The 55,547-nt window shown below is 73.5% G+C and carries 53 protein-coding genes and 1 pseudogene (2 of these 54 only partly in view); 19 read left to right on the top strand and 35 right to left on the bottom strand.

Annotated elements, in window-relative coordinates; genetic code table 11:
* On the top strand, positions 1-888 hold the 3' portion of the coding sequence (locus tag ACFYUV_RS31680) for an MFS transporter (protein WP_387674663.1). The gene continues 363 nt to the left of window position 1, outside the view; 888 of the gene's 1,251 nt are visible here — the last part of the coding sequence; its start codon lies off the left edge, out of view; the stop codon is at positions 886-888.
* Here ACFYUV_RS31680 and ACFYUV_RS31675 read toward each other — a convergent pair.
* Both ACFYUV_RS31675 and ACFYUV_RS31670 read right to left on the bottom strand, forming a co-directional pair.
* Positions 827-1,354, bottom strand: coding sequence for a DUF1062 domain-containing protein (locus tag ACFYUV_RS31675; RefSeq protein ID WP_387674660.1), 528 nt, complete (start codon positions 1,352-1,354; stop codon positions 827-829). The two genes, ACFYUV_RS31680 and ACFYUV_RS31675, sit on opposite strands and share 62 nt — an antisense overlap.
* A gap of 168 nt (positions 1,355-1,522) precedes the next feature.
* Positions 1,523-1,654, bottom strand: a pseudogene (locus ACFYUV_RS31670) (VOC family protein); the annotation flags it as partial.
* A 221-nt stretch (positions 1,655-1,875) separates the two neighbouring features.
* Between ACFYUV_RS31670 and ACFYUV_RS31665 the strand changes: the two are divergent.
* Positions 1,876-3,027, top strand: a complete 1,152-nt coding sequence (locus ACFYUV_RS31665; RefSeq protein WP_387674657.1) for a glycoside hydrolase family 26 protein — start codon at positions 1,876-1,878, stop codon at positions 3,025-3,027.
* On the opposite strand, the gene ACFYUV_RS31660 is transcribed toward ACFYUV_RS31665, so the two are convergent.
* From ACFYUV_RS31660 to ACFYUV_RS31625, 8 genes are read right to left on the bottom strand one after another with little or no spacing between them, the layout of a single operon-like run.
* Complete coding sequence (locus ACFYUV_RS31660) at positions 2,973-4,136, bottom strand: glycosyltransferase (RefSeq protein WP_387674655.1); 1,164 nt, start codon at positions 4,134-4,136, stop codon at positions 2,973-2,975. The two genes, ACFYUV_RS31665 and ACFYUV_RS31660, sit on opposite strands and share 55 nt — an antisense overlap.
* Positions 4,133-5,251, bottom strand: coding sequence for a GNAT family N-acetyltransferase (locus ACFYUV_RS31655; RefSeq protein WP_387674652.1), 1,119 nt, complete (start codon positions 5,249-5,251; stop codon positions 4,133-4,135). The genes ACFYUV_RS31660 and ACFYUV_RS31655 overlap by 4 nt, the downstream gene beginning before the upstream one ends.
* Positions 5,248-5,874, bottom strand: coding sequence for a hypothetical protein (locus tag ACFYUV_RS31650; RefSeq protein WP_387674649.1), 627 nt, complete (start codon positions 5,872-5,874; stop codon positions 5,248-5,250). Before ACFYUV_RS31650 ends, ACFYUV_RS31655 begins: the two co-directional genes overlap by 4 nt.
* Positions 5,871-6,971, bottom strand: coding sequence for a glycosyltransferase (locus ACFYUV_RS31645; protein ID WP_387674646.1), 1,101 nt, complete (start codon positions 6,969-6,971; stop codon positions 5,871-5,873). The genes ACFYUV_RS31650 and ACFYUV_RS31645 overlap by 4 nt, the downstream gene beginning before the upstream one ends.
* Positions 6,968-7,681 (bottom strand): polysaccharide deacetylase family protein, encoded by a 714-nt coding sequence (locus ACFYUV_RS31640; protein ID WP_387674643.1) that lies wholly within the window; start codon positions 7,679-7,681, stop codon positions 6,968-6,970. Before ACFYUV_RS31640 ends, ACFYUV_RS31645 begins: the two co-directional genes overlap by 4 nt.
* Positions 7,678-9,051: a murein biosynthesis integral membrane protein MurJ gene (murJ, locus tag ACFYUV_RS31635; protein ID WP_387674640.1), complete on the bottom strand. Its 1,374-nt coding sequence runs from the start codon at positions 9,049-9,051 to the stop codon at positions 7,678-7,680. Before murJ ends, ACFYUV_RS31640 begins: the two co-directional genes overlap by 4 nt.
* Complete coding sequence (locus ACFYUV_RS31630; RefSeq protein ID WP_387674637.1) at positions 9,006-10,310, bottom strand: O-antigen ligase family protein; 1,305 nt, start codon at positions 10,308-10,310, stop codon at positions 9,006-9,008. Before ACFYUV_RS31630 ends, murJ begins: the two co-directional genes overlap by 46 nt.
* Positions 10,292-11,728, bottom strand: a complete 1,437-nt coding sequence (locus ACFYUV_RS31625) for an exopolysaccharide biosynthesis polyprenyl glycosylphosphotransferase (RefSeq protein ID WP_387674634.1) — start codon at positions 11,726-11,728, stop codon at positions 10,292-10,294. The genes ACFYUV_RS31630 and ACFYUV_RS31625 overlap by 19 nt, the downstream gene beginning before the upstream one ends.
* Before the next feature lie 686 nt (positions 11,729-12,414).
* Here ACFYUV_RS31625 and ACFYUV_RS31620 point away from each other — a divergent pair.
* The 3 genes from ACFYUV_RS31620 (at position 12,415) to ACFYUV_RS31610 (ending at position 15,141) form a co-directional block, all read left to right on the top strand.
* Positions 12,415-13,209, top strand: a complete 795-nt coding sequence (locus ACFYUV_RS31620; RefSeq protein WP_387674631.1) for a hypothetical protein — start codon at positions 12,415-12,417, stop codon at positions 13,207-13,209.
* Between the two features lie 188 nt (positions 13,210-13,397).
* Complete coding sequence (locus ACFYUV_RS31615) at positions 13,398-14,216, top strand: SDR family NAD(P)-dependent oxidoreductase (RefSeq protein WP_387674628.1); 819 nt, start codon at positions 13,398-13,400, stop codon at positions 14,214-14,216.
* A gap of 100 nt (positions 14,217-14,316) precedes the next feature.
* Complete coding sequence (locus tag ACFYUV_RS31610) at positions 14,317-15,141, top strand: GNAT family N-acetyltransferase (RefSeq protein WP_387674626.1); 825 nt, start codon at positions 14,317-14,319, stop codon at positions 15,139-15,141.
* Here ACFYUV_RS31610 and ACFYUV_RS31605 read toward each other — a convergent pair.
* The 12 genes from ACFYUV_RS31605 to ACFYUV_RS31550 all read right to left on the bottom strand — a co-directional run bounded on the left by ACFYUV_RS31605 (position 15,087) and on the right by ACFYUV_RS31550 (position 30,506).
* Entirely contained in the window at positions 15,087-15,761 is a 675-nt protein-coding gene (locus ACFYUV_RS31605; protein WP_387674623.1) for an ABC transporter ATP-binding protein, read from the bottom strand. The genes ACFYUV_RS31610 and ACFYUV_RS31605 overlap by 55 nt on opposite strands.
* Positions 15,761-17,560 carry a dipeptide/oligopeptide/nickel ABC transporter permease/ATP-binding protein gene (locus tag ACFYUV_RS31600; RefSeq protein ID WP_387674620.1) on the bottom strand — a complete coding sequence of 600 codons (1,800 nt, stop codon included), beginning with the start codon at positions 17,558-17,560 and terminating at the stop codon, positions 15,761-15,763. The genes ACFYUV_RS31605 and ACFYUV_RS31600 overlap by 1 nt, the downstream gene beginning before the upstream one ends.
* Entirely contained in the window at positions 17,560-18,489 is a 930-nt protein-coding gene (locus ACFYUV_RS31595) for an ABC transporter permease (RefSeq protein ID WP_387674617.1), read from the bottom strand. The genes ACFYUV_RS31600 and ACFYUV_RS31595 overlap by 1 nt, the downstream gene beginning before the upstream one ends.
* Positions 18,490-20,067 (bottom strand): ABC transporter substrate-binding protein, encoded by a 1,578-nt coding sequence (locus tag ACFYUV_RS31590; RefSeq protein ID WP_387674614.1) that lies wholly within the window; start codon positions 20,065-20,067, stop codon positions 18,490-18,492.
* 96 nt (positions 20,068-20,163) lie between these two features.
* Positions 20,164-21,747, bottom strand: a complete 1,584-nt coding sequence (locus ACFYUV_RS31585; protein WP_358287157.1) for a helix-turn-helix domain-containing protein — start codon at positions 21,745-21,747, stop codon at positions 20,164-20,166.
* Positions 21,748-21,776: 29 nt separating this feature from the next.
* Entirely contained in the window at positions 21,777-22,631 is an 855-nt protein-coding gene (locus tag ACFYUV_RS31580; protein WP_387674610.1) for a serine hydrolase, read from the bottom strand.
* On the bottom strand, positions 22,624-23,943 hold the full coding sequence (locus ACFYUV_RS31575; protein WP_387674608.1) for a serine hydrolase domain-containing protein: 1,320 nt from the start codon (positions 23,941-23,943) through the stop codon (positions 22,624-22,626). The genes ACFYUV_RS31580 and ACFYUV_RS31575 overlap by 8 nt, the downstream gene beginning before the upstream one ends.
* Positions 23,944-23,952: 9 nt before the next feature.
* Positions 23,953-25,266 (bottom strand): serine hydrolase domain-containing protein, encoded by a 1,314-nt coding sequence (locus tag ACFYUV_RS31570; RefSeq protein ID WP_387674605.1) that lies wholly within the window; start codon positions 25,264-25,266, stop codon positions 23,953-23,955.
* Positions 25,230-27,077, bottom strand: coding sequence for a S9 family peptidase (locus ACFYUV_RS31565; protein WP_387674602.1), 1,848 nt, complete (start codon positions 27,075-27,077; stop codon positions 25,230-25,232). Before ACFYUV_RS31565 ends, ACFYUV_RS31570 begins: the two co-directional genes overlap by 37 nt.
* A gap of 113 nt (positions 27,078-27,190) precedes the next feature.
* Positions 27,191-27,697 carry a pyridoxamine 5'-phosphate oxidase family protein gene (locus ACFYUV_RS31560; RefSeq protein WP_387674599.1) on the bottom strand — a complete coding sequence of 169 codons (507 nt, stop codon included), beginning with the start codon at positions 27,695-27,697 and terminating at the stop codon, positions 27,191-27,193.
* Between the two features lie 149 nt (positions 27,698-27,846).
* Entirely contained in the window at positions 27,847-29,316 is a 1,470-nt protein-coding gene (gene rox, locus ACFYUV_RS31555) for a rifampin monooxygenase (protein WP_387674597.1), read from the bottom strand.
* A gap of 215 nt (positions 29,317-29,531) precedes the next feature.
* Positions 29,532-30,506 (bottom strand): helix-turn-helix transcriptional regulator, encoded by a 975-nt coding sequence (locus ACFYUV_RS31550; protein ID WP_387674594.1) that lies wholly within the window; start codon positions 30,504-30,506, stop codon positions 29,532-29,534.
* A 103-nt stretch (positions 30,507-30,609) separates the two neighbouring features.
* Between ACFYUV_RS31550 and ACFYUV_RS31545 the strand changes: the two genes are divergently transcribed.
* The 3 genes from ACFYUV_RS31545 to ACFYUV_RS31535 all read left to right on the top strand — a co-directional run bounded on the left by ACFYUV_RS31545 (position 30,610) and on the right by ACFYUV_RS31535 (position 33,118).
* Positions 30,610-31,005: a RidA family protein gene (locus tag ACFYUV_RS31545; protein ID WP_387675576.1), complete on the top strand. Its 396-nt coding sequence runs from the start codon at positions 30,610-30,612 to the stop codon at positions 31,003-31,005.
* Between the two features lie 111 nt (positions 31,006-31,116).
* Positions 31,117-32,340, top strand: a complete 1,224-nt coding sequence (locus ACFYUV_RS31540; RefSeq protein ID WP_387674591.1) for an FAD-dependent monooxygenase — start codon at positions 31,117-31,119, stop codon at positions 32,338-32,340.
* 43 nt (positions 32,341-32,383) lie between these two features.
* Positions 32,384-33,118: a TetR/AcrR family transcriptional regulator gene (locus ACFYUV_RS31535; protein ID WP_387674588.1), complete on the top strand. Its 735-nt coding sequence runs from the start codon at positions 32,384-32,386 to the stop codon at positions 33,116-33,118.
* 27 nt (positions 33,119-33,145) lie between these two features.
* On the opposite strand, the gene ACFYUV_RS31530 is transcribed toward ACFYUV_RS31535, so the two are convergent.
* Together ACFYUV_RS31530 and ACFYUV_RS31525 are read right to left on the bottom strand one after the other, a co-directional pair.
* Positions 33,146-33,619 (bottom strand): carboxymuconolactone decarboxylase family protein, encoded by a 474-nt coding sequence (locus ACFYUV_RS31530; RefSeq protein WP_387674585.1) that lies wholly within the window; start codon positions 33,617-33,619, stop codon positions 33,146-33,148.
* A 99-nt stretch (positions 33,620-33,718) separates the two neighbouring features.
* Entirely contained in the window at positions 33,719-34,318 is a 600-nt protein-coding gene (locus ACFYUV_RS31525; protein WP_387674582.1) for a CGNR zinc finger domain-containing protein, read from the bottom strand.
* An 86-nt stretch (positions 34,319-34,404) separates the two neighbouring features.
* Here ACFYUV_RS31525 and ACFYUV_RS31520 point away from each other — a divergent pair, with 86 nt between their 5' ends.
* Positions 34,405-35,193 (top strand): MBL fold metallo-hydrolase, encoded by a 789-nt coding sequence (locus ACFYUV_RS31520; protein WP_387674579.1) that lies wholly within the window; start codon positions 34,405-34,407, stop codon positions 35,191-35,193.
* 59 nt (positions 35,194-35,252) lie between these two features.
* Entirely contained in the window at positions 35,253-36,509 is a 1,257-nt protein-coding gene (locus ACFYUV_RS31515; protein WP_387674576.1) for an MFS transporter, read from the top strand.
* A 4-nt stretch (positions 36,510-36,513) separates the two neighbouring features.
* On the opposite strand, the gene ACFYUV_RS31510 is transcribed toward ACFYUV_RS31515, so the two are convergent.
* The gene (locus ACFYUV_RS31510; protein WP_387674573.1) at positions 36,514-38,004 is read right to left on the bottom strand and encodes an FAD-dependent monooxygenase; all 1,491 of its coding nucleotides are present in this window, start codon (positions 38,002-38,004) and stop codon (positions 36,514-36,516) included.
* A 387-nt stretch (positions 38,005-38,391) separates the two neighbouring features.
* Between ACFYUV_RS31510 and ACFYUV_RS31505 the strand changes: the two genes are divergently transcribed.
* The gene (locus tag ACFYUV_RS31505; RefSeq protein WP_387674570.1) at positions 38,392-38,913 is read left to right on the top strand and encodes a hypothetical protein; all 522 of its coding nucleotides are present in this window, start codon (positions 38,392-38,394) and stop codon (positions 38,911-38,913) included.
* On the opposite strand, the gene ACFYUV_RS31500 is transcribed toward ACFYUV_RS31505, so the two are convergent.
* Positions 38,910-39,491 carry a TetR family transcriptional regulator gene (locus ACFYUV_RS31500; protein WP_387674567.1) on the bottom strand — a complete coding sequence of 194 codons (582 nt, stop codon included), beginning with the start codon at positions 39,489-39,491 and terminating at the stop codon, positions 38,910-38,912. The genes ACFYUV_RS31505 and ACFYUV_RS31500 overlap by 4 nt on opposite strands.
* Before the next feature lie 115 nt (positions 39,492-39,606).
* Between ACFYUV_RS31500 and ACFYUV_RS31495 the strand changes: the two genes are divergently transcribed.
* The 4 genes from ACFYUV_RS31495 (at position 39,607) to ACFYUV_RS31480 (ending at position 43,367) form a co-directional block, all read left to right on the top strand.
* On the top strand, positions 39,607-40,569 hold the full coding sequence (locus ACFYUV_RS31495; RefSeq protein WP_387674564.1) for a VOC family protein: 963 nt from the start codon (positions 39,607-39,609) through the stop codon (positions 40,567-40,569).
* 222 nt (positions 40,570-40,791) lie between these two features.
* Positions 40,792-41,868, top strand: a complete 1,077-nt coding sequence (rsgA, locus tag ACFYUV_RS31490; protein WP_387674561.1) for a ribosome small subunit-dependent GTPase A — start codon at positions 40,792-40,794, stop codon at positions 41,866-41,868.
* Positions 41,869-41,957: 89 nt separating this feature from the next.
* Positions 41,958-42,470, top strand: coding sequence for a GNAT family N-acetyltransferase (locus tag ACFYUV_RS31485; protein WP_387675573.1), 513 nt, complete (start codon positions 41,958-41,960; stop codon positions 42,468-42,470).
* 153 nt (positions 42,471-42,623) lie between these two features.
* On the top strand, positions 42,624-43,367 hold the full coding sequence (locus ACFYUV_RS31480; RefSeq protein ID WP_387674558.1) for a glucose 1-dehydrogenase: 744 nt from the start codon (positions 42,624-42,626) through the stop codon (positions 43,365-43,367).
* Positions 43,368-43,402: 35 nt separating this feature from the next.
* Here ACFYUV_RS31480 and ACFYUV_RS31475 read toward each other — a convergent pair whose 3' ends face one another.
* The gene (locus ACFYUV_RS31475) at positions 43,403-43,903 is read right to left on the bottom strand and encodes a hypothetical protein (protein ID WP_387674555.1); all 501 of its coding nucleotides are present in this window, start codon (positions 43,901-43,903) and stop codon (positions 43,403-43,405) included.
* A gap of 101 nt (positions 43,904-44,004) precedes the next feature.
* On the opposite strand from ACFYUV_RS31475, the gene ACFYUV_RS31470 reads away from it, so the two are divergent.
* Positions 44,005-45,336 carry a tetratricopeptide repeat protein gene (locus ACFYUV_RS31470; RefSeq protein ID WP_387674553.1) on the top strand — a complete coding sequence of 444 codons (1,332 nt, stop codon included), beginning with the start codon at positions 44,005-44,007 and terminating at the stop codon, positions 45,334-45,336.
* On the opposite strand, the gene ACFYUV_RS31465 is transcribed toward ACFYUV_RS31470, so the two are convergent.
* Together ACFYUV_RS31465 and ACFYUV_RS31460 are read right to left on the bottom strand one after the other, a co-directional pair.
* Positions 45,337-46,575: an RNA polymerase sigma factor gene (locus ACFYUV_RS31465; protein ID WP_387674550.1), complete on the bottom strand. Its 1,239-nt coding sequence runs from the start codon at positions 46,573-46,575 to the stop codon at positions 45,337-45,339.
* On the bottom strand, positions 46,572-46,895 hold the full coding sequence (locus tag ACFYUV_RS31460) for a YciI family protein (protein WP_387674547.1): 324 nt from the start codon (positions 46,893-46,895) through the stop codon (positions 46,572-46,574). The genes ACFYUV_RS31465 and ACFYUV_RS31460 overlap by 4 nt, the downstream gene beginning before the upstream one ends.
* A 90-nt stretch (positions 46,896-46,985) precedes the next feature.
* On the opposite strand from ACFYUV_RS31460, the gene ACFYUV_RS31455 reads away from it, so the two are divergent.
* From ACFYUV_RS31455 to ACFYUV_RS31445, 3 genes are all read left to right on the top strand, one after another.
* The gene (locus ACFYUV_RS31455; RefSeq protein WP_387674544.1) at positions 46,986-47,969 is read left to right on the top strand and encodes an AraC family transcriptional regulator; all 984 of its coding nucleotides are present in this window, start codon (positions 46,986-46,988) and stop codon (positions 47,967-47,969) included.
* 98 nt (positions 47,970-48,067) lie between these two features.
* Positions 48,068-49,291, top strand: a complete 1,224-nt coding sequence (locus ACFYUV_RS31450) for a styrene monooxygenase/indole monooxygenase family protein (RefSeq protein ID WP_387674541.1) — start codon at positions 48,068-48,070, stop codon at positions 49,289-49,291.
* A complete protein-coding gene (locus tag ACFYUV_RS31445; RefSeq protein ID WP_387674538.1) occupies positions 49,288-49,791 on the top strand; it encodes a flavin reductase family protein in 504 nt (167 codons plus the stop codon). Before ACFYUV_RS31450 ends, ACFYUV_RS31445 begins: the two co-directional genes overlap by 4 nt.
* Here the strand turns inward: ACFYUV_RS31445 and ACFYUV_RS31440 are convergent.
* From ACFYUV_RS31440 to ACFYUV_RS31415, 6 genes are all read right to left on the bottom strand, one after another.
* On the bottom strand, positions 49,788-51,515 hold the full coding sequence (locus tag ACFYUV_RS31440; protein ID WP_387674536.1) for an ABC transporter ATP-binding protein: 1,728 nt from the start codon (positions 51,513-51,515) through the stop codon (positions 49,788-49,790). The two genes, ACFYUV_RS31445 and ACFYUV_RS31440, sit on opposite strands and share 4 nt — an antisense overlap.
* The gene (locus tag ACFYUV_RS31435; RefSeq protein ID WP_387674533.1) at positions 51,512-53,035 is read right to left on the bottom strand and encodes an ABC transporter transmembrane domain-containing protein; all 1,524 of its coding nucleotides are present in this window, start codon (positions 53,033-53,035) and stop codon (positions 51,512-51,514) included. Before ACFYUV_RS31435 ends, ACFYUV_RS31440 begins: the two co-directional genes overlap by 4 nt.
* 89 nt (positions 53,036-53,124) lie before the next feature.
* Complete coding sequence (locus ACFYUV_RS31430) at positions 53,125-53,496, bottom strand: hypothetical protein (RefSeq protein ID WP_387674530.1); 372 nt, start codon at positions 53,494-53,496, stop codon at positions 53,125-53,127.
* Complete coding sequence (locus tag ACFYUV_RS31425) at positions 53,496-54,656, bottom strand: alpha/beta hydrolase family protein (RefSeq protein ID WP_387674527.1); 1,161 nt, start codon at positions 54,654-54,656, stop codon at positions 53,496-53,498. Before ACFYUV_RS31425 ends, ACFYUV_RS31430 begins: the two co-directional genes overlap by 1 nt.
* A 174-nt stretch (positions 54,657-54,830) precedes the next feature.
* A complete protein-coding gene (locus tag ACFYUV_RS31420) occupies positions 54,831-55,019 on the bottom strand; it encodes a hypothetical protein (protein WP_387674525.1) in 189 nt (62 codons plus the stop codon).
* A gap of 9 nt (positions 55,020-55,028) precedes the next feature.
* Positions 55,029-55,547, bottom strand: partial view of an FAD-binding oxidoreductase gene (locus ACFYUV_RS31415; protein WP_387674523.1) — the final stretch only. The gene runs 633 nt beyond the window's last position; only the last 519 of its 1,152 coding nucleotides appear in the window; its start codon lies beyond the right edge, outside the window; the stop codon is at positions 55,029-55,031.

Here is a 55,547-nt window from a genome sequence, read left to right as displayed (position 1 = left end):
CAGGCGATCGCCGCGATGACGACGCCGGGGCAGCGGCGGGCCGCGTTCGCGCTGGAGTCGGTGCAGGGCGAGCTGGCGTACATGGTGGGGCCGGCGGTGGTGATCCTCTGCGCGGCGGAGCTGTCTCCCCAGGCCGTGGCGTGGGGGCTCGGGGCGGTGATCGTGACCGGCGGGATCGGGATCGCCCTGCTCGATCCGCCGCTGCGGGCCGAGGGCGAGGTGGAGACCGGCTCGCCCGCCCGTCCGGCGCGCCGGGAGTGGCTGGACCGCCGCATGGTCGCCATGCTGGCGATGGGGTTCGGCGCCACGGCCCTGCTCAGCGGCATCGACCTGGCCATCGTGGCCACGCTCAAGGAGGCGGGCCAGGTGTCCTGGGCCGCCGTGGTCGTGGCCGTGTTCGGCGTGACCTCCGTCGCCGGCGGCCTGGTCTACGGCACGCTGCGCCGTCCGATGCCGACGTGGCTGCTGCTCGGCCTGCTCGGGCTGCTGACGATCCCCGCCGGGCTGGCCCACGACTGGCGCTGGTTGTGCCTGGCCGTCGTCGGCGCCGGGCTGCTCACCGCGCCGACCCTGTCCACGGTGGCCGACGCGGTGAGCCGGCTGGCGCCGGCCGGCGTACGGGGCGAGGCCACGGGCCTGCAGGCGTCGGCGGCGAGCGCGGGCTTCGCGCTCGGCTCGCCGATCGCCGGGCTGGCGATCGACGCCGCGCTGCCAGGTGGCGGCTTCGCGGCCGCCGGGCTGGCCGGCCTCGCCGCGGCCCTCGTCGGGCAGTTGCTGTCCCGCTCCCGGCGGGCGGACGATCGCCCGCCGGGCCGGCAGCCTGGATCTACATCAGAAGAAAGGAGAAGTCCTGTCTCGTCCTCCGATTCGGTGGAATGTCGATCTTGATGCGGCGGGCGACCTCGTCCCGGCCGACGCCCAGCCCGAGGCTGATCAGCCCTTCGGGACGCAGCGGGACGGGATCGTCGAAGGCGACCGTGATCCGGACGGGCCACGGACTCTCCGGAACGGGCGGCGCGACGAGCTCCCAGCACCCGTCCCAGTCGAGCGAGTACCGGTTCCGGCGGGCGGCCGCCGGGTCGAGCAGGGCCCGCGCCACGAGGGACGGCGAGTTGCCCGAGTACCCGGCCAGCAGGCCGGCGTCCAGCGAGCGGACCGGAACGCGGTCGTGGACGGTGAGCTTGCCGGTCCGGTCACAGGCCACGCAGTTGACCAGGAGCCAGACGTCGAGCAGCTTGCCGTTGGCGTTGACGCGGAACCGGCCGTCACCGACGGTGGCCCGCCCGGACGGACAGGCCACGCACCGCAGGACGAGCAGGGGCAGGCGGGTGCGCCGCACCACCCAGGGCAGCACGATATGAGGATGTGAAGACATGATCTCTCTGAAGACCTGACGAAGAGCACGGAAAACAGAGCCGACGGCGTCCGTCGGCGACCGATGCGCGGGAAGGTGTCAGGTCTGAAGAGCAGGCGGCGTCATGCGCGCGATGTCCTCACTCAGGGGTGGGTCAGGGGGCGGCGCTCAGCTCAGGCGGGCGCGCAGCAGGCAGAACTCGTTGCCCTCGGGATCGGCCAGGACGTGCCACGGCTCCTCGCCGGTCTGGCCGGCGTCGGCCGGACGCGCCCCGAGCTTGAGCAGGCGGTCGAGCTCGGCGGCCAGGCCGTGGGCGTCTCGGGCTGGGACGATCAGTTCGGAGATGCGGCAAGCCATGATCGGCACCCTACCCGTCGCCGGCCGCCGCCCTCCAATGCTTAACGGCCCCCCGGCGACGTGCGGCCCCGGCATCCGCGGCGATCACTTTGCAGTGGCTTGATCACGATCGTTCTCTCTCCGGGTACGTGAGCTGATACACCCTGTAAGGGAGGGGGCGGGCGATGACCGTGAGGTTGGCATGGGTCTGCGCGCTGCTGGCCGTGATCGCCGCGGTGGTCCCACCGGCGCTGAGCGCGAAGCGCGCCAAGGAGCCGTCCGCCGCCGCCCGGGCCGACCTGTCGTCCGTGCCGTTCGGGGTGTTCCTCGCCTCCGACTGGCGCGGGCCGCACCTGCTGGGCGCGTTCGAGTCGTGGCTGGGGGCGGAGGTCCGGGTGGGGCGGACGTACGTGCCGGGTGAGGCGTGGAACGCGCTCGGCGGGCCGGACTTCGTCCTGCAGCCGTGGATGCGGTGGCGGGCGGCCAAGCCGGGGCGCATGCTCGTGCTCAACGTGCCGATGGTCATGCCGAACGAGGGCGGCCTGCCGGACGAGGCGGTGTCGGTGCTGCTGAACGCCGGCGCGGACGGCGCGTTCGACCCGTACTTCGACCGGCTGGCCCGGACGCTGGTGGCCGGGCGCGCGCCGGACACGGTGATCGTCCCGGGCTGGGAGATGAACGGCCTGACCTACTCCAGCCGCTGCTCGGCCGACCCGCCGGCGTGGCAGGCGTACTGGCGGCGGATCGTCGCGGTGATGCGGGCGGTGCCGGGACAGCGGTTCCGCTTCGACTTCAGCCCCAACCGAGGCCCGGACGCCATCGGCTGGACCGAGTGCTACCCCGGCGACGACGTGGTGGACATCATCGGCATGGACAGCTACGACCAGGGCCCCGGCCACCGGTTCGCCGACTACGTCGACCAGCCGTACGGGCTGGAGGCGCAGGCCGACTTCGCCGCCGCGCACCGCAAGCCGATCTCCTTCCCCGAGTGGGGGCTGTTCCGGTACGGGGACCGGCCGGAGTTCGTGCGCGACATGCTCGACTGGATCGCCCGGCACGACGTGGCCTACCACTCGATCGTGGACTACTGCCCGCACGGCGTCTGGCAGTGCCCGGCCAACCCGCGGTCGTCGCGGGTCTTCCGGCAGCTCATGCGCGACCCCGCCTTCCGGCGCGGTCCGTCGGCTCCGCCGACCACTCCGCCCGCCACGTCACCCGCCCCGACGTCCCCGCCCGCGCCCGCCCCCTCCCCTGAGCCGAGCGGGAGCGGGTCGCCGGCGCCTCAGCCCCGCCCGGCCGTCACCGACGCGCCCGCGGCGGCACCGGCCGCGGCCTGACCCGGCCGGGCCAGGCGCAGCGTGTGCGCCGCCAGCCGGTCGAGGGTGACGCCGAGGTCGAACTCGGCCGCCCGCGACGGCGCAGCCCGTTCCTCCGCGCGCCGCACGGCCGGATCGGTCAGCCGGGCCACGATCGCCGCGGCCAGCGCCCGCGGGTCCTGCGGCTCGACGAGCGCTCCGGTGGCCGGGGTGACCACCTCCGTGAGGCCGGGGACGGCGGCCGCCACCACGGACCGCCCGCTGGCCATGGCCTCCAGCACGGTCAGCGGCAGCCCTTCCCAGCGGGAGGGCAGCACGACCAGGTCGGCGGCGGCGTACCAGGGCCGCGGATCGGCGCTGGCCCCCGGCATGAGGACGCCGGACGGCGCGTCGCGGCGCAGGCGGGCGAAGTCGTCCCCGTCGCCGACGAGTGCCAGGCAGGCGTCCGGCACCCGGGCCGCGACCCGCCGCCAGGACTCCACCAGCAGGTCCTGGCCCTTCTGGCGGGTGATCCGGCCGACGCAGACGACCAGCGGCCCGTGCGGGGACAGGCCGAGGTCCCGGCGGGCGGCGACGCGCTCGTCCGGCGTGACGGGACGGAACCGGGCCAGGTCCACGCCGTTGCGGACGACGGCCAGCGGGCCGCCCACGCCCGCGTCCCCGGCCTGCCGGTGCTCCCCCTGGCCGACGCAGAGCACGAGATGCGTCCACCGGGTGGCGGCCCGTTCCCAGGAGGCGGCCGCGGCGGCGAGCGTGCCCCGGCCGGCCAGCCAGGACCAGCCGTGCGGCTGGAACAGCGTCGGCACGCGGCCACGCAACACCATCCGGCCGACCAGCCCGGCCTTGGAGGAGTGCAGATGCACCACGTCAGGACGGAACCGGCGCACGATGCGACCGAGGACGACGGCGGCGGCCAGATCGGCCGGATGCGGCGCCCGTACGGCGGGCCAGGGCAGATGCGGCAGCCCGAGGGCGGCCAGCCGCTCGCCGAGCGGTCCGCGCGGCGGCGCGGCGACGGCGACCGTCCAGCCCCGCCGGCGCTGGTCGGCGCAGGCGCTCTCGACGCAGGCCGCGACGCCGCCCTCGGTGGGCTGGGTGACGTGCAGCACGCGCGGGGTGAAGGTCGTCATCGCGGCCTGCGCAGGACCCGGTCGAGCGCCGCGCAGCGGCCCCGGAGCGCCCGGCCGCGCACCCGGGCGCGGGCGGCGAGGGCGTAGAGCGTCGCGGCCGGCGTCCTGGCCAGCAGGAGCCGGTTGCTGACCGCCGGCCGGCCGCCCCACTTGGTCTTGTGGGACTCGGCCCCGCGCAGCAGCGACATCGTCGGCCGGCCCAGCCGGTGCGCGAGCCCGAGGTCGGTGCGCAGCAGCATGGTCACGACGTCCACCTGGCCGCGCAGGTCGGGATGGGTGCCGTAGAGGTAGCCGCCGACGAAGTCCTTGCCCACGACCAGCAGGTCCACCGCGACGACCCGGCCGTCCAGGTGGTATTCGGTCAGCTTGGCCTGCCGGTCGGCCAGCAGCCGCCGGGCGGCCCGGGCCAGGTGGGCGTGGAAGCGCGGCCTGGTGTGCTCGACGTTGATGCCGCGGCCCTGCCACTGGAGGGCGTGCAGGTCGAGCAGGCGCGCGACGGCGTGCTCGGCCTCGTCGGCCGGCACGTCCCGGACCTCGATCGGGGCGTCGTCCACGCGTCTGAGCTCGCGGCGCAGCTTGGTGCCGTTCCTGCCGGGCAGCCCGGCGAGCAGCTCGTGGAGGGGGACGCCGGGCAGTTCGACGCAGGTCGAGGCGGGCAGCCGCCAGGAGCGGCCCGGCCAGGCCGCCGCGAGCCGTTCGGCGTCGGCCCCCGGGCGCACCTCCGGCAGGTCGAGCACGTCCCATCCGGGCAGCTCGGCCAGGGCCCGGCCGAGCGCCGCCGGCAGGTCGGGGTCGCCGTCCTCGATCAGCACGTCCGTGTAGTCGGACTGGTCGCCGCCGAGCGGCCGCAGGACGCGCAGCCCCGCGCGGCGGACGGTCATGACGGGGGCCGCGGCGACCAGCCGTCCCCGCCGGCGCAGCAGGACCACGTTCAGGCCCGGGTCCTCGCCGTAGGTCTCCCACCAGGACGACAGCCAGGCGTGCGACTGGAACGGCGTCGCCGCCGGGGAGCGGTCGTGCAGGCCGGCCCACTCCCCCGCCAGGGCGTGCAGGCGTTCCGCGCCGGTCACGACCTCGGTGGCCAGGTCCGGGGCCTGGCGGATCGCGGTGGTCATGCCGACGCCGTCTCGGCCGGCCGGCGCGCGGGCGGGACCTGCCGGTCGTCCCGCCGGTCGTCCTGCCGTGGCCCGGCGGGGGCGGCCAGCCAGATCAGGGCGGCCAGCAGCAGACCGCCGGCCGTGCTGACGGCGGTGGCGAGCAGGGGCCGCGGCGAACTGGGCGTGGCGGGCGGCACGGCGGGCGCGAAGCTGGACAGCCGGACGCCGGTGTCGGCGCTGTGCCGGTTGGCGTAGGCGGTGAGCGCGGCGGTGGCGCTGTTGGCCCGCCGGGCGGCCTCGTCAGGGGTGCCGGCGAGGGCGGCCAGCCGGATCAGCGGCGCGTCCGGCGAGGCCGACGCCTGCAGCGTGGTCCGCAGCAGCTCGCCGTCGGCCAGGTAGGCGTCGCCGGTCCCGGCGAGCAGGCCGGGGTGGACGGTCACCCTGGCGTAGGCCTGCGCGAATTCGGCTTCCTGGGTGGGCACGCCCTGCCGTACCGAGCTGACGACCGCGTAGGCGTCGGCGGTGTAGACGGGCTCCTGGGTCAGCGAGTACGCCAGCCCCGCCCCCATGCCGATCAGCGGGAGCGCGAGCAGGGACCAGGTGCGGAGCGCGCCGGCGGCGCGCTGGACCGGGTGAGTCATGACAGCCTTTCCTGGTGGCGCCTGGTGAGCAGGCGGTCGTAGAGGTCGTGCAGGCGCCGGGCTTGCCGGCGCACGTCGTAGCGGTCGAGGGCCGGGGGCGGCGGCAGGCGGGTGCGCGGTCCGTCGCGGAGCGCGGCCAGCTCGGCGGCCAGCCGGTGGGGCGGCACCCGGCGGGCGCCGGGCACCGTCCCGGGGGGCAGGTCGTCGATCGCCGGGCAGGCGCCGTACAGGACGGGCAGCCCGGCGGCGAGCGCCTCGACGACGGCCAGGCCGAACGTCTCCTCCTGCGAGGGGGCGGCCAGCACGTCCATGGCCGACAGCAGGGCGGGCACGTGCACGCTCTCCCCGGCGAAGACGACGCGCCGCCCGACGCCGAGCCGCTCGGCCAGCGAGCGCAGCCGGGGTTGTTCCGGCCCGGCGCCGACGAGCAGCAGCACCGCGCCGTCCAGCCGCGGCAGCGCCTCCACCAGCAGGTGGAAGTTCTTGCCCGCCACCAGGCGGCCGACCCCGCCGACGACGAACGTCTCCGGCGGGATGCCCAGGCTCAGCCGGGCGTGGCCGGCGGCCCGCGGATCGTAGCGGAAGGCGGCCAGGTCCACGCCGTTGGGGATGGTGACGACGCGCGAGGGCGGCAGGCCCCAGCCGTGCAGCCGGTCGGCCACGGTGGGCGAGACGGCGACGACGGCGTGCGTCAGCCGGGCGCTCGCCCGGTACAGCGCGCGGACGGGCGCCGTGACCGGCCGTCCCTCGATGTGCCGGGCCCCCGCCGAGTGCTCGGTGCTGACGACGACCGGCACGGCGGCCAGCCGGGCGGCCGGCGGCGCGTAGACGCAGGCGCGGTACAGGTGAGCGTGCACGACCTGGTAGCGGCCGGCGCGCATGAGGGCGGTGAGCCGGGGCAGCGCCCGCAGGTCCCGGTTGCCGCCCATGCCGACGGCGCGTACGGGCGTCCCGGCGTCCCGGATGGCGTCGGCCAGGGCGCCGGGCCTGGTCAGGACGGCGACCTCGCTGGCGCAGTCCATGTGCGGCAGGAGCGTGCGCAGCTGCTGCTCGGCCCCGCCGGCGGCCAGCCCGGTGATGACGTGCAGGACCTTCATCGGGGCCGCCCCCAGCGCAGCCGGTGGCAGGCGGTCTTGGCGAGCAGCCGGGCGGCGGTGTCGCGGTCGCCGACGTAGCGGCGGGGCAGGGCGTGCGTCCCGGCGAGCCGCCCGGGGCGGACGGCGCAGGCGTGCTCGTAGCCGGCCTGCCGGACGGCGGCGACCTCGCGGGCGGTCAGCTCGCCGTAGGGGTAGGCGAAGCCGGTGACGGGGGCGCCGAGCACGTCCTGGAGCAGGAGCTTGCTCGTGGTGAGCTCGTCGGCCAGCTCGCCGGGGCCGGCGGCCGGCAGGTGGGGATGGCTGCGGGTGTGGGAGCCGACCTCCATGCCGGCGGCGGCCACCCGGCGCAGCGTGCCGGCGTCCATCAGGGGGCGGGGGCTGACGCCGCGGTCCCAGGCGTTGTGGCCGCCGATCCGGCCGGCGACGACGTACACGGTCGCGGTGAAGCCGTATCCGGCCAGCACCGGGACGACGTCGGTGGCGAAGTCGGCGTAGCCGTCGTCGAAGGTGAGCCCGACGAGCCTGCGCCGGTCGCCGGGATGGTTCAGCAGTTCGCGCACCGACACGCCGCGCAGCCCGCGCCGGGCGAGCCAGCGTATGTGCGTGGCGAAGCGCTCGGGGGTGACGACGATGTCGAAGGGGTCCTCGCCGCGCTCGGCGACGGAGTGGTACATCCAGATGAGCGGCAGCGCGCCGGTGCGCGTGCTCATACGCGCTCTCCTTCCCTGACGGTCGTGACGGCCCTCCGCAGCGGCGACAGGCCGAGGCGTTGGAGACCGGCCAGCATGAGGGCGGCGGTCACGGTGATCCCGGCGGCGTTGGCCAGCGCGATGCCGCCCTGCGCCATGCCGGGGACGAGCGCCGCGGCCAGCGCCGCGGTGAGGGCCAGCCCGGCGGCCATCGACAGGGCCGGGTACCACAACCCGCGCCACCCTCCGGCGCAGAAGTAGGCCCGGCAGACCACGCCCACGACGGTGTGGCCCAGCAGGCCGATCGCGTAGAGCCGCAGGACGTGCTCGGTGGCGGTGGCGGCGGCGTCGTCGAAGGCGCCGCGGTGCAGCAGCACGCCCACGATCGCGGGCGCGAAGGCGACCAGCAGCGCGGCGGCGGTGACCGTGACGGCCGCCGCCGTCGCCAGGTCGCGGGCCAGCAGCCGCCAGGCCCCGCGGGTGTCGCCCGCGGCGATGCTGCGGGCCAGGTGCGGGTAGGTGACGGTGGCCAGCATCAGCGAGACCACCATCGGCACCTGGGCGATCTTCTGGGCGTAGTTGAGATGGGAGATCGCGCCCGCGGGCAGGTCGGCGGCGAGCACGCGCTCGACCAGCACCTGGCCCTGCCGCAGCAGCGTGAAGGCGATGATGGGCAGCAGCGCGGCGACCGGCAGCACCAGGCGCCGGGGCAGCCGCCGGGGCAGGCCCACCCGCCGCAGGTAGGCCGGCGCCTGCATGGCCACCATGAGGACCGCGCCGGCGGCGACGCCCCACGCGGCGGCCCGCACGCCGAGCGCGTCGTGCCAGATCGCCAGGCAGCCGACGAGCGCCAGGTTGTAGGCCAGGCCGGTGGCCGCGGGCGGGCCGAAGACGTGGTGGGCCCGCAGGGCCGCGCTGGCGTACCCCGCCAGCGCGAACGGCAGGATGCAGCCGCAGCAGATCCGCCAGCACTGGACGGCCAGCCCGCCCTGGGGCAGACCGGGGGCCAGCGCCGCCACCAGCCAGGGCGCGCCGGCCGCGGCGCAGACGGCGACGGCGGCGAGCGCGGCGGCCAGGGCGGGCAACGTCCGCTCCACCAGCGCCGCCCGCTGCCGCGCCCCGGACGCCGTGCTGAACAGCGGCACCAGCCACAGGGCCATCGCCCCCTCGATGAGCAGCGGCGCCGCGGTCTCGGGCACGGTCCAGGCGACCAGGAAGGCGTCGGTGTCGGCGTTGGCGCCGAACAGCGCGGCCATCAGCAGGTCGCGGACGTAGCCGAGCGCCGAGCCGGCGCCGACGAGCATCGCGGTGAGGGCCGCGGCGCGCAGGTCGGCCGCGCCCCGGCTCAGCACGCGGGCCGCCGCGACGGGGACGCGGCGGCGCCGGTCCATCCCGTCGCCAGGCCCAGCATGACCGACATGACCAGGCTGGTCGCTCCGCCGATGTCGGCGTAGGCGAAGTCCACCGCCAGCCACGTCACGAAGCCCGCGGCGGCCAGCCCCGCCGGGCCGGAGCGGCCGGGCCGGGTCAGGGCGCGCACGAGGGCCCCGCCCACGAGCAGCGCGAACGCCGCCAGGCCGAGGAGCCCCTGCTCGCTGAGCACCAGCAGGTACATGTTGTGCGGGGACAGCAGCGGCTGGCGGCGGTATCCGCCGGCCGGGTCCTCGACGTCGCTGCCCGAGGACAGGGCCAGGGGCGCGTAGGTGTCCCGCCAGGCGGCGAACCCCTTGGGGCCGACGCCGGTCACCGGGTGGTCCCGCCACATGCCGGCCGCCGCCTGCCAGAGCTGGTACCGGTCGGCCACCGACCGGTCGGGCTGGTCCACCGAGGAGGTGATGGAGGCGACGCGCTCGGCGATGACCCCGCCGCCGGGCCCGACCAGGAGCGTCAGGAGCACGGCGGCGGCCACGGCGGCCACGGCGGCCCGCGCGGCCAGCCGCGCGCCGCGCAGCACGAGCATCACCGCGACGGCGCAGGCCACCGCGAGCCAGGTGCCGCGGCTGAGCGACATGACCAGTGGCGGGCACAGCGCCGCCGCCGTGACCAGGGCGGCGGCGCGCCGGGCCGGTCCGCCGGTGAGCGCGACCGCCAGGGCGATGATCAGCCCGAAGCTGACCACGCTGGCCAGCGCCATGACCTCGCCGGCGCCGAACGTGCCGACCGCGCGGATCGGCAGGCCCGCGTAGGAGGCGCCGCTGCCCGTGAGCGCCTGCCAGCAGCCGAGCCCGGCCTGGACGATCGCCACGGCCGCGACGGCTCCGCCCACCAGCAGCAGGTCGGACCGCTGCCGCACCGCCACCGTCACCGCGACGGGGACCAGGACGAACACCTGGAGGAACCGGGCCAGGCCGGGCAACGCCAGCAGGAAGTCGGGCGCCGCGAGGGCGGCCGCCGTCGCCGCGAGCGCCGCGGGCGCGGCGAGCAGGGCCCACCGGCCCGGACGCGCGCCGCCGCGCGCCAGGCTCACCGCGACGGACACCAGCAACCCCAGTGACATCAGGTCGGCGACCCGCGGCTGGACGACGTCGGCGGCCTGCGGTCCGGCGGGCACGCACACGGCGATCACGGTCAGCGCGGCCCACACGCTGGGACGGGCCGGCAGGCGGCACAGGGACGGCAGGAACGCCCTGATCACGATCGTCCCGGCCACAGCAGGCAACCGACCGTGCGGATCAAGATCTTGATGTCGCGGCGCAGGGACCAGGTGTCGATGTAGTGGTTGTCCAGCCGCGCCCGGTCCTCGATCGAGGTGTCGCCGCGCAGGCCGTGGGTCTGGGCCCAGCCGGTGAGGCCGACGGGCAACCGGTGGCGGCGCCCGTAGTGGTGGTCGCCGCGGGAGAACAGCTCCACGAAGTGCGGCCGCTCGGGCCGGGGGCCGACCAGGCTCATGTCGCCGCGCAGCACGTTCCACAGCTGCGGCAGCTCGTCCACGGAGCAGGAGCGCAGCAGCCGGGCCGCGCGGGTCAGGCGGGGGTCGTCGTCGATGCTCCAGCGGGTGTCGGACTCGCCGGCACGCAGCGGGGCGAACGTGCGGAGCTTGATGATCTCGATGGGCGTCCCGGCCATCCCCACCCGGACCTGGCGGAACAGCACGCCGGGCCCTCCTTGCCCGCGCAGCAGCAGCATGCAGGCGGCCAGCACCGGAGCGCTGACGACCAGCCCGGCCGTCGCCAGCACGACGTCCAGGGCGCGCTTGAGCGGCCAGGACGCGCGCCGCTGCGGCAACGGCCGCATGCGCAGCATCGGGAACCCCCGGACGTGCTCGCCGTCGGGGACGAAGTCGACCAGGACGCCGCCGGGTTGCGGCGCCAGGTACACCGGGTACCCCGCCTGCCGGGCCTGTTGCGCGAGCCGGTGGGTCTGCTCCTCGCCGCCCGGCGGCGGGGCCAGGACCACCACGCGGGCGCGGTGCCGGCGGGCCATGGTGAGCAGGGTCTCCGGATCGTCCACGATCGGCTCGTACGGGGCCTGGCCCAGCACGTCGCAGGCGCCGCCGACGGGCAGCAGGCCGTACTCGGTGTGCCGCACCAGGGTCAGCGCGAGGTTCCTGGCGTGCGCGCCGGACCCGACGACCAGCGTGGGCACGCGTGCGCCGCGGCGGCGGGCCTGGCGCAGCACCGCGCAGACCAGCCCCCGCCCCACCAGCGTCAGCCCGAGGTAGACGGCGACGATCCGGGCCGACTCGCCCGTCCAGACGGCCAGCGTCGTCTGATGGTCGAGGGCGGCGACGGTCAGCGCGCCGGTGATGGCGGTGGCGCATCCGCCGCGCCACATCCATCCGTCCATCACGGACGGCGACAGCCGGATCCGGTACGTGCCGCCCGCCAGGTTCAGCAGGACGAGCAGCCCCGCCGCCAGTCCGGCGAGCAGCGCGCCGTACCCGGCGTCGAGCACGGGCGCGGCCAGCGCGGCGGCGTCGACGCTCGCGTCGGCGAAGGAGCAGATGGTCCAGCATGTCACCGGACGCCGCCGGCCGGGGGCGTGGCGGGAGGCGCCTCGCTGCGACAGCAGCATGCCCTTGGACGGGGGGTGCGGGAAGGGTTCCTCTTCCCGAAGGGGTGTGACCATATCTGCTCCACTGCGGAAAACAACGGCGATCAATTCAGAGCGTGATATCCACGAACAGGGGGTGGATATGACTGTCTTACTTATCGCGAAAATTCGCTCATCTTTGGCCTCCATTCCGATAATCGCCCCGATTCGCGGGCAGCGACCAACTTACTTGGAGCGTTCACGGGTACGGCCGTGTGGACGGGATGGCGTCCCACAAAGATTGCGAATTTTCGGGTGTCGCGAAGCTCTGCTATTTGTCCCGGTTCGCCGTTCAGGTAGCGATGAAGATCTTTGCCGGGCCATGGCGGCGGTATGACGCCGCAGGACGTCGTGGTAGATCAGCGGGGGGCGGCGCTCGCCGACCGGCACCCGCGGCTGAGCTGCGAACTGCGGACATAGTCCGAATTGGCAATATTGCCGCGCCCAGGGAATCGGGCGATAGAGACATTCCGTCCGTCGATTTCAGGACGTTTCTCGCAGCCGGTACGACCGACGTCCCGGGAACGGCTCGCGGACGCCCTGCGAGTCCTCCTGCCGACGGCAGGGCCGCGAGCCGCCGGAGTGGATCGGGGGCGGAAGACGGGAGCGCCCGGCCCTCCGCGCCCCGGCGCGGGCAGCGACAGGGACCAGGTAGGTCGGAATGACCATGCGTTGAGCTCGCCTTTAAGGCAACTGAAAGATCGTTTCCTAGCGTGGCCCGCATGAGATTCAGCCCGTTCCTGGCGGCCGTCGCCGCCGCCATGCTCCTCGCGCCCTCCCCTGCCACGGCCACGGCCAAGGCCGCGGCCCCCGCCGCCGAGGAGTCCGACCGCGAGATCGTCCTGGCTCAACTCGACTACACGACCGGGCTGTCGGTGACCTTCACCGACAGCGTCCCGTCCGACGAGGTCGGGATGGTCCAGACCGGCCCGATCGGCCGCGCCCCCCTCATCGTCCTTGACGACGAGGACACCCTCCTGGAGACCTACCTGGAGGTCACCCCGCCCGATGTCGCGGTCCCCCGGCGTCTCGTCGAGGACCACGGCGCCGACCTGCCCGCCGAACTGCAGCGACGCAGGATCACCAGCGAGCCGGTCACGGCGGGTGGCCTGACCGCCCCGGCGAGCGCCGTCCGCTCCGGCACGGCGTCCTGCACCTGGTCGATCTTCGGCTGGACGGGCTGGCACGACGACGGCATGCCCGGCCTGCCGGCCAAGTCGTACAGCACGTTCGACTTCGGCGGCTTCAAGCAGAAGATCGCCGAGAGCTACGTCGCCAACTGCACCCCGCCGAGCTCGACGAGCAACCTCTGGGCCCGGCACCGGGTCTACTACAGGAACGCCCTCGGCAACTTCGTGAAGCACTTCGAGGGCATCGTGCCGCCGGCGCACCACCAGGCCGTGGTGAAGAAGGGCGCGATCAAGCGCCACCGCGCCGTCTCCTACGACGACAACTGGAACGCCGACCCGGCCTGCTTCGACTGCATCTACGCCCGTGAGGGCCGTTTCCGCAGCTAGCACCAAGCCCGGCGGCCGCTTCCCGCGCAGCGCGCGGGAAGCGGCCTTCCGCACGTCAGGCCCGGTGCAGCAGCTCGTGCACGGGCCGCGTCATCATGGACGGTCGCGGGACGGCAGCCGGTCGCGGTTCATCCGGCGGCTCGCGCTAATGTTCCGCGAACGGAACGCTTTCTGCGAAGAGGAGCCACATGACGTCCCAGGAAGACACGGCCGCTGCCGGCCGGGCCGTGCACGCGGGGTCCGCCGGTCCGGAGGGGCCCCTGGCCGGGCAGGTGGCGATCGTCACGGGCGGCTCGGCGGGGCTCGGCCGGGCCATCGCGCAGGGTCTGGCCTCCGCCGGCTGCACGGTGGTGCCGGCCGGCCGGCGGTTGGCGGCGTGCCGGGAGGCGGCGGCCGAGATCACCGCCGCGACCGGCGTCGCCGCCTCGGGCATGGCCTGCGACGTCACCGACGAGGACGCGGTCCGGGCTCTCGTGCGGGACGTCGTCGCCGCGCACGGCCGCCTGGACGTGCTGGTGACCAGCGCCGGGATCCAGGCTCGCGGCGAGCTGGAATCCCTCGACGCCGCCACGCTGCGCCGCTGCCTCGACGTCAACGTCGTCGGCACCTTCCTCGCCTGCCAGGCCGCCGTGCCGGTGATGCGCGAGGCCGGGTACGGCCGCATCGTCACCCTGGCCAGCGCTCTCGGGCTCGTCGGCGCCGCGGGCCGGGCGGGCTACGCGGCCAGCAAGGGCGCGGTCGTCCAGCTCACCCGCAGCCTCGCCGTCGAGCTGGCGGGCACCGGCGTCTGCGTCAACGCCCTGGCCCCCGGACCCTTCCGCACCCCGCTGAACGAGGGCGTCGAGGACGACCCGCACGTGCGGGAGTTCCTCGACCACCAGGTCCCCATGAGGCGCTGGGCCGACCCGGGCGAACTCGTCGGCGCGGCGGTCCTGCTGGCCGGTCCGGCGGCCTCCTACCTCACCGGCGCCGTGCTGCCGGTCGACGGAGGCTGGACCGCTCACTGAAGGCGTCCGGCCGCTGTCTGATCCCACGAAGCCCCGGGTGCTCTTTGGTGTCCCGCACGATTCGGTCCCGCCGCACAGTGCCGTAGCGTCACCGTGACACTTGAGCATTCGGAGGGCCGGCACGTTGATCGCGATCAGGGAACTCCATGGGATCGCGGAGTTCGAGCAGGTCAGTGAGCTGTTCGACGGGATCTGGCACTTCGACCCGGACAGCCGGCCGATCACGGTCGAGCTGATGCGGGCGATGTCGCACGCGGGCAACTACGTGGCCGGCGCGTACGACGACGCGGGCCGCCTGGTGGGCGCCTCCGTCGGCTTCTTCGGAGCGGGCAACACGTTGCACTCCCACATCACCGGCGCGGCCGGCGGCCACGGCATCGGCTTCGAGCTGAAGCTGCACCAGCGCAGCTGGGCCCTGGAGCGCGGCATCGACCGCATCACCTGGACCTACGATCCGCTGGTGCGCAGGAACGCCCACTTCAACCTGGCCAAGCTGGGCGCCCGTCCCGAGGAGTACCTGCCGAGCTTCTACGGCGTCATGACCGACGCCATCAACCAGGGCAGCGACTCCGACCGCGTGCTGGCCTCCTGGTCGTTGTCGGCGCCGCACGTGACTGCCCTGGTACGCGGCGAGCCCGGCCGGCGGCCCCTCCCGGCGGACGCCGCGATCGTGCTGGCCGACGAGGACGGACGGCCGGTGACGCGCGACAGCGACGCCGCCACCCTGCTCGTGGCGCTGCCGGAGGACATCGAGGCGCTGCGCGTCACGGACCCCGGAGCCGCCAAGGCGTGGCGGCTGGCCGTCCGCGAGGTCCTGGGCGGCCTGCTCGTGGAAGGCGGCGTGGTGACCGCCTTCCACGACAAGGCGTTCTACGTGGTGGAGCGGCCCAGCCTGGGCACGGCCTCCAGCAGCGACCGGGTGTAGTCGTGGGCGGGGGCGCCGACCACTTCCTCGGTCGGCCCCAGCTCCACGATGCGCCCCTGGTGCAGCACCGCGACCACGTCGGAGACGTAGCGCACCACGGCCAGGTTGTGCGAGATGAACAACATCGACAGGCCCAGCTCGTCGCGGAGCCTGCGCACGAGGTTCAGCACCGAGCCCTGGACGGACACGTCCAGGGCGCTGGTGATCTCGTCGGCGACCAGCAGGTCGGGCTCGGCGCCCAGCGCCCTGGCGATGGCCACGCGCTGACGCATGCCGCCTGACAGCTCGCGCGGGTAGCGGGTGGCCACCTCGGGCGGCAGGGAGACCAGCGACAGCAGCCTCTCGACCGAGCCCTTGCCGCAGCCCTCGGCGATGGACGCCCCGACCTTCATCCGGGGGTCGAGCGAGGCGTAGGGGTCCTGGAAGACCATCTGGACGCGGCTGGCGCCGGTGATGGTGCCGGTGTGCGGCACCAGGCCGCTCACCGCCCTGGCCACCGACGACTTGCCCGACCCCGACTCGCCGACCAGCCCGACGATGGACCCGTTCGGCACCTCCAGGGTGATGTCGTCGACGGCGGTGAACGAGCCGAACCGCACCGTCAGGTTCTCGATGATCATCAGACCTCCCAGCAGGCGACCTGGTGCGCCTTGCCGTACGACGTCAAAGGGGGACGCTCGCCGGCGCAGCGGGCCGTGGCGAGCTCGCAGCGGGCGGCGAAGGCGCAGCCGTCGCCCACGTCGGAGGGGGCGGGCTGACGGCCGGGGATGCTGGCCAGCGGCAGCGACCTGTCGGTGTCCATGTCGGGCAGCGAGTCGATGAGCGCCCGCGTGTAGGGGTGCGCGGCGCCGGTGGCCAGCAGTTCGACCGGGAGCTGCTCGACGACGCGGCCGGCGTACATGACGACGACCACGTCGCACAGCTCGCCGACGACGGCGATGTCGTGGGAGATGAACAACGCCGCCGCGCCGGTCTCGTCGGTGACCTCGCGCAGCAGCTTGAGTATCTGCCGCTGCACCGTCACGTCGAGCGCGGTGGTGGGCTCGTCGGCGATGAGCAGCCTGGGGGTGCCCATGAGGCCCATGGCGATGACGGCGCGCTGCCGCATGCCGCCGGACAGCTCGTGCGGGTGCCGTCGCGCCACCCGTTCGGGCGCGGGCAGGTGCACGTGGCCGAGCCGGTCGACGGCGCGCCGGTGGGCCTCGGCCTTGCCGGCGCCCTGGTGCACGATCGCGACCTCGGCCAGCTGGCCGCCGACCTTCAGCGCGGGGTTGAGCGAGGCCATCGGGTCCTGGAAGACCATGGCGAGCGCGGTTCCGAGCTCCTTGGGCGACATCTCGGAGATCTCCTGGCCGTCCAGTGCCAGCCTGCCCGCCGTCACCACGCCCGGGTACGGCACCAGCCCGCCGATCGCGGCGGCGGTGAGGCTCTTGCCGCTGCCCGACTCCCCGACCAGCCCGGCGATCTGCCCGGGCGCGACGGTCAGCGACACCCCGCGCACCGGCGTGACGCCGCCGGGGAAGGTCACCGTCAGGTCCTTGACCTCCAGCACCGCCTCGGGGTCCGGCTCGCCGGGGGCGGGCGGCGCGGCGGGCCTGGCCTCCCGCGTGTGCACGGCGGTGCGGGCGGCGGCCTTGGCCAGCGCGTCCCCCAGCAGGTTGAAGCCGATGCCGGCCAGCGCGACCGCCAGGGCGGGCCCCAGCGCCACCTCGGGCGTGACGTAGATGCGGCCGAACCCGTCGAACAGCAGCCGCCCCCAGTCGAAGTCGGGCGGCTGCACGCCGAGGCCCAGGAACGACATCCCGGCCAGGCCCAGCAGCGCGCCGCCGAGCGCCTGGGTGAGGTTGAGGATGAGCGGCTCGGCGATGTTGGGCAGCACGTGCCTGGTCAGGACGCGCATGCGCGGCACGCCGAGCATCCGGGCGGCCGCGACGTAGTCGGCGCCCGCGACGGTCGCGGCCAGCGTCTGGGTGAGCCGGGCGAAGCTCGGGGCGATGGCCACGCCGATGCCGAGCACCGCGCCCTTGGCCCCGAGCCCGGCGACCACCGCGGTGAACATGGCCAGCAGCAGGCCGGGGAAGGCGACGAGCGCGTTGACGGCGCCGGTGACGAAACGGGCGCCGCGCGGCGGCAGCACCGAGGGCAGCGCGCCGAGCACGGTGCCGACGGCCGCGCCGAAGAGCGTGGCCGCCAGCGCGAGCAGGAGGGAGAACCGGCCCGCGACCAGGACCCTGGCCAGCAGGTCGCGGCCCAGGTTGTCGGTGCCGAGCGGATGGGCGGCCGAGGAGCCCTGCAGGATGGCGCCCGCGTCGATCTTCTCCGCCGCCGCGCCCCAGATCGGCGGCCCGACGACGGCCAGGACCACCATGAGCGTGACCAGCACGGCTCCGGCGACGGCGGCCGGGGTGCGCAAACGCATCAGTTTTCCTTGATCTTGGAGGTGGGGTCGAGCGCGCCCAGGATCAGATCGACGGCGAGGTTCACGACCAGCACGATCGCGCCGTAGACGAGGATGACGGCCTGGGCGACGGGATAGTCCTTCTGCGTGATCGACTCGACGATCTTCAGGCCGAGCCCCGGCCAGGCGAAGACGTACTCCACCAGCACGCTGCCGGCGATCAGCGAGGTGAGCAGCAGCCCGCCCACGGTGAGCGTCGCGGTCAGCGTGTTGGGCAGCACGTGCCGCAGGTGCAGGCGGGCGGCGGGCAGCCGTTTCGACCGGGCCAGCCGCACGTAGTCGGTGCCGAGCTCGCGCAGGGTCTCCACCCGGGAGATGCGGGCGATCATCGCGACCGGGCCGATCGCCAGCGCGGCCACCGGCAGGACGTACGACATCGCCCCCTCCTTGCCGGCCGGCGGGAACAGGCCCAGCCCGATCGACAGGACCGCCACCAGCGCGATGGAGTACAGGAACTCCGGGACGGCGACGGCGGTGCCGGTGACCGAGCTGAAGGTGATCTCGGTGCCCCGGTTCCGGCCGTTCTCCGTGCGGATGGCCGCCCACATGCCCAGCGGCACGGCCAGCAGCAGCGCCACCACGGTGGCCAGCAGCGCCAGGCCCAGCGTGTTGGGCAGCCGGGTGGCGATGACCTGGCCGACCGGTTCGCCCGTCAGGAACGAGGTGCCGAAGTCGCCGGTGAGGATGTGCCCGACGTAGGCGGCGAACTGCTCGGGCAGCGACTTGTCCAGCCCGAGCAGTTGCTCGCGGGCCTTGACCAGCTCGACCGGCGCGGCCGGGCCGAGCGAGGCCCGCACCGGGTCGCCGGGGATGAGGTGGATCATCGCGAACGACGCCACGAGCAGCACCGCCAGCGACACGACGAAGCGCACGAGGCGCCGTACGGTCACTCAGCCTCCCTGGGTGAGGCGGATCGTCGAGGGCAGGTACAGGCCGGCCATCGTCCGGAAGGTGGCGCCCTTGGTGGCGGTCAGCGTGTTCATCTCGACCACGGGCACCAGGTCGGCGTTGTCGAACAGGGCCGACTCCGACGCCAGCCACTTGGCGCAGCCCTCGGGGCCGGTCAGCTTGGCGGCCTCGGCGACCAGCCGCTCGTATTCGGCGTTCTTCAGGTGGGCGAAGTTTGCGCCCTTCGGGGCGGCGGGGCCGGACAGGAAGCCGACCAGCTGCGAGGGCAGCGTGACGCCGATGGGCAGCCAGACGACGTCCCAGTCCTGGGTGGCGTTGAGCGACTCCGACAGTTTGGTGTCGATGACGCCGTTGAGCTTCACGTCCACCCCGATCTTCTTCCACACCGCCGCCATGTACTCGGCGGCGGCCACGATGCCGGGGCCCTTGGTGGTGGCGTACAACAGGCGCAGGGAGAGCTTCTTGCCGTCCTTCTCCCTGACGCCGTCGGCCCCGGTCTTCCAGCCGGCCGCGTCCAGCGCCGCGGTGGCGGCCGCCGTGTCGAAGGCCGGGACGTGGCCGGTGACGGTGTCGCCCTGGCACGGGCGGGGCGGCGGCACGAGTGCGGTGGCCGGCTTGCCGGTGCCGCCCGTGGCGATGCCGCCCAGCTCCTTCATGTCGAGCGCCTGGGTCAGCGCCTTGCGCACGGCGGGATCGTGGCCGGGCCTGTCCTCGCCCTGGTGGTAGAAGAACTGGCCGTTGCCCTGCGGCTCGATCATCTTGCCGAGCGCGGGGTTGGCCTCCAGGCGGGTCCGGTCGGGGCCGAAGAAGGTGGCCGAGTTGAGCGAGCCGGCGAGGAGCAGGTTGGCCGCGGTCTGCTCGTTCGGCACCACCTTGAGCACGAGCGTCTCGGGGAGGTCCTTGGCGGTGCCGCCCTCGGGGCCCCAGGCGTACTCCCGGCGCACCTTGAAGGTGTAGTGGTCGCCGGGGACGGCCTCGGTGAGCTGGTACGGGCCGGTCCCGGAGGTGGCCCGCGCGATGAGCGAACGGTCCTTGACGGCCTTGCCGCAGACGATGAACAGCAGCCGTGAGCTCTCCAGGATGAAGCTGAACGGCTCGGGCGTCGACAGCGTCACGGTGCCGGCGGACTCGTCGGCCTCGGCCTTCATGCCGGCCGGTACGAGCACCCCGTAGATGGGCGACTTGACGGCGGGGTCGGCGATGTGGTTGATGTTCTCGGCGACGTCGGCCGGGGTGAGCTTGGAGCCGTCGGAGCAGGTGACGTTCTTGCGCAGGGTGAAGGTCACCCTGTCGGGCTTGACGTCCCACTTCTCGGCCAGGGCGGGCACGGTCTTGCCGTCCGCCGAGACGGACACCAGGGTGTCGTAGGCCACCGACAGGACCTCGTTGGTGACCGAGAGCACGCCCGTGGCGGGGTCGAGCACCCCGGGGTCCGCGCTGATGGCGGCGGTGAACGTGCCGCCCGTGACAGGCTTGCCCGTACTGCCCGCCGTACCTCCGCCGCTGCCGCACGCGGCCGCTAGCAGGGCCAACGCGGTGAGCACCGCTGTCTTCTTCATGGCGACTCCAGGAGAGCGTGGGGTGGTGACCCACCTTCGTCCCTCGCGGCCCGACCTTCTTCGTCGCCCTTCACAAAAAGCGCGGACGACCTCGTGCTAGCGTCCGAAGATCCGCATCTGCAGCATCACGGTGAGTCGCGCGTCGGGGTCGGACAGGTCGAGCCCGCTGATCTCGGTGAGCCGTTTGAGCCGGTAGCGGAAGGTGTTGGCGTGCACGTGGACCTGCGCGCAGGCGGCGTTGACGTCGCCGAACGCGTCGAGATACGCCCGCAGGGTGGCCACGAGCTCGCTGCCGTGCTCGGCGTCGTGCGCCAGCAGCCGCTCGTACGGGCCGGTGGGCACCTGCTCCTCGGCGGCGACCACGTCGGAGACCTGGAGCAGCAGCGACTCGAAGTGCACGGCCGTGTAACCGGCGACCTGGCCGGCCAGGCCGCGGGCGCGCAGCACGCGCAGCGCCCGGTCGGCGTCGGCGCGGGCCCGCGCGACCTGGGAGAGGTTGGCGGCCAGCCGGCCGACCCCGATGTTGGCCGCGTGCCGCGGCCCGACCCTGGCCAGGAAGGACTCGGCGACGCGCACGGCCCGCGTCTCCTCGTCGCCGCCCGAGCTCAGCGGCAGGACGGCGTAGGCGACCGAGCCGATCATCGCGGCGGCCGCCTTGGGATGGATGGCGCCGACGTGCAGCGCCAGGGCGTCGCAGAAACGTTGCCGGTCGCTCTCACCGCGCGCCGGGTCGGCCGCGTCGCCGTCGGCGAGCTGGGCGGCGAGCACGCACAGGCGCTCGGTGGCGATGCCGAGCCGGCCCGCGGCGTCGGCCGCGTCGGAACCGCCGGCCAGGACCGTGGACAGCAGGTCGGCGCGCAGCCGCCGCTGGGTGTCGGCGCCGGCGCGCTCGCGCAGCAGCTGCAGCGCGACGATCTTGGCCGCGTCGGCCAGGGCGCGTTCGCGCTGCGGGGTGAGCGGCTCGCGCACGGCGACCCAGATGGAGCCGAGGATCTCGTCGCCGATCCGGACGGCCACGGCCGCCCGGTTGATGCTGTCGCCGTCGAGCTCGATGTAGATCGGGTCGCGGCTCTGGTAGAGCTTCTTGAAGAAGCCGCGCTCGTCGAGCATGCGCTGGAAACGCTCGGGCACCTGACGGCCGAGCACGGTCTCGACCCGGCCGGGGTCGGCTTCGTCCTGCCTGCCGGAGAAGGCCAGGACGCGGGTCGACCGGTCCTCGATGGTGACGGGCGCGTCGAGCAACGCGCAGACGGCGTTGGCCAGCGCGAACAGATCGCCCTGCGGCCCCTTCTCCGGCATGGCCAGGTCGCCCTCGGCCAGCAGCGAGCGCAGCAGCGCGGCGACCTGCGACCAGGACGCGGCCCTGGTCAGCCCGAGCACGGCGACGCCGGTCTCCAGGACCTTGCTGCGCACCTGCTCGTCGACGTCGACCGGCAGCTTGACGACGATGCCGCTGGCCTCGCGGGCGGCGTCGAGCAGGCCGCAGATGGCGGTGGCGCCCTGCACGCCGACGGCCAGCAGCAGCCCGCCCGGCGGCACGTACAGCTCGTCGAGCGGGTCGTAGATGTGCACCCCGGTGACCTCGGTGTCGAGGTCACCGGGCGAGGCGGCCACGTCGAGGACCGTGCTGCCGAGATCGAACAGGATCCGCTCAAGGCTGGCACGCGGACGGCTGTTCATCCGCTCACGATAGTCGACGTAGACCGTCATCAGCCGCGCAGGTGCTCGACGGCGAGACGGGCGGCCTGGCCGATGGCGGCGTCCGCGGCCGGGATGCGGAAGGCCAGGTTGTCGCCGTGCAGGAACACCGCGACGGCGTACCGGCCGCCGTCGGGGTACTCCACGACGCCCGCCTCGTTGCGCACGCCCCACAGGGTGCCGGTCTTGGCCGACACCCGCACCTCGTCCGGGAAGCCCGAGGAGAGGCGGTGCGGCCAGATCTGCCTGCTCATGATGTCGCGCACCTCCGCGCACGCCTCGGCGGTGCCCGCCTCGTCGCGCCAGACGGAACCGAGCAGGGTGGTGATCTCGCGAGGCGTGCCCGCGGTGGTCCGTTCCGGATCGCGCACGGCCAGCGCCCTGATGCGCTCCTCGGGGATGCCGGCCACGTCGATGGTGCCCAGCTCCTCCACCACGGACTCGAACAGCGTCGCGCAGCCGCCGATCAGACGGGTGCGCCTGAGCCCGAGGCCCTCCAGCGTGGCGTTGACGCGGTCGAGGCCCACCCGGCGCAGCAGCACGTCGGTGGCCGCGTTGTCGCTCATCGACATCATGAAGTGGGCCAGGTCGCGCAGCGTCAGCGACACGTCGTCGGCGCAGCCCGAGGTGCCGATGCCGCCGTCCTTGTCCGCCGCGGTGACGGTGAGCCGTTCGGTGCGGTCCACCTCGCCCGCCGCGGCCTGCCTGGCGTACTCCAACAGGATCGGCAGCTTGAACACCGAGGCCAGGACGACCGGGGCGTCCGGGTCGAGGCCGATCTCGGCCCCGCCGTCCACGTCGCGGGCGTGCACGAAGCCGCGCACGCCCGCCGCCGCGAAGACCTGCCGCGCGTCCCGCTCAAACACGCCGGACCGCCCGGCCGTTGTGCAGGTGCGTGGCGACCCCGTCCCGCAGGACGAACGTGACGGTGTCGTGCCTGCCCTCCTCGGGCTGCTCGGCGATGAAGGTGTCCTCGGCGAGGTGGACGTACCTGGCGGTGGTGGCCTGCTGGCCCATGCTGGCCATGAGAGCGCCGGGGATCAGGGTGACCTCGACGCCGTCGTCCGCCGGCGAGACCTCGTAGGCCAGCTGCGGCCCCTCGTACCGGCCGACGTACGGCGCGGGGTCCACGGCGCGCGGCTGCTCCGGCGGGGCGGGCAGGTCGGGGGCCGCCAGCCCGCCCTCCCTGAGCAGCGGCAGCAGCAGGTCGTTCATGACGCCGATGAAGTTGCCGCCGTTGATGCTCATCGCGATCGCGTACGAGCCGTCGTCGGCCACCCGCCAGAACGTGCTCTGGCCCGGGGTGCCGCCGTCGTGGCCGTAGGTGCCCCAGGTGAACAGCTCGAAGCCGAGCCCCCAGTTGGCGGCCATCAGGCCGGGCACGCCCGGCACCGCGACCTGCGGGGTGCGCATCGCGGCGACGCTCTCCGCCGACAGCACCCGGGTGCCGTCCTCGGCCAGGCCGTCCGCGGCGAACATGCGGCCGAAGCGGACCAGCTCGCGCGGGGCCAGGCACATGGTGGCCCCGGCGGGCGCGTTGGAGCGGGGCATCTGCCACTGGGGGTAGACGTCGTTGCCCGGCCCGACGTGCCCGGCCGCCGCGCGGAACAGCACGGCCTCCTCGGCCAGCAGCGCCGCGTGGGTGGCGCCGAGCGGCTTCAGCAGGTGCTCCCGCATGGCCTGTTCCCAGGTCGTGCCGCGCAGCCTGGCCACGATGGCGCCGAGCACGCAGTAGCCGGCGTTGCAGTACGAGAACAGCTCGCCCGGCTCGTGCACCTTGCCCGCGCCGTGCAGGTAGGCCACGAACTTCTCTAGGCTGTCGTCGCCGCGCCCGGTGTCCTCGAACAGGTCGCCGTCGAAGCCGCCGGTGTGCGTCAGGAGCTGCCTGACGGTGATGACGGCGTCGTAGGACAGGGCGAACTCGGGCAGGTAGTGCCCGACCTCCTCGTCCAGGTCGAGCAGGCCCTCCTCGGCGAGCTGCATGATCAGCGCGGCCGTCCACACCTTGGTGGTCGAGCCGACCTGGAAGACGCTGTCGGTGGTGGTCTCGACCCCGGTGTTGCGGTTGACCACGCCCGTGGCCGCCTCATGCAACTGGCCGCCGGTCCACACGGCGATGGCCGCGCCCGGCACGTCGTGCGCCGCGGCCGCTTCGTCGAGGCGTTTCTGCAGGTCCATGCGGTCTCCTCAGGCGATCTTGGGGGTGGCGCGGACGCCGAGGTGGAAGTAGGGCGAGCCGTCGTCGAGCTGGTAGAACACGCCCGAGACCCAGTCGGGGTCGCCCTCGCGGCGGCCGACGAAGGTGACGTCGTCGACGGCGACGAGGTCGAGGTCGAACGGCTCCTGCAGGGCGGCGAGCGCGCCCGTCGCCTCGACGCGCAACCTGAGCGCGCCGTCGTGCACGCTGGCGGTCATGCGCGCGCCGACCCGCTCGTAGACGCCGGCGTACCGCTCGACGTCCACCTGCACGGGGGTCTCCGGCGGGCCGAGCACCGGCGGCACGGCCAGGCCGTCGAGCTCGGCGAACAGCTCGGTGGCCACGGCGTGGGTGAGGGCGCCGCTGTGGCCGCCGTTGGTGGTCACGCACACGACGGTGCCGGTGTCGGGCACGACCCAGAGCATGGCGTGCTGGCCGATGGTGTTGCCGCCGTGGGAGATGACGCGGTGGCCGGACCACTCGTCGAGGATCCAGCCGATGCCCCACTGCCTGCCCAGGGTGTGCGGGTTGGGGATGTCGACCTGCGGCTCCCACATCGCCCGCGGGTCGTCCAGCAGGCCGCCCTCCAGGTGGGCGCGGCCGAAGGCGACCACGTCACGCGGACGGGCGCAGATGAGGCCGGCCGGGCCGCACGAGCGCATGAGGCCCCACACCGGGGCCGCCTTGCCGTCCTCGACGTGGCCGTGCGCGGCGCGGAAGCGCAGCACGTCCTCCGGCAGCGTCCAGGTGTGGGTCAGGCCGAGCGGCTCGCAGATGTTCTCGCGCAGCACCTCGTCCCAGGTCTTGCCCTCCAGCACCTCCAGGATGCGCCCGGCGATGACGAAGCCGGAGTTGCAGTAGGACTGGGTGGCGCCGAGCGGGTGGTTCTGCGCCAGGTCGGCGCAGGCCTCGACGTACTTCTCGATGCAGTCGTCGCCGCGGCCGGTGTCGAGGAACAGGTCGCCGTCGATGCCGCTGGTGTGCGACAGCAGGTGCCGGACCGTGACGGTCTTGGTCACCTCGGCGTCGGCGACCCGGAAGCCGGGCAGCAGCTCGGCGACCGGGGTGTCCAGGGTCAGCCGGCCGCGCTCGACCTGCTGCATGAGCAGGGTCGCGGTCCAGACCTTGGAGACCGAGCCGATCTGGAACAGGGAGTCGGGGGTCGCCTCCACGCCGGTGTCGACGTTGAGCACGCCCGCGGCGAACTCGTGCAGCTCCCCGTTGTGCAGGTAGGCGAGCGCCGCGCCCGGGACCTCGTACTTCTCGATCAGTTCGGCGAGACGCTGACCCATTGATCCAGCCACGCGAGGATCCTTTCGTTGTAGTCGAAGCGGTGTGAAGGCCGTCCGTTGAGGATGAACAGGTGTGAACCACCGGGATACCGGACCAGGCGGACCGGCACCCGGCGCTCGCGCAGCGCCTCGAACCACTGCTCGGCCTGGCCGATCGGGCAGCGGTCGTCCGACCCGCCGTGCAGGATCAGCGTCGGGGTGACGACGTCGCCGGCGTAGGTGATCGGCGACTGCTCGACGAACTCGTCCCTGACCTCGTGCTTGGCCAGGAAGTGGCCGAGGTCGGCGGTGCCGGCCATGCTGCGCAGGTCGACCACGACCCCGCCGGGGACGGCGGCGGCGAAGCGCCCGGTCCTGCCGGTGAGCCAGCAGGTCATGTAGCCGCCGTAGCTGTAGCCGGTGACCGCCAGCCGGGCGGGGTCGGCGACGCCCTCCTCGACCAGGACGTCGAGCGGGGTGAGGAAGTCGTCCTCGTCCGAGATGCCCCAGGCGCCGAGCCCGGCGTTGTAGAACGCCTCGCCGTACCCGTCGCTGGCCCGCGGGTTCACCAGCAGCACGGTCCAGCCCTGGGCGGCGAGCGCCTGGTGGTAGAGGTGCACGCCGTCGAAGACGGGCGCCCAGGCGTTGTGCGGGCCGCCGTGGATGTCCAGCAGCAGCGGGCCCGGCTCGGTCAGCGTCTCGTCGCGCAGCACGAACGCCTCGACCGGCGTGCCGTCGGGGGCGGTGAAGGTGCGGCTGCGCGCCTGGAACAGCTCGACGCCCTCGGGGGCGTGGTCGGTGAGGGCCGCGCCGTCGAGGTAGACGTCACCGGAGCTGCGCGGCGTGGAGGCGACGTAGGCCACCCGTCCGGCGGCGACGCTGACGCCGGCCACGTTCCGGTCTTCGTCCACGATGCGCTCGGCGAGGCCGCCGGGCGTCAACCGGTACAGGTGGGTGAATCCGCGGTCGCGGACGCAGAACAGCAGGTCGTCGCCGTTCATCGTGGGCGTCGCCCCCGGGTAGCCGGGCGCGCCGATCATCACGTTGCGGTCGAGGCCGATCTCGATCTCGGCGAAGTCATCCCCTTCCAGGGCGAACAGGCGGGTATGGCCCTCGGGCACTCCGCGGTAACCGGCCACGATCCAGCGGCCGCCCAGCCACCAGACGCCCGCGCAGATCACGCCGTCGCCGCCCGCGCGTTCGAGCGCGCCGTCCTGCTTGGGCTCGACCAGGTAGAGGCCGCCGCAGATGTCCAGGTCGCGGTCGGGGTCCAGGCCGGCGGTGAAGGCCAGCAGGTCGCCGTCCGGGGCCCAGGCGGGCGCGCCGGCGTGGAAGTCGCCCGAGGTCACCTGGGCCGAGGCGCCGTCCTCGACGTCGACGACGAACAGGTGCGTGGTCAGGCCGCACAGCAGCCCGGCCCCGTCGGCCTTGTACTCCAGCGTGTCGATGACGATCGGCGCGTTCGGGTCCACCTCGCCGGACGGCCCGGCGTAGGCGATGCGGGTGCCGTCGGGCGACCAGACGGGCACGCCGGCGCCCAGCGGCGCCGAGGTGAGGACGCGCGGCTCGCCGCCGTCCATGGGCAGCAGATGGATCTGCGGCGGCCCGCCGGCCGGGCGCAGGAAGGCGAGGGTGCGGCCGTCGGGCGACCAGCGGGGGGCCGCGCCGGTCGCCAGCCTGCGCGGGGCGGCGCCCGGGGTGGCCAGCCAGATCTCGGTCACGTTGGCGTCGGACTCGCGGTCCGCGGTCGTCAGGGTGTAGGCGACGGCGGAGCCGTCCGGACGCAGCTGTGGATCACCGGGTACGGCCAGGCCGTACAGGTCGTCGAGGGAGAGGCGGCGCATGACCGAACGCTAGGCCAGGCTGCCGCCGTCCTCTTCATCGTGGACGACGAATAGCGTCTGAGACCTTGTGCCCGGGGCCAAAGCCCCCGGGCCGCCGGTTCGTGCGGGGCCCTCTACCGGGTCGCGGCGCTCTCCCGCTCGGCCCGCTGCCTGATCAGCTCCTCGACCGCGCTCGGCAGGGTCGTCTCGAAGTCGATCAGCTTCACCCACGTCGGGGTGACGATGATCCGGACCATGCCGTCGTAGAGCGAGCGGACCTCGGCCTCCCACTCGACCCGCTGCTCGGCCGTCATCTCGTACGAGCCGTTCATCTGGAGGAACTCCTCCGGGATGCCGTCCACGACGTCCAGTTCTGCGCGGCCGCGGATCAGCAGGATCTTGGGCGGGTGCACCTCGGTGTCGATCGTCAGGGCGACCATGGGGTTCGCGCGAAGGGACGCCAGCTTGGGGGCGTTCTTCGTGGTGCACATGACGATCTCGGAACCGTTCCAGGTGAACGAGATCGGGATGTTGCGCGGCGTGCCGTCCTTGGCGACGTACGCCAGCCGGGTCAGGTCGCGGGCCAGTAGCTCCTGGCTGATCGGCCGGTTCAGGATCTCGGTGATCTCGTTCGTCCGCATGGTCGTCCCTTCGGGGTCGTCTTCGTGTTCCGCCCCTGGGACGGAGCCGCCGGAGGGTTCTCGACATCCGCCGGCGAACAATTTCTCGGCGCCGGCCGCTGCCCGGTGACCGGACCAGACCGCCGGTCACCGGGTTCATGGCGGGGACGTCAGCCGACGGGCGTGCCGAACCAGCGGGACAGGTGGCCGTCCAGGTCCCGCTGGTCGTCGCCGATCCAGGCGACGTGGCCGTCCGGACGCAGCAGGACGCACGGGACGTCGAGGGCCGCGGTGGGATCCGCGAGGTGGTCGACCCGGTCCGACCAGCCGCCGGGGGTCAGGCGTTCGGTGCGGTCCAGCAGCAGGCCGCGGCCGCGGCGCAGCAGGTCGTAGAGGCGGCCCTGTTTCACGTCGATGTCGCGCAGGCGGCGGCCGACCAGGTCGGGGCCCTCGCCGAAGTCGTAGCGGACGCCGATCGCGGTGATCTTCTCGATCAGGTGGCGGTTCACCTCGTCGAAGTCCATCAGCTCGGCGAGCAGCCTGCGCACGGCCCGGGGGCCCGGTTCGGCGGACAGCAGCTCCGTCTGGGCGCGGGTGTTGTCCAGCACGTCCGCCGCGACCGGCCGGCGTTCGGCCTGGTAGGTGTCCAGCAGCGGGTCCGGCGCCCAGCCGCGGATCCGCGCGGCCAGCTTCCAGCCGAGGTTGACGGCGTCCTGAACGCCCAGGTTCAGGCCCTGTCCGCCGATGGGCGGGTGGATGTGCGCCGCGTCGCCGGCCAGCAGCACCCGCCCGACCCGGTACCGCTCGGCCAGGCGGGTGGCGTCCCCGAAGCGGGACAACCAGCGCGGGGAGTGCACGCCGAAGTCGGTTCCGGCGACGGCGCGCAGCTGTCGCCTGAAGTCGTCGAGGGTGGGCGGTTCCGCACGGTCGCCGGCCTCGGCCGCGGGCACGACGACGCCGTAGATCCCCTGGCCGAAGGGCCGGAGCCAGAACGGCTGGGGCTTCTCGCGCATCCCGGCCACCGTGGCGGCCACCGTGGCGGCGATCTCCTCCTGCGGTACGCCCGCCTCCATCTCGCCCATCAGCGTCCCGTTCCGCGAGGGTTCGCCCGGGAAGCCGACGCCGAGCAGTTTGCGCACCGTGCTGCGCCCGCCGTCGCAGCCGACGAGATAGCGGGCGCGCACCCGTTCCCCGTCGGCCAGTTCGACGGTCACGCCCTCGTCGTCCTGGTCGAGACCGGTCACCTCGTGACCGCGCCGGACGTGCGCGCCCAGGTCGAGCGCGTGCTCTTCGAGCAGCCGCTCGATGACCGGCTGCGGGATGCCCACCATGTAGGCGTGCGCGGAATCCAGGCCCTTGGGCGCGGGCTTGTCGATGGCGGCGAAGAAACCGGCGGCCGGACGCTGTCGTCCGTGCTGGAGCACACGCTCCAGCAGGCCGCGCATCGCCATCAGTTCGAGGCTGCGAACGTGCAGACCGACGATGCGGACGAACGACTTGGGCTCGGTCTCCTTCTCCAGGACGAGGACCCGTACGTCGTGCAGTCGCAGTTCGGCGGCGAGCATCGCGCCGGTCGGCCCGCACCCGGCGATGACCACGTCGTGGTCGAGGGGCGCTGCGGTGGGCTGCGGAGAATGCATGGTTGTTGCCTTTCGGGAGTGCCTGCTGGCGCGGCGCTCCCGGCGACACCTGCCTCAGTCGCCGACCGTGACCCCTGAGGGGAGCACCCATGTCGTTGCTGTGTCCACGGGTACCACCTCCTCGATCTCTCGCACGGCCACCGGCAAACTAGCAGCGGCCCCCGCGGCCCGCCAACAGGTTTTCAGGCAGGCTCCGCGCGGCAGGCGGCCGGTTCTCAGGACGGCGCCCGGTAGCGGGTGGCGAGCGCGGTCGCGCGGGTGTGCAGGGAGTCGCGCAACCACTGCGGGGACAGGGCCTCGGCGTCCGTGCCGAGCTGCCACAACGCCCAGACGGCGTGCCTGTCGTCCTGAAACGTCACCTCCAGCCGCAGCAGGCCGTCGGCGTCGGCCTCCTCGGCGAGGACGGCCAGCGCGGTGCCCAGCAGTTCCTCCCGCCGCCTCGGGGCCATCCGCACCAGCACGGTGACCTGGTCGCCGCCGGTGCGGAACCGGGTGCTGCGCTCCTGCCAGGCCCGGTCCAGGTCGACCCGGTCGGGCCGCTGCGCGGGTTCGGGAAGCGCCCTGGCGGCCTGGACGCGCGACAGCCGGTAGGTGCGGTCGGCCCCGGACCTCGTGGCCAGCAGGTAGCCCCGGTCGCGGATGGTGACCAGGCCGATCGGGTCGACCGTCCGCCACTCGGGCGCCCCGCCGAAGGGCGCGTAGTGGATCTCCAGCTTGCGTCCGGCGAAGACCGCGCGCAGGACCTCGGCCGCCACGGCGTCGGGCACCTCCTCGGCGGCCAGCCGGCGGGACAGCAGGTCGGTCTCCGGGTCGATGAGCAGCCGCTCGGCCGCGCCGGCCGCGGTGTCCCGGTAGCTGTCGGGGAGCGCGTCGACCACCTTGAGCATCGCCGAGGCGAGCGCCGAGCCGAGGCCGAACGCCTGCGCGCCGCGCCGCGACCCGGCGACGAGCAGGGCGAGCGCCTCGTCGGGGTTGAGGCCGGTGAGCTCGGTCCGGAAGCCGGGCAGCAACGCGAAACCGCCGTGCCGGCCGCGTTCGGCATAGACCGGGACGCCCGCCGCGGACAGCGCCTCGATGTCGCGCAGCACCGTGCGGGTGGACACCTCCAGCTCGCGGGCGAGGGTGGTCGCCGACAGCCGTCCGTGCTGCCGCAGCAGCAGCACCAGGGAGACCAGCCGGTCGGCACGCATGCGAAAACCCTATCGAGATACACGACACAGGATGTCGTGATTCGTTGGGAGGCTGATCACCATGACGTCGAAGAACGTGACATCGAACGGAGCTGACATGACACTGGAACGAACGGCGATCAACCCGGTCACCTGGTCGGTCGAGATGGGGTTCAACCAGGGCGAGCTGGTCTCCGGGCAGACCCGCACCCTGTACTGCTCCGGGCAGACCGCGATGGGCGACGACGGCACGCCCCGGCATGGCGGCGACCTGGCGGCGCAGCTGGCGTTGAGCCTCGACAACCTGGAGGCCGTCCTGGGGAAGGCCGGCATGTCGTTGACGGACCTCGTCCGGCTCAACGTCTACACCACGGACGTGGATCTGCTCTTCCAGCACTACGGTGTGCTGGCGGCGAGGCTGGGGGCCGCCGGGGCGGCGCCGGCCACCACGATGCTCGGCGTGACGAGGCTGGCGATGCCCACCTTGATGGTCGAGCTGGAGGGCACCGCGGTCGCCTGACGCGCCCGCGCCGGGCTCCTCCCGGGCCCGCTCGTGCGAACTGACCAACAGAACCATTTTGGTCAGTTCGTTCGCTAGCATGCTCGGGGAAGCTCATGAAAGGAGTGCGCCATGACGCATGCGGGCAGGACGACCGGCCGGGCGCTGGTGGTCGGGCTGGGGATCGCCGGCATCGCCACCGCGTTGCGGTTGCGCCAGATCGGCTGGGAGCCGGTGGTGGTGGAACGGGCGCCTGCCCGCCGCTCCGGCGGTTACTTCATCATGCTGTTCGGCGCCGGCGTCGCCTCGGCCGGGCGGTTGGGCGTGCTGGAGGCCATCGGCGACCGCAGCGGCCCCCATGTCACCAGCTACGAGGTGGACCGGGCGGGGCGCCGGCGTCCCGGGATGAACCCGTCCCTCCTCCCCGGCGGGCCCCGGCCGCTGCTGCGCGGCGACGTGGAGCGCGGCCTGTTCGCGGCGCTGCCGGACGACGTGGAGATCCGCTACTCCACCGTCCCCGCCCGCATCACCCAGGACGACGCGGCGGCGGAGGTGACGCTGCACGACACCACGTCCGGCGCCACCGTGACCGAGCGCTTCGACCTGGTGATCGGCACGGACGGCCTGCGCTCGACGGTGCGCCGGCTCGTCTTCGGCCCCGACGAGGAGTACCTGCACCCGATGGACTACATGGTCGGCGCCACCGTGCTGGACGGCCCGGTCGACGGCTTCGGCCTGCACGAGGGGCTGGTCCTGGCCGAGCCGGGCCGCTCGGTGTGGGCCTTCCCGTTCGCCGACCACGCCCCGAGCGTGCTGTTCTCCTACCGCACCGCCGACGCCGACGCCGAGTTCCGCCGCCCGCCAGTCGCCTCCATCCGCGCCGCCTTCGGCCCCGAGCCCACCGGTCCCCTGCTGGAGGGGCTGCTGACCCGCTACGAGCAGGCCCCCGACGCGCTGTTCGACTCGGTGCAGCAGGTCAGGATGCCGCGCTGGCGCCGTGGCCGGGTCGTCCTGGTCGGCGACGCCGCCTGGTGCGTCACCCTGTACGCGGGCATGGGCGCCTCCAGCGGCATGGCGGGCGGCGAGCTGCTGGGCACCATGCTGCAACGCCACCCCGGCGACCTGCCCGGGGCGTTGCGGGCCTGGGAGACGCGGATGCGGCCGTTCGTCCGCCTGCAGCAGGAGAGCGCGCTGCCCGGACGGCGCATCTTCACCCCGCACGACCGTAAGGAGCAGTTGCTGAGAGCTGGGATGATGCGCCTGATGCGCATGCCGGGCGTCGGCAGGGCCATGGGCAGGAGAATGCTCAACAACAAGGACATGCGGGCCAAGAACCTCGACGTCGCCGCCCTCTGACGCACAACCGAACATCCTGCCCCACGACCCGGAGGACAGCGCAGTGAGCCGCCTGATCGAACACCACTCGCACAAGGCCGCCCGCATTCTGGACAGCGCGCGCGAGCTGGTGGCCGACCACGGCGTGCGGAAGGTCACCGTCAGCGAGATCGCCGCGGCGGCCGGCGTCGGCAAGGGCACCGTCTACCTGTACTGGCCCACCAAGGAGGACCTCGTCCTCGGCCTGTTCGCCCGGGAACTGCTGGCCTTCCTGGAGGCGGTCATCGCCCGCATCACCGCCGACCCCGCCGCCGTGCTGCCGCGCCACCTGGCTCCGCTGCTGATCCGCACCGCGCTGAGCTCCCCGCTGGCCCGCCGCCTCGCCACCAAGGACGCCGACCTGGTGCGGCTGCTCACCGAGCAGACGGGCGACCGCGACCTGTTCGACCGCACCCGGCCCAGCGCGATGTGCCAGGCGGTCATGCCGGTCCTGCGCCGGCACGGGCTGCTGCGCCAGGACCGCCCGCTGGCCGACCAGTCGTACGCCATGCACGCCCTGCTCACCGGCTTCGGCACCGCCATGTCCGTCCCGGACTCCGCGCCGCCCAGCGCCGGCGACCCCGCGGACGTCCTCGCCGACGCCGTGGCCCTGCTGCTCGAACCGGCGATCGTCCCCGCCGGCCAGGCCGTCACCGCGGCCGCCGCCGACACCGCCGCCGCCTTCCGCGAGACGAGGAACGCCGTCCTGGACATCATCGACCGCACCCAGACCGCCGACGACGCCCCCGGCCGGCGGTAGCGGGCGCGGGGACGTCGCCGGGGTCGTTCAGCGGGCGGCGGGCCGGTAGGCGCCGCCGCGCTGCCGGTTGATGACGGCGAAGCGGTTGGTGGCGTTGATGAGCGCGATGAACGCCACCAGCGCGGCGAGCTGGTCGTCGTCGTAGTGCTCGGCGGCGTTCGCCCACGCCTCGTCGGTGATGCCGCCGGCGCCGTCGGCGATGCGGGTGCCCTGCTCGGTCAGCTCCAGGGCGGCCCGCTCGGCGTCGGTGAACACCGTCGACCCGCGCCACGTGGCCACCAGGTTCAGGCGCGTGAGGGTCTCACCGGCGTGCGCGGCGTTCGTGCCGTGGACGTCGGTGGCGTAGCCGTCGCCGTTGATCTGGCTCGCGCGCAGCATCACCAGGTTCTGGGTCGTGGCCGGCAACGCCGACTCCTGGATGAGCACCGGGGCCGCTGCGCCGTAGTGTCCCAGGGCCTTGGCGACGACCGGGCTGCCGAAGAGGTTGAGGCGGGTTTCCATGATGTGCTCCTTGCTTCTCAGTGGTTCGACCAAGAGATGCCGGAGACCCGCGTCCTGTGACAGCCGAACATGTGACGTGCGCCACACCGGAGCGGGCGGTCAGCCGGGAGTGGGCTGGGTGCGCCGGGCGTAGGCGCGGGCGGCGCGGGCGCGGTCGCCGCACCGCGTGGAGCACCAGTGGCGGCGGCCGTGCCGCAGCAGGTAGCGGTTGCAGGGCGGAGATCCGCAGCTGGTGAGGCGTTCGGCGTCGGGGCCGGTGAGCAGGTCGGCCGTGTCGGCGGCCAGGGTCGCGAGGGCGCGGTCGAGGATCTCGTTGGTGGGGCACGGCGTCACGCGGTAGGGGCCGTTCTTGTCGTCCCAGTACAGCAGGGCGGCGGTGGGGGCCTTGCTCAGCGCGTCGTTGACGGCGGACAGGGCCGCGGGCAGGACGGGCAGCCCCGCGACCCGCGCGCTGAACAACGCCCTGACGTGCTCGCGCAGCGAGCGCAGTTGCGTCGCGCACATCTCCTGCACCCCGGCGTCGGCCGGCGCGAGGCCGCGCTCGGCGAGCCAGCGATTCGTCGCCGCCGGGGTGCCGAGCAGGTCGACGAACTGCCCGCCGGGCAGCGCGATGGCGCTGTTGACGAAGTCGAGGGCGAGGTGGTCCTCCGCCCCCGGCGCGGGCGGCAGCACGGACTCGGCGGTCGGCGTCTCGCTCATGTGTCTCATGGTACGGCTTGCGCTCGTCCGTGAGACACCGTTACCGTCATCACGGATAAACCGCTTCCCATCCGTGAGGAATTCGCATGGCCAACTTTGGCGCGCCCATCGAGCAGATCCCCGTCCGCGTCCTGGGCGGTCCCACCGCCCTGTTCGAGTACGGCGGCCTGCGCTTCCTGACCGACCCGACCTTCGACGCCCCCGGCGACTACCACGTGCCGGGCGGCCGGCTGACGAAGACGGCTCCCCCGTCCGCCACGCCCGCCGACCTCGGCCGCATCGACGTGGTCCTGCTCTCCCACGACGAGCACCCCGACAACCTGGACCACGCGGGCCGCGCGCTGCTGGCCGACGTCCCGCTCACGCTCACCACGCCCGGGGGCGGGCAGCGGCTGGGCGGCACGGCCAGGGGGCTGGCCGACTGGGAGTCGATCGAGCTGGACCGCCGCGACGGCGGCACGATCACCGTCACCGGCGTGCCCGCCGTGCACGGCCCCGGCCCGCGCGAGGAGGTCGAACCGATCATCGGCCAGGTCGTCGGGTTCGTCCTGACCGGGGAGGGCCTGCCCACGGTCTACGTCAGCGGCGACAACGCCTCGCTGGACGCGGTCCGGCAGATCGCCGACCGGTTCGGCCCGGTGGACACCGCCGTGCTCTTCGCCGGTGGGCCCCGGTTCTCCGTCCTGTTCGACGGGCGGCTGATCGTCCTCGACAGCGCGCAGGCCGTGGCGGCGGCCGGGATCCTGGGCGCCCGCCGGGTGGTGCCCGTGCACTACGACAGCTGGGCCCACTTCACCGAGGGCCGCGACGACCTGGTGGCCGCCTTCACCGCCGGCGGCCTGCTCGACCGCCTGGACCTGGGCGACCGGGCCTGACCACGCCTGCGGGCCTGCGCCACGCCGTCGATGCACCCCCTCTTCGAAAGAGCTCTCTCGTGACGACCAACGTGCCCGTCCGGGCAGCCGACGTCCCGCGCGTCGAGGCGCAGCGCCGCTCCCTGATCGTCCTGGTCATCGCCCAGGTCCTCAGCGGCGTCGGGCTGGCGGCCGGCGTGACCGTCGGCGCCCTGCTCGCCCAGGACATGCTCGGCTCCACCGGCCTGGCCGGGCTGCCCAGCGCCGTGGGCACCGCCGGCTCCGCCCTGGCGGCCGTCGCCGTCGGGCGCCTCTCCCAGGCCCGCGGCCGTCGCCCCGGCCTCGCCCTGGGGTATCTCGCCGGCGCCGTCGGCAGCGGCGGCGTCATCGTCGCCGCCGTCGCCGGCCACCCCGGCCTGCTGTTCCTCTCCCTCTTCCTGTACGGCGCCGGCACCGCCACGAACCTCCAGGCCCGCTACGCCGGAGCCGACCTGGCCGCCCCCGCACGCCGGGCGGCCGCGGTGTCCACCGTGCTGGTCGCCACCACCCTGGGCGGCGTGGCAGGGCCCAACCTCGCCGCGCCCACCGGCAGCCTCGCCGCCGTCCTCGGCATCCCGTACCTGGCCGGGCCGTTCCTGCTCGCCGGTGTCGCCTACGCGCTGGCCGCCCTGGTCCTGGCCGTCTGGCTGCGTCCCGACCCGCTCCTGCTGGCCCGCGTACTCGAAGCCGACCCCGCAGCCGCGCCGGAGGACGCCGCCGACCGGCCGCGTCCGGACGCCGCGCGGCGCCGCCCCGGCGTGCCGGCCGGTGCGCTGGTCATGGTGCTCAGCCAGGTCGTCATGGTCGCGATCATGACCATGACGCCGGTCCACATGCACGACAGCGGCTCCGGCGCCGCCGCGTCCGGCCTGGTCATCGCGATCCACATCGGCGCGATGTACCTGCCCTCGCCGCTGACCGGCCGGCTCGTGGACCGCCACGGCCCCCTCGCGGTCGCCGCCGCCTCCGGGCTGGTCCTGCCGGCCGCCGGAACGCTCGCCGCCGTCGCCCCCGACGACTCCGTCGCCGCGTACGCGGTGGCCCTCGCGCTGCTGGGGCTGGGCTGGAACCTCGGCCTCGTCTCCGGCACCGCGATCATCACCGACGCCGTCCCGCCGGCCACCCGGGCCGGGACGCAGGGCTGGGTCGACGTCTCCATCGCGATCGCCGGCGCCGCCGGCGGCATGGCCTCGGGCCTCGTCGTCGCCGTCGCCGGTTACCCGCTCCTCGCCGTCGGCGGCGGTGTTCTGGCGCTGGCCATCGTGCCGGTGGCGGTCAAGGCCGCGCGCGACCGGTGATCGTTCAGGGACGTTCACCGGCGGGAGCGCCCGCCCACCGCGTCAGGGCGTCGGTGAGGCCGGAGACGTCGGTGACGGAACCGGCCCAGCAGACGTAGCCGTCGGGCCGTACCAGGACGGCGTCCGCCCCGAGCTCCGCCTGCGCGTGCACCCGGCCGATCCTGGCCGACCACGGCCCGGCTGCCCGCGCGAACGCCGCCTCGTCGGCGGTCGTCAGCAGCAGGCCGCGGCCGTCGCGCAGCAGCCGCGCCACCCGCTCGGGCCCGGACGACGTCACCAGGTCGAGGTCGGGGACGCGGCGTCCCAGCAGGTGATGGCGGCGGCCGGGCAGGTCGTAGCGGACGTCCAGCCCGGAGATCATGCCGGCGACGATCCGGTTGGCCTCGGGCACCCGGACGAGCTGCTCGACGATGTCGCGCAGGGCCAGGTTCTCCTCCTCGGGCACGATCAGCACCGCCTGCGCCCGGGTGTTGGCCAGCACGCGCGCGCCGACCGGATGCCGTTCGGAGTGGTAGCTGTCGAGCAGCCCCTCGTGCGCCCATCCGCCGACCTCGGCCGCCAGCTTCCAGCCCAGGTTGAACGCGTCCTGCAGCCCGAGGTTGAGTCCCTGCCCGCCCATGGGCGAGTGGATGTGCGCGGCGTCCCCGGCGAGCAGGACCCGGCCGTGCCGGTACCGTTCGACCTGCCGCGAGGCGTCGGTGAACCGGGACGCCCACCGGACGCCCGTCAGCCGGACCCCCGGGCCGAACTCGTTGCGCAGCGCCCGCTGCACCTCCTCCTCGGTGATCGGGGTGTCGCGGGACAGCGCCTGCTGCTCGGCCCCGTAGAACAGGAACCGGTGCACGCCATCGCCGATGGGCGCGATGTAGCCCTTGCCGGTCTTGTCGGGCGTCATGACGGGCAGCGTCCAGGTCTCCGGCACGGCGCCGTCCGGGTCGGCGATCGTGATGTCGGCGACCACCGAGAGCAGCCTGCCGTCCAGGCCGGGAAAGCCGACGCCCAGCAGCTCGCGGACGGTGCTGCGGCCGCCGTCGCAGCCCACCAGGTAACGCGCGGTGACCCGCGACCCGCCGCCCGCGGGCCCGAGCAGGGTCGCCTCGACCCCGTCGGCGTCCTGCGACAGCGCGGTCACCTCGTGCCCGCGCAGGACCTGGACGCCCAGCTCGCCGAGCCGCTCCTCCAGCAGCGCCTCGACGCGCCCTTGGGGGATGCCGATCGAGTACGGATGCCGGGTGTCCCAGGCGGTGTAGTCCAGTCGGAGCCCGGCGAAATGCCCGCCGGGCACCCGCTGGATCGCCCGGTCCATGAGGGGTTCGAGGAGACCGCGTAACTCCAGCGCCTCCGCGGAGCGGGGCTGGATGCCGAGCGCCTTGGACTGCCCGCTGCGCCGGGGAAGCCGTTCGACGACCACCGCCGCCACCCCTGCCAGGCCCAGCTCTGCGGCGAGCATGAGCCCGGTCGGCCCGGCTCCGACGACGATCACATCGACGTTCATCACGGATGCTCCGTTCGACAGGGATCGGCGATGAGGCCGCCGACCGCTGCGCCGACGCTAACGGCGAGGGTGCCGGTTCCCGCAACGATAGTCACCGCACCGATGACCGAGATTCGCACCTTCTGCGACGATCTATAATTTCGACTGATATCGAACAAGAGGCCCCCGGCGGCGCGTGGCGGCACGTCTGGCCGTCGCTGGGCCTGTTCACCCTCGCCCGGCACAGCTCGCTGCCCGGCCGCATGATGCCGACTCCCCCTGGCGACGGCTACCCGGACGCCCCCCACGTCGTCTCCTACTTCACCGACTACGAGCGGCGTTACCGCCTGCCGATCGTCCGGCCCGCCGCGGTGCGACCGCGGTCCCGAGCCCTTCCGTGGCCGCCGGGTGCTGGTCGTCGGCGGCGGCGACTCCGCCGCGCAGATCCTCGCCGACCTGTCGCGGGTCACCGAGGTCGCCTGGGCGACGTCGCGCCCGCCCCGGCTGATGCCCGACGAGCTGGACGGCCGCGCCGTGTTCGCCCTGACCGCCCGCCGCTACCGGGCCGTCCTGGCCGGACGGGACCCCGGTGACATCCCCGACCTGGGCGACATCATCGCCGTCCCGCCCGTGCGCGAGGCCCGTGACCGGGGTGTGCTCAAGGCCGAGCCCATGTTCACCCGGATCACCCCCGACGGGGTGACGTGGTCCGACGGCAGCGCGGCGGCCTTCGACGCCATCGTGTGGGGCACCGGTTTCCGTCCCGCTCTCCACCACCTGGCCCCGCTGCGGCTGCACGGCCCCGGCGGCGTGATCGCCACCGAGGGCACCCGCGTCCTGGCCGAGCCCCGCCTGCACCTGCACGGCTACGGCGACTGGACCGGCCCCGCCTCCGACACCCTCATCGGCGCCGGCCACAAGCCGATCTAGGCGCGGTTCAGGCCGGCTTCCAGGTGCGCCAGCGCTGTGTCGATCTCAGCCGGGCCGTCCAGGCCGGGATCGTGGGCCCACTGCATCCAGACCATGGCCACGATGCCGAAGACCGCGCCGACCGCGTCGCGTACGCGCGGGTCGTCAGGAGCACAGCCGGACTTGTCCGCCACGAGCCGGCGGACCTCTGCGATCAGGCCGGGACTCCTGCGCACGTTGGCGGCCAGCAGTTCAGGCACGGTGACCGCGAACACCTCCCGGGCGCGCCCGGCGGCGATCTCCTCCGGCGACAGGGACGCGAAGGCGGCGCGGAAGGCACCCCGCAGCAGGGGGACGGGGGCGCTCGGCGGCTGCGCGGCCAACGCCTCGGTGAGAGGCGGGAAGCGGTCGAGGACGACCAGATGCTCCTTGGTCGGGAAGTAGCGGAAGAAGGTGGCCGGAGAGACTTCGGCGGCCTCGGCGATCATTTCGGTGGTGGTGGCGTGGTAGCCCCGCTCACGAAAGAGCCTGAACGCCTCGCGCAGGATCGTCTCCCGTGTCCTGGCCTTCTTGCGCTCGCGCAGCCCGCCCTCTCCCATGCGGGACACTCTACCGAAGCAATACTGATAGATCACTATCAAACCATAGTGTACTCTCAAAAACTCCGATCAGGGGAACACGCCCCCAGGACCGCACGCATGGAGGCTCTTCACCATGGGCGACGACATCACCGGCCTGCACCACGTGGGCCACATCGTGCACGACATGACCCAGGCCATGAACACCTACCGCCGACTCGGCTTCACCGTCGCCGCACCCACCTACCCCATGCTGCCGCGGGTCGCCGGAGGAGCCGCCGAGCCGTTCGGCGTGGCCAACGCGCACGTGCAGTTCCCGCGCAACTTCATCGAGCTGGTGGCCGTGATCGACGACGCCGGCCACCTGCCCGGCGAGGCCCGGCCGATCCCGCTGCGGGTGCCCGACGACAGGCTGCCCGGACTTCTGGCCGCCGTCGGCGCCACCACCGCCAACATCGCGTCGTTCCTGCAGCGGTTCCAGGGCCTGCACATCATGATCGCCGACACGCCCGACATCGACGTCATCGCCGCGGGACTGACCGCGGCCGGCGTCGACCATGCCGGCGTGCACGCCGTGCAGCGCCCCGTCGAGACCCGCACCGGCACCACGATGGAACCGGTCCGATACCTGGAGATCTCCGCCCCCGGCCTGCCCGCCGGGCGCGTGCCGGAAGGCAGGATCGGATTCGCCGAGAACGCGCCGGCCCGACCGGGCGGCGTCCAGCCGCACACCGTCCACCCCAACGGCGCCACCGGGCTGGTCGAATGCGTGCTGTGCGTCGCCGACGAGGCGCTCCCCGCGCTGATGCGGCGTTATGCCACCTACTTCGGGCAGGCGCGCGACGGTCGGCCGCACGTCTTCGACCGGGCGGACGTCACCGTCGTCACCGCCTCGGCGCTCGGCGACCTGCTGCCTGGTGAGCAGCCCGCGGCCCTGCCCGCGTTCGTCGCCTGCACGGTGTCGGTGCGGGACATCACCGCCACGCGACAGCACCTGCGCGGCAACGAGGTGCCCGTACGCGTGACCGGCCGCCAGGAGATCTTCGTGCCCGCCGAGGCCGCGTCGGGCACCGCGATCATCTTCCGCCAGGAGGAGTGAGCCCCGGTGTCCGGACAGCTGCTAGGCTGCCGTTCGTCCGGTACTGGATCTGTGTGGAAGGGAGGTGAGGTTCGATGACCGCGGTGAAGACCGCTGCCCCGTGCAGCGCCCGGACCGACCTCACGTCCCGGGCCCCGGTCTGACCCACTTCCTCTCCCTGCATGAATCAGGCGGGGTGACGTCCACGTCTCGTCGGGGCCCCTTCTCCGCAAGGGTCTCACGTTGTCACACACGTACACCGATCCATCCGGCCTGTCCCGGTACGGGTGGACCAGCACACTCGACCGAACCTTCACCGAACACTACGAAGCGGGCCTCGTCCCGGCCCGGATCTCCCGGGTCGACCGCGGCCTGTGCACGGCGGTCACCGCCGAGGGCCCGGCGCGGGCCACGTTCGCCGCGCCGCACCCGCCCGACCCGCTCCTGACGCCGTGCACCGGCGACTGGGCCGCGCTGCGCCCCGGCGCCGAGCCGCAGCTGGTGGCGCTGCTGCCGCGGCACAGCGCGATCGTGCGTTCGTCGGCGTCCAGGTCCTCCCATGGACAGGTGCTGGCCGCCAACGTCGACACGGTGCTCATCGCCCTGTCCCTGGCCACGCCCCTGGACGCGGCCAAGCTGGAACGGCTGCTCGCCCTGGCCTGGGAGAGCGGGGCGCAGCCGGTGATCGTCCTGACCAAGGCGGACCTGGCCCACGACGCCGGGGCCGTCCACGACGAGGTCGAGGCGCTGGCGCCCGGCGTGGACGTCCTCGTCACCAGCGTCGCCACCGGTCGCGACATCGACGTGCTGGCCGCGCTGGTGCGCGGCACCACCGTGCTGCTCGGCCCCTCGGGCGCGGGCAAGTCCAGCCTCGGCAACGCGCTGCTCGGCGCGGACCTGCTGGCCACCGGCACGGTGCGGGCGCAGGACGGCAAGGGCCGCCACACCACCGTTCGCCGCGAGCTGCTGCCCCTGCCGGGCGGCGGGGTCCTCATCGACACGCCCGGCCTGCGCGGGATCAGCCTGCACGACGCCGCCGAAGGCCTGGAGCAGGTCTTCGCCGAGATCGAAGAGCTCGCCGCGTTCTGCCGTTTCGCCGACTGCGCCCACGACACCGAGCCGGGATGCGCGGTCCAGGCCGCCATCCAGTCGGGTGAGCTGTCCGGACGCCGCCTGCGCAGCTACCGGAAGCTGCAACGGGAGAACGCCTGGGCGGCCTCGCGGACCGACGCCCGGCTGCGCGACGAGCGCGTCAACCACAAGAAGGCCATCACCGGTCACCTGCGCGCCACCTACAGGTTCCGGGACCGGCAGTCATGACCGGCCGCATCCCCCGCCCGTCCGTTCCGTCCCCCACGAACACCGGCCAGGTCCCGCATCCGCAGAAGGACAAGGAGACGAACCCGATCATGACCTCTACCTGGATCACCCGTCCCGAGAACGCCGCCGACGCCGCAGCCGTCCGCGAGATCAACCTCTCGGCCTTCCCCGGCCCGCACGAGGCCGACCTCGTCGAGGCGCTGCGGGCCGACCCGCAGGCGTGGCTGCCCGGCCTGGCCTGGCTGGCCGAGGCTCCCGGCGGCGAGCTCGCCGGATACGCGCTGCTCACCCGCTGCCACGTCGGCGACTCCCCCGCCGTCGCGTTGGGCCCGTGCGCCGTGCGGCCCGGACGCCAGCGACAGGGGGCGGGTTCCGCCGCCATCCGCGCCGCCCTGCGCGCGGCCCGTGAGCAGGGCGAGAACCTGGTGGTCGTGCTCGGTCACGCCGAGTACTACCCGCGGTTCGGCTTCACGCCGGCCTCCGGCTTCGGCATCCGGCCGCCATTCGAGGTCGAGGACAAGTACATGATGGCGCTCGCCCTCGACCCCGAGCGGCCGGTCCCGAACGGCGTCATCCGCTACGCGGCGGCGTTCGGCGTCTGATCCCCCGCTTCTGACGGCCCTCAGCACCGCTGGGGGCCGTACGGCCGGGCAGGCCGGAATTCTCTCCCGCGCGGACGTCGAGACCGGCGCCGCCGCTCCGACTTCGCTGTGACCGGCTCCCATCAGGGGAGCCGCCTACGGCGAGGAGTCGACATGGGGACGCTGGAGAACAAGAACGCACTGGTGACCGGCGGATCGCGGGGCATCGGGCGGGCGATCGTGGAGCGGCTGGCCCGCGAGGGCGCGGCGGTGCTGTTCACCTACCACCGCGACCGGGCGGCGGCCGAGGCGGTGGTGGCCGAGGTGACGGCCTTCGGCGGGCGGGCGATCGCCGTACGGGCGGACCAGGGGCGCATGGAGGACCTCAAGCACCTCTTCGGCGAGGTCGACCGGTGCCTGGGCGGTCTGGACGTGGTGGTCAACAACGCGGCGATCAACCCGATGGGAGACATCCGCGACGCCGTCGAGAGCGACTTCGACGAGGTGATGGCGGTCAACACCAAGGGCCCGTTCTTCGTCATGCAGGCCGCCGCGGAAAGGCTCGGTGACGGCGGACGGATCGTCAACATCTCCTCCAGCGGCGCGGTGGCGGGCCTGGCCCTGTACTTCGCCAGCAAGGCGGCGCTGGAGTCGATCACCGCGGTCGCGGCCCGCGAGTTCGGCCCCAGGGGCATCACGGTCAACAGCGTCTCCCCCGGCGCCACCGACACGGACATGATGCGCGCCGCCGCCGGTGAGCACCTGGAGCAGGCCATCGAGCACACCGTGGCCCTGACGCCGCTGCAACGGCTGGGACGTCCGGAGGACATCGCCAACGTCGTCGCCTTCCTGGCCGGGCCCGACGCCCAATGGATCACCGGCCAGAACCTGCGCGTCTCCGGCGGCCTGGTGATCTGACCGGCGGCGGCGAGCCGTTCCGCCGGGGCGTCGCGTCAAGCAGTGGGTTCCAGGGACTCGTCGAACGGTTCCAGAGGGCGGGCGCCGAGCACGCAGCCGGCCGGCACGTACGGCAGGCACGCCTGCACACCGGCGACCTCCTCCTCGCCGATCGACCAGTCCATGGCGGCCGGGCCCGCGCCCAGCAGGACCGCCTCCATGAAGTCGTTCCAGCGTCCGTACGAGCTGAGCAGGACCAGGTCGTCCGGCACGTCCAGGTCCAGGACGACGTAACGGGCGTACTCCTCCTCGGTCTGCGGGCAGAGCAGGGCCTCGGCGGTCACGGCCACCGTGGCGTCGCGGGTGTCCGGGCCGGGCCACGCCCACACCGGCGGACGGCCCCGGCAGTCGAGGCCCCGCCTGGCCATCTCCCCCACCATCGCCTCGTACACCGGCCGGTACGACGGGATCGACAGGCGGGCCCAGTCGCCGGCCAGTTCGCCGCCGGTCTCCAGCGTGGCCAGGACCGCCCGGTGCTGCACCGTCCACAAACGCATCCGACGATTGTGGCAGGACCGGCCGCCGCGACCGGGTGTATCGCGGGCGTATCGAAAAACGCATATTTCACGGCAACAGCCGTCCCCCTTGACTGGGAGGCATGGAAAGGGAGAAGGCTTCGGCCGATGACGGGAGATGGGACCGGCGCTCGTTGTTCCGGGGGGCCGCCGTGCTGGCCGGCGCCGCCGCGACGGCGCCGCTGCTGGACGGGGCGGCCACGGCGCTGGCCGACGGCGGCGACGCCGACGCGCTGTTCAAGGCCGGGAAGTTCGAGCAGGCCGGCCGCGCGTACGAGGAGATCCTGAAGAAGGACCCCGGGAACCTGCACGCGGCCCGCCGGCGCGGCCATGTCGCGCTGCTGTCCAACCGGTTCCCCGAGGCCGAGAAATACCTCAAGACGGCCGTCCGCCTGGCGCCCGGCGACAAGGAGGCCAACGAGCTCCTGGGCGACTGCTACATCCGGCAGGACAAGTTCGCCCTCTCCGTTCCGTGCTGGAAGGCGGCCGGCGCGGAGGACTACGCCAAGTGGTTCGCGGCGATCAGCGGGGAGGCGTACCAGATCAAGGGCGACGTCGGCCGGGTGCGGTTCCTGCAGATGGACCCGCGGCCGCTGGTGGAGGCCTCGGTCAACGGCGGACCGGCGAAGCGCTTCACGTTCTACACCGGCGCCCCGAACCTGAGCCTGACCGCGTCGGCGGCCAAGGAGGCGGGGCTGAAGGCCGTCGTCAGCCAGAAGACCGACTTCGAGGGCACGCCCATCTGGGTGCACTACGGGATGCTGGACTCCTTCAGGCTGGGCGGCATCGAACTGCGCAACGTCCCCGTCGGCTGGTCGTCGACGGAGTCCGGCGCCGACGTCGGCACCGACGGCGACGGCCTGATCGGCACGTGGGTCTTCTACCACCTGCTGACCACGTTCGACTACGCGGGCCGGCACCTCATCCTGCGCCGCCGCACCCCCGAGACGGCCAGGGAGGCACGCGCCGCCGCCGCGCGGGCGGGCGCCGAGCCGCTGCCGATGTGGTTGTCCCGTGACCACGACGTGCACAGCGTGGGCAGCATCGCGGGGTCCGGCCCGCGGGTGGTGGGCGTGAACCTCGGCGGGGTCGGCGAGATCGCCGCGGGCATGCCAGGAGAGGTGGCCAGACGTCTGGGGGTCCGGGTCGACCTCGACCGCCCGATCGAGACGTTCGCCCACAGCCACCCGACCGTCACCCACCCCTGCTATCCGGAGGAGATCCGGCTCGGCGACGCGGTCGCCCAGCGGGTCTACTGCGAGGCGGACCCGAACATGCCGGTCAACGTGCCCTGGCCCTACGGGTCGGGCTTCGACGGGATCGGCCACTTCGCCCACTGCTTCTTCAAGCCCTACAACCTCACCCTCGACTTCACCGACATGAAGCTCTACATCGCCCGCGGCAAGGCCGCCTGATCACCCGGGCCGCAGCCGGTCGCGGCGGCGGGTCAGCGAGGCGGTTTCGGCGGTGTTGCCGGCCAGGTCGATGGCCCTGTCGTAGGCGGCGCGCGCCTCCTGGCCGCGGCCCAGCCGGCGCAGCAGGTCGGCGCGGGTGGCGTGGTAGGCGTGGTACCCGGCCAGCCTGTCCCCGAGGGGGTCGACGGCCGCCAGCGCCACCTCGGGCCCGTCGAGCTCGGCGACCGCGACGGCCCGGTTGAGCGCGACGATCGGCGAGGGGTCCACGCGGACGAGCTGGTCGTACAGGGCGAGGACCTGCGACCAGTCGGTGTCGCGCATGTCGCGGGCGGAGGTGTGCACGGCGTTGATCGCCGCGAGGATCTGGTAGCGGCCCGGCGCCACCCCGGCGGCGGCCGCGGCCAAACGCTCGCGCACCAGCCGGTGGCCCTCGGCGATCAGCGCCGCGTCCCAGGCCCCGCGGTCCTGCTCGTCGAGCGCGACCAGCTCGCCGCCGGCCGAGACCCGGGCGGGGCGGCGGGCCTCGATGAGCAGCATCAGCGCCAGCAGCCCGGTCACCTCGCCGTCGTCCGGCAGGAGGGCGCGGATCAGGCGGGTGAGCCGGATCGCCTCGGCGGTCAGCTCGTGCCGTACGGGATCGGTGCCGGAGCCGGTGGCCAGGTAGCCCTCGTTGAAGACCAGGAACAGCACGGCGAGCACGCCGGAGACGCGCGCCGGGAGATCCTCGGCGGACGGCACCCGGTAGGGGATGCGCGCCGCCTTGATCTTGGCCTTCGCGCGGGTGATCCGCTGCCCCACGGCGCTCTCCTGGGCCAGGAAGGCGCGGGCGATCTCGGGCATGGTCAGGCCGGCGACCAGGCGCAGCGTCAGCGCCACGCGGGCCTCCATCGCCAGCGCCGGATGACAACAGGTGAAGATCAGCCGGAGCCGGTCGTCGTCGATGGCGCCGGCAGGCTCGGGTGGGGCGTCGTGGGACATCTGAGCCTTCCTGTGCTTGTCGTCGCGCTTGCTCTCGCGCCGGATCCGGTCGATGGCCTTGCGGTTGGCGGTGGTGGTCAGCCAGGCGCCCGGGTTGGGCGGCACGCCGTCGGCCGGCCACCGCTCGACGGCGGTCGCGAACGCCTCGGCGGCCGCCTCCTCGGCGATGTCGAGGTCACCGAAGCGCCTGGTCAGGGCGGCGACCACCCGCGCCCACTCCTCGTGGTGGGCCCGGGCGACCGCCTCGCGGACGTCGGTCACAGGAACGGTCGCACCTCGACCTTCCGGTTGCAGTGCTTCGACCCGTCGGCGGCGAGCCGGAGCGCCACGTCGAGGTCGGGGGCCTCGATGATCCAGAAGCCGGCGAGGTACTCCTTGGACTCCAGAAAGGGCCCGTCGGTGACCATCGCCTCCGCGCCCCGGTTGTCGATGACGGTGGCCGTGGCGGGCGCGGCGAGGCCGCCGGCGAAGACCCAGTGGCCCTGGGTCCGGAGGCGCTCGTTGAACACGTCGATCGCCGCGTGCTCCTCCGGGGTGGCCGAATTGGTCCTGTCGTCGATCACTGAGATCAGGTATTGCATGTGCAGATCGTCTCCAATGGGTCAAGGCGGCGGATCTCTTGTACGTACTTTTACCTGGAACGCCGAGGGCGGGACGCCCGATCATCTGGTGTGCTCCTCAGCAACCGTGCCGTCTTCGCCAGCTCCGACCTCGACGAGGTCCGCGGCGAGGTCGCCAAGGTGTTCTGCCCGCACCGGCTGGACCTGGCCGGGGACGCGGACCTGCTGTCGGCCCGGTTCAACTCCGTGCAGCTCGGCGCGGTCCGCGTCAGTTACCTCGACTACGGGGCCGACGTGCACATCGAGCCGGGCGACCTCGACACGTTCTTCCTGGTCATGATCCCGCTCGCCGGACGCAGCCTGATCCGCGCCGGAGACGAGGAGGTCGTCTCCTCCCCGTCCCTGGCCTCGCTGCCCTCGCCGACCCGGCACCTCGACATGCGCTGGGCCGCCGGCTGCCCGCAGTTGCTGGTCAAGTTCGAGCGCACGGCGATCGAACGCGCGCTGGAGCAGATGCTCGGCGAGCCGCTGGACGGCCCGGTCGTCTTCGACCTCGGCATGGACCTGACGACCGGCTGGACCCGCTCCTGGCGCGACATGGCCGACCTGCTGGTCAGGGAGGCCGAGCGGGACGACGGGCTGGCCGGCCACCCGCTGGCCGTCGCCCATCTGGAGAACGCCCTGATCACCCTGCTGCTGACCATGCAGCCCTCCAACTACCTGGACCGGCTGACCGCTCCCAGGCCGCCCGCGCTGCCGAAGGTGGTGCGCCGGGCGATGGAGTTCATCGAAGGGCACGCCCACCTGCCGCTGAGCACCACGGACATCGCCGGCGCCGTCGCCGTCAGCAGCCGCTCCCTGCAGGAGGGATTCCGCGCGCATCTCGGGCTCTCCCCGATGGCCCACCTCAGGCAGGTGCGGCTGACGCGCGTGCACGACGAGCTCAGGACGGCCGACCCGGCCAGGGCCACGGTGACCACGGTGGCCGCCCGATGGGGATTCCTGCACCAGGGACGGTTCGCCGCCCAGTACCGCGAGAGGTACGGGCAGCCGCCGTCGGAGACGTTGCGCAGAGGTCCCGCGTCAGGTGGATGAGATCCGCGCTCAGCGGATGGCACGCGCGCACGCGCCGCCCGTACCGTTCTTGTCAGGCGCCGATCAGATCCTCCACACCACACCAGAAGGACACCACCATGCGCGACATCCTCATCGTCGGCGCCGGCCAGGCCGGTCTCCACCTGGCCATCGGCCTGCTCCAGCACGGCTACGACGTGACCGTGGTCTCCAACCGCACCCCCGAGTCCATCCGCGACGGCCGGGTGATGTCCGGCCAGGCCATGTTCGGCACCGCGCAGGCCCACGAGCGCGAGCTCGGCCTCGACTGGTGGGCCGACGTCTGCCCGCCCATCGAGGGCATCGCGCTCACGGTCCCGAGCCCGGAGGGCGGCAAGGCCCTCGACTGGGCGGCGCGGCTGGACGTCCCCGCCCGCTCGGTCGATCAGCGGCTGAAGATGCCGGCCTGGCTGGGCGAGTTCGAGCGGCTCGGCGGCAAGCTCGTCCTGCACGACGCCACCCCCGACGACCTGGAGAGCTACGCGGCCCGGTACGACCTGGTCCTGGTCGCCGCGGGCAAGGGCCAGATCGCTTCCCTCTTCGAACGCGACCCCGCCCGCTCCCCCTACGCCACCCCGCAGCGCGCGCTGGCCGTCACCTACGTCAACGGCCTCGCCCCGCGCCCTGGTCACTCGGCGGTCTGCTTCAACCTGCTGCCCGGCGTGGGCGAGTACTTCGTCTTCCCCGCGCTCACGCACACCGGCCCCTGCGAGATCATGGTGTTCGAGGGCGTCCCGGACGGCCCCATGGACTGCTGGGGCGACGTCCGCGGCCCCGCCGAGCACCTGGCCCGCAGCCGCCGGATCCTGGAGACCTTCTTCCCGTGGGAGGCCGAGCGCTGCGCCGGCATCGAGCTCACCGACGCCAACGCGGTGCTGACCGGCCGCTTCGCCCCCACCGTCCGGCGTCCGGTGGCCGTGCTGCCCTCCGGCGCGCCGGTGCTCGGCGTCGCCGACGTCGTGGTGCTCAACGACCCGATCACCGGGCAGGGCAGCAACAACGCCGCCAAGTGCGCCGCCACCTACCTGCGGGCCATCGTGGAACGCGGCGACCGGCCGTTCGACGCCGACTGGATGCGGCAGACCTTCGACCTGTTCTGGACGCAGGCCCAGCACGTCACGAACTGGACCAACGCCCTGCTCGCGCCGGCCGAGCCGCACCACCTGGCGCTGCTGGGCGCCGCCGGTCAGCGCCCGGAGATCGCCTCCCGCTTCGTCAACGGCTTCGACGACCCGGCCGACTACGCCGAGTGGTTCATGGACGCCGGCCGTGCCGAGACCTATCTGGGCAGGGTGACGGCATGAGATCGCTCCGTGACGCCTTCGGGCAGTTCGCGACCGGGGTGGCGGTGATCACGACGGTGACCGCCGACGGGGAGCGGGCCGGCGTGACCGTCAACTCCCTCACCTCGGTCTCGCTCGATCCGGCGCTGCTGCTGTGGTGCCTGTCGAACCGGGCGCCCAGCGCGCCGCTCTTCCTGCGGGCCGGGCGGTTCGCCGTCAACGTCCTGGCCGCCGACCAGGGCCACCTGTCCAGCCGCTTCGCCACCCCCGCGGCCGACAAGTTCGCCGGGGTGGAGCTGCTCGGCACGCCGCTGCCGATCCTCGCCGGGACGCTGGCCAGCTTCGTCTGCCGCACCGAGCGCGTCCACGACGGGGGCGACCATCACATCCTCGTCGGAGCGGTGGAACGCTTCCAGCGGGCCGGGGGCGAGCCGCTCGTCTTCCACTCCGGCCGGTACCGGGAGTTCTGGCCCGAGATGAGCGTCGACGAGGGCTGGCACGCCCGGCAGGCCGCCCGCTAAGTGCGCGAGCCGTGCCAGGAGTTCCACAACCCCTGATAGACCCCGCCGGCCGCGACCAGCTCGTCGTGCGCGCCGACCTCCACGACGCGGCCACCCTCCATCACCACCACCCGATCCGCGTCCCGTGCCGTGTGCAGCCGGTGCGCGATCGCGATCACCGTGCGTCCGTCCAGCACCGCCGCCAGCGACCGTTCGGCGCGCCGGGCCGTACGCGGGTCGAGCATGGCGGTGGCCTCGTCGAGGATGACGGTGTGCGGGTCGGCCAGGATGACCCGGGCCAGGGCGAGCTGCTGCACCCGGTCGGGGCCGAGTTCGCCGCCGGAGGAATGCGGGCCGAGCTCGTCGTCCAGCGAGGCCACCCAGTCGGCGCCGACCGCCGCGAGGGCCTTCTCCATCCGGTTGTCGTCGGCCGTGGGGTCGGCCAGCCGGAGGTTGTCGCGGACGGTGCCGAGGAACAGGTGCTGCTCCTGGGTGACCAGCACGACGTGCTTGCGCAGCTGGGCGGGAGACAGGTCGGCGACCGGGACCGAGCCGACGGTGACCGTGCCGAGGCGGGGCCGGTCGATGCCGGCCAGCAGCTTGCCGAGCGTGGACTTGCCGGCTCCCGAGGGGCCGACGACGGCCAGGCGCTCGCCGGGCCGCACGGTCAGGTCCACGCCGGTGACGACGTCGCCGGTCGATTCGTAGGCGAAGTGCACGCCGGCCGCCACGATGTGGTCGTCCTGGGGTTCGGGGGCGACCACGTCGGTCTGCGCCGCCGGGGGCCGGAGCCCTTCGATCCGGGCGAAGGCGGCGCCGCTGCTCTGCAGCTGTTCCATCCACATGAGGACGGTCTCGATGGGCTGCTGGAGCTGGCGCAGGTAGAGCACGCACGAGACGACGGCGCCGAGGGTGACCTGGCCGCCGTCCAGCAGCATGCCGCCGAGCAGCAGGACCAGCACCGGCGGGAGGAGGGCGGAGACCTCCACCGACGGCCAGAGGACACCGCGCAGGAAGAGGGTGCGCAGTTGGGCCACCCGGCCGCGCTCGATCACCCGCTCGGCGGCGCGGGTGCGCCGGTCCTGCAGGCCGAGGGCTTCGATCGTGCGGGCGCCGGCGGCGCCCGCGGCCAGGTGTTCGGCCAGTTCCGAGCGGGCGGCGCCCTCCTCCAGGTAGGCGTCGCGGGCGCGGCGCAGGTACCAGCGGGAGGCGGCCGCGACGCCGGCGAGCGCGACCAGGCCGCAGGCTCCCAGCAGCGGGTCGACCAGGAAGACGGCCGCGACGAGGAAGAGCGCCTGCAGGGAGGAGATCAGCACGGCCGGGGCGGCGTTGCGCAGGGTGTACCCGACCACGCTGACGTCCGTGGTGCCGCGGGCGGTCAGGTCTCCGGTGCGGACGTGCTCGACGGTGGCGGCGGGCAGGGCGAGCACGCGGTCGAGGAACTCCTGCCGGATGTGCTCCTGGACGCGCTCGCTGAAGCGGGTGCCGGTCCGCTCGGCGTATCGGGACAGGACGAGCTGCAGCAGCGCCCCGCCCACGGCGACCGCGGCGAGCAGGTCGATCGTCCCGCCGGCGGAGATGGTGTCGATGATGCGGCCCAGCAGCCACGGGCTGACCAGGGCCGCGGCCGCCGCCAGGCCGTTGAGGAGCAGGGTGGCGGTGAACCCGGGGACGTCGCGGCGGATCAGGCGCAGGGCCGCCTGCCGTACGTGCCTGCGGTCGGCGACGGGGAGGTCGCGGGTCACGACACCACCGTCCGGTACGCGTCGCTTGATTCCAGCAGGTCGCGGTGGGTGCCGGTGGCGGCCACCCGGCCGTCCTCGATCAGGAGGACTTCGTCGGCCTGGGCGAGCAGCAGCGGCGACGTGGTGGCGACGACCGTCGTGCGGCCGGCGCGCGCCGCACGAAGGCGCTGGGCGAGCAGGGATTCGGTGTGCGCGTCCAGCGCGGAGGTGGGGTCCGCCGCGAGCAGCAGCTCGGGATCGGCCACCAGCGCCCTGGCCAGGCGCACCCGCTGGCGCTGGCCGCCCGACAGGTTGCGGCCGCCCGGCTCGATCACGGAGTCCAGGCCGTGGCGCAGCCCGGCGACCACGTCCTGGGCGGCGGCGACGGCGACCGCGCGACGGATGGTCTCGTCGTCGGCCTCGCCCCGGCCCTGCAGGACCTCGCGCAGCGTACCGGTGAACAGCGCGGCGTCGTGGTCGGCGATCAACGACGTGCCGTCGAACCCGCCGAGGCTCTCCAGCAGCGCCACGCTCTCCTCGGGACGGGCGCTGACCAGCCCCACGAAGCTGCCCGGCGTGATCTCCGGTTCGGTGGAGCGGGGCCGGTCGCCGGGCCGCAGCGCGAGGAAGCGGGTGACCCGCCGGGCGGAGACCAGGCCGTGGGTGATCTGGAAGCTGCCCTCGATGAAGAAGGACACCGGGACCACCAGCATGGCGATGTATCCGTACACGCCGACCAGCTCGCCCACCGTGATCGTGCCTTCGGCGGCCAGCCTGGCGCCGAGCCAGGTCACCGCGGCCAGGAACAGCGCCGGCAGCCCGACGCCCAGCGCGCCGATCCAGCTCGTCAGCGACGCCACCCGATACCCCTGCTCGCGCAGGCGCGCCGAGTCGGCGAGGTGACGCTCGGCGTAGGCGCCCTTGCCGCCGAACGCGTTGAGCACCCGCAGCCCCTCGATCAGGTCCACCAGCCGGGCGGTCAGCCTGCCCTGGCTCTCGCGGTAGCCGTTCTGCACCTTCATCAACCGCCCGAGCAGCGGCCCCAGCACGATCCCCAGCACCGGCACGCCGAGCAGCACCACCACGGCCAGCACCACGGAGACCTGCAGCAGCAGCGCCGCCACCACCCCGTAGCTGATCACCGCGCCCACCCCGGGGCCGGTCACCGTCAGCGCGGCGGCGATCGTGATGACGTCGCCGATGCCGATCGTCACGACCTCGCCTGCCGAGGTGCGCCTGTTCAGGTCCGCGCCGAGCGTGTTGATCTGCTCCACCAGGGCGCGCACCGTGCGGAAGTTGGCGTCCATCCGGATCTTGGTCATCGTGCGGTGCCGCATCATCGCCAGCCAGGCGTTGACCAGGCCGGCGCCGAGCAGCGCCAGCACCCAGCCGGGCGCCAGGTCGTCGTCGATCGCCCTCGACAGCAGGTACGGCGGGAGCGTGAGGCCCACCGTCCACAGGGTGCCCAGCGTCGCGCCTAAAGCGACCCGGCCCTTCTGCGCCCACGCCAACCAGCACAGATACCGAGCAGCCGCCTTCATGGCGATCACGGTAGACCATGGCCGTACCGGCCGGTCGGCGGGGTTCCTCCGTGGCGGCGCGGTCGCTTCGGGGCCGAGGACGCCTTGGTTCAGCCCCGTGTGACGTCGAAGGGCGGCAGGCCGGTCAGGTCCAGCACGGCTGCGGGCGGGAAGTCCGGCCACGAGTTCGGCGGCTCCTGGTTCAGGTTGCGCAGATGCCTGTCGATGAAGCGCTGGGTGTCCCGCAGCACCCTGACCGTGGTGGCGGCGTCGATGACGCCGTCCCGCAGCGCGTCGGCGAGCTCGTCGAGGTCCAGGACCTCGTAGCGGGGGCCGGCCGGGGGCACGACGATGTCCACGTAGAGGTCGCGGACCGTCAGCCAGCGATCGGTCGTGGGACGGCCGGGAACCCGCCAAGGGGGAAGGATCTCGACGTCGTAGGCCACGATGTTGTCGCCGGTCCGGAGCGCAGGCGTGCACATCAGCAGTTCTCGGCCGGCGGTGCGCAGAACAGGACCTCGGGATGGCGCTTGGAGGGCTTGTTCAGCAGGGGTTGCGGCCGGCCGCGCAGGTGCAGGTCGACGAAGGCGGCGACGTACCTGCGGGTGAGATCCAGCGAGCGGGTCTCCTTCAGGCCGCTGCCGAGGTCGACGCCGAGCTGCTGGAGCAGCATGTCGTAGTCGGTGAACGACGGGTGCAGCGCCCCCTTCACCACCAGCCAGCGTCTCCACCCGGTCAGGCGTTCCCAGTCGCGTCTCCAGGTGCCGTCGTTCGAGGGGGCGCCCATCAGCATGAACGGCCGCGCCAGTCCGCCGTCGGGGATCGGGAGGAACAGGCTGCCGTCCATGTTGATCCCCGCCCGTACCCGGGCGTCCCGCAGCATGGTCTCCGGGACGGCGGCGCCACCGATGGACTGACCCGCCATCGCGATCCGGGCCGGATCGATCAGGGCGCCGCCCTTCCACGCGGGCCGCGACCCGGTCAACCGGTCGAGCACGAAGCGCGTGTCGATCGCCCGGCTTCTGATCACCCTCTGGCCGAAGTCGTCGTCGTCGACGTTCGCGCAGGCGGCGCAGGTGGCGATCCGCCCGTCAGGGAAGGTGGTGGCGAAGTTCTCGTAGGTGTGGTCGATGCCGGCCACCACGAACCCCCGGCTCGCCAGGTCCTCGGCCAGACCCGTGAGGGAACTGCGCGGCCAGGTGAAGCCGGGCGACAGCACCACGAGCGGCAGGCCGCGCCGGCGTCCCGAGGGCTCGGCGTCTTCGAGGGCGTTCGTACGGGTGCGGCTCAGCCCGTCCGGCGGAATGGTCTCCAGTTCCTTGATCCCCGATCCCTTCAGGAGCAGCTCCGACTCCTTGGGGGTGACGTACGGCGCCCGCCGTCCGGCCTGCGCCGCCGTCGGGTACCACAGGGAGACCATGAGCTCCCTCGTCCTGACCGCGGGGACCCACGGGTCGGGACGGGCGGCGTCGGTCAGGTGCAGGGACGTCGTGCCGACCCGGTGCGGGCCGGTCGGCTTCGGGAGGTACGGCGTACCGGGTGCCGCGGCGGCGGCGGGTGTCCAGGCGAGGGAGGCCGTGAGGGCGAGCACCCCGGCTACGGCGGCCACGAGTGCGGGCCTTCTGGGCTTGTCGAGTGCCATGCGGTCGATTTTGCGGTTCCGGGGCCATGCCGACATCGGCCACGGGTCCACAACCCCCTCGGCCGAACGGCTGATCTTGCCCCCCTCCATGGACGCGGACGTTCCGGCATCCGACCTGGGACGGCTGCGCGCCACAGCCCGGCCGGCGCCAGGACCTGTGCGGGCGCGCGCCGGTCAGCAGCAGGCGAGGGTCCGTCGGCCGCGTGCGGCGGACGTCTCCTCGTCCTGGGCGATGCGGCCGCGCACCATGACCTCCATGACCTTCATGAAGCGCTGCGTCCTGACCCGGCCGATGACGAACGGGTTGGCCGCACCCCCGTTCGCCGACTGCGGGCTCGGCCGCAGCCTCCTGAAGGACCTCAACAGACTGTTTCAGCCAGGCATCGGCGGGATGTTGTGGTTGAAGCGGAACATGTTGCCGGGGTCGTGGGCCGTCTTGACGGCGACCAGCCGCTCGTACGCCTCCGGTGTGAACGCCTGCCGCACGTCCTCCGGATCGGTGTGGGCGACGCCCGCCATGAAGTTGAGCGTGCGCATCCCGCTGTTCCATGGGGCGAGGGTCTGGACGACCCGGTCGTGCCCGGCATGTACGGCCTCGTCCTCGCCGATGCCGAGGACACCGGCGGAGTACAGCTGGAACTGGGCGGCGGTGCGCGCGACCGCGTTCGGCAGGCGCGGCGGCCGGGCGAGGGCGCCGCCGAGATGACGGATCTCGATGCCGACCGCGCTGTTCGACCCGGGGCCCACCAGCGCCAGGATCGCCTCGACGGCGTCGTGGTCGAGGTGGGTGAGCTGGAAGTTGTCGATGTGGTACGAGCCGGGCGTCGGCGGATCGTTGTGGATGGTGCCGACCTCGGTGTACGGGAGGTCGGTGACGGTGTCGAGCAGCGG

It is taken from the genome of Nonomuraea sp. NPDC003560 (assembly GCF_042878785.1).
GTDB lineage: Bacteria > Actinomycetota > Actinomycetes > Streptosporangiales > Streptosporangiaceae > Nonomuraea.
The sequence above is the reverse complement of the archived record's forward strand: the minus strand, read 5'-3'. Positions and strand labels throughout refer to the sequence as shown.

Coding starts and splice junctions, on each gene's coding strand:
- ACFYUV_RS31665 (WP_387674657.1), top strand. CDS start 1,876: ATGACCGTGAGGTTGGCATGGGTCTGCGCGCTGCTGGCCGTGATCGCC.
- ACFYUV_RS31660 (WP_387674655.1), bottom strand. CDS start 4,136: ATGACGACCTTCACCCCGCGCGTGCTGCACGTCACCCAGCCCACCGAG.
- ACFYUV_RS31655 (WP_387674652.1), bottom strand. CDS start 5,251: ATGACCACCGCGATCCGCCAGGCCCCGGACCTGGCCACCGAGGTCGTG.
- ACFYUV_RS31650 (WP_387674649.1), bottom strand. CDS start 5,874: ATGACTCACCCGGTCCAGCGCGCCGCCGGCGCGCTCCGCACCTGGTCC.
- ACFYUV_RS31645 (WP_387674646.1), bottom strand. CDS start 6,971: ATGAAGGTCCTGCACGTCATCACCGGGCTGGCCGCCGGCGGGGCCGAG.
- ACFYUV_RS31640 (WP_387674643.1), bottom strand. CDS start 7,681: ATGAGCACGCGCACCGGCGCGCTGCCGCTCATCTGGATGTACCACTCC.
- murJ (WP_387674640.1), bottom strand. CDS start 9,051: ATGGACCGGCGCCGCCGCGTCCCCGTCGCGGCGGCCCGCGTGCTGAGC.
- ACFYUV_RS31625 (WP_387674634.1), bottom strand. CDS start 11,728: ATGGTCACACCCCTTCGGGAAGAGGAACCCTTCCCGCACCCCCCGTCC.
- ACFYUV_RS31620 (WP_387674631.1), top strand. CDS start 12,415: ATGAGATTCAGCCCGTTCCTGGCGGCCGTCGCCGCCGCCATGCTCCTC.
- ACFYUV_RS31615 (WP_387674628.1), top strand. CDS start 13,398: ATGACGTCCCAGGAAGACACGGCCGCTGCCGGCCGGGCCGTGCACGCG.
- ACFYUV_RS31605 (WP_387674623.1), bottom strand. CDS start 15,761: ATGATCATCGAGAACCTGACGGTGCGGTTCGGCTCGTTCACCGCCGTC.
- ACFYUV_RS31600 (WP_387674620.1), bottom strand. CDS start 17,560: ATGCGTTTGCGCACCCCGGCCGCCGTCGCCGGAGCCGTGCTGGTCACG.
- ACFYUV_RS31590 (WP_387674614.1), bottom strand. CDS start 20,067: ATGAAGAAGACAGCGGTGCTCACCGCGTTGGCCCTGCTAGCGGCCGCG.
- ACFYUV_RS31585 (WP_358287157.1), bottom strand. CDS start 21,747: ATGAACAGCCGTCCGCGTGCCAGCCTTGAGCGGATCCTGTTCGATCTC.
- ACFYUV_RS31575 (WP_387674608.1), bottom strand. CDS start 23,943: ATGGACCTGCAGAAACGCCTCGACGAAGCGGCCGCGGCGCACGACGTG.
- ACFYUV_RS31565 (WP_387674602.1), bottom strand. CDS start 27,077: ATGCGCCGCCTCTCCCTCGACGACCTGTACGGCCTGGCCGTACCCGGT.
- ACFYUV_RS31560 (WP_387674599.1), bottom strand. CDS start 27,697: ATGCGGACGAACGAGATCACCGAGATCCTGAACCGGCCGATCAGCCAG.
- rox (WP_387674597.1), bottom strand. CDS start 29,316: ATGCATTCTCCGCAGCCCACCGCAGCGCCCCTCGACCACGACGTGGTC.
- ACFYUV_RS31550 (WP_387674594.1), bottom strand. CDS start 30,506: ATGCGTGCCGACCGGCTGGTCTCCCTGGTGCTGCTGCTGCGGCAGCAC.
- ACFYUV_RS31540 (WP_387674591.1), top strand. CDS start 31,117: ATGACGCATGCGGGCAGGACGACCGGCCGGGCGCTGGTGGTCGGGCTG.
- ACFYUV_RS31530 (WP_387674585.1), bottom strand. CDS start 33,619: ATGGAAACCCGCCTCAACCTCTTCGGCAGCCCGGTCGTCGCCAAGGCC.
- ACFYUV_RS31525 (WP_387674582.1), bottom strand. CDS start 34,318: ATGAGCGAGACGCCGACCGCCGAGTCCGTGCTGCCGCCCGCGCCGGGG.
- ACFYUV_RS31520 (WP_387674579.1), top strand. CDS start 34,405: ATGGCCAACTTTGGCGCGCCCATCGAGCAGATCCCCGTCCGCGTCCTG.
- ACFYUV_RS31510 (WP_387674573.1), bottom strand. CDS start 38,004: ATGAACGTCGATGTGATCGTCGTCGGAGCCGGGCCGACCGGGCTCATG.
- ACFYUV_RS31500 (WP_387674567.1), bottom strand. CDS start 39,491: ATGGGAGAGGGCGGGCTGCGCGAGCGCAAGAAGGCCAGGACACGGGAG.
- ACFYUV_RS31495 (WP_387674564.1), top strand. CDS start 39,607: ATGGGCGACGACATCACCGGCCTGCACCACGTGGGCCACATCGTGCAC.
- ACFYUV_RS31485 (WP_387675573.1), top strand. CDS start 41,958: ATGACCTCTACCTGGATCACCCGTCCCGAGAACGCCGCCGACGCCGCA.
- ACFYUV_RS31480 (WP_387674558.1), top strand. CDS start 42,624: ATGGGGACGCTGGAGAACAAGAACGCACTGGTGACCGGCGGATCGCGG.
- ACFYUV_RS31475 (WP_387674555.1), bottom strand. CDS start 43,903: ATGCGTTTGTGGACGGTGCAGCACCGGGCGGTCCTGGCCACGCTGGAG.
- ACFYUV_RS31470 (WP_387674553.1), top strand. CDS start 44,005: ATGGAAAGGGAGAAGGCTTCGGCCGATGACGGGAGATGGGACCGGCGC.
- ACFYUV_RS31460 (WP_387674547.1), bottom strand. CDS start 46,895: ATGCAATACCTGATCTCAGTGATCGACGACAGGACCAATTCGGCCACC.
- ACFYUV_RS31450 (WP_387674541.1), top strand. CDS start 48,068: ATGCGCGACATCCTCATCGTCGGCGCCGGCCAGGCCGGTCTCCACCTG.
- ACFYUV_RS31445 (WP_387674538.1), top strand. CDS start 49,288: ATGAGATCGCTCCGTGACGCCTTCGGGCAGTTCGCGACCGGGGTGGCG.
- ACFYUV_RS31435 (WP_387674533.1), bottom strand. CDS start 53,035: ATGAAGGCGGCTGCTCGGTATCTGTGCTGGTTGGCGTGGGCGCAGAAG.
- ACFYUV_RS31430 (WP_387674530.1), bottom strand. CDS start 53,496: ATGTGCACGCCTGCGCTCCGGACCGGCGACAACATCGTGGCCTACGAC.
- ACFYUV_RS31425 (WP_387674527.1), bottom strand. CDS start 54,656: ATGGCACTCGACAAGCCCAGAAGGCCCGCACTCGTGGCCGCCGTAGCC.